This window comes from Arcobacter sp. AHV-9/2010 (assembly GCF_004116575.1).
Taxonomy (GTDB): Bacteria; Campylobacterota; Campylobacteria; order Campylobacterales; family Arcobacteraceae; genus Aliarcobacter; species Aliarcobacter skirrowii.
This window is the reverse complement of sequence record NZ_PDKH01000003.1, coordinates 1-57671: the sequence shown is the minus strand read 5'-3', so window position 1 is coordinate 57671 and position 57671 is coordinate 1. Positions and strand designations below refer to the sequence as shown.

The 57671-nt window shown below is 28.6% G+C and carries 52 protein-coding genes and 8 tRNA genes (1 of these 60 running past the window's edge); 21 read left to right on the top strand and 39 right to left on the bottom strand.

The window, feature by feature from the left end:
* From CRU94_RS05885 to CRU94_RS05790, 21 genes are all read right to left on the bottom strand, one after another.
* Window positions 1-1510: the 5' portion of a putative nucleotidyltransferase substrate binding domain-containing protein gene (locus CRU94_RS05885; RefSeq protein ID WP_258237416.1), read on the bottom strand. 326 nt of this gene lie to the left of the window's left edge; 1510 of the gene's 1836 nt are visible here — the first part of the coding sequence; the start codon lies at window positions 1508-1510; its stop codon lies beyond the left edge, outside the window.
* Window positions 1511-1574: 64 nt separating this feature from the next.
* A complete protein-coding gene (locus tag CRU94_RS05880) occupies window positions 1575-3221 on the bottom strand; it encodes a cation acetate symporter (RefSeq protein WP_129105868.1) in 1647 nt (548 codons plus the stop codon).
* Window positions 3218-3535, bottom strand: coding sequence for a DUF485 domain-containing protein (locus CRU94_RS05875; RefSeq protein WP_129105867.1), 318 nt, complete (start codon window positions 3533-3535; stop codon window positions 3218-3220). The genes CRU94_RS05880 and CRU94_RS05875 overlap by 4 nt, the downstream gene beginning before the upstream one ends.
* Window positions 3536-3760: 225 nt before the next feature.
* Window positions 3761-5398 (bottom strand): cation acetate symporter, encoded by a 1638-nt coding sequence (locus tag CRU94_RS05870; RefSeq protein WP_129105866.1) that lies wholly within the window; start codon window positions 5396-5398, stop codon window positions 3761-3763.
* On the bottom strand, window positions 5398-5715 hold the full coding sequence (locus CRU94_RS05865; RefSeq protein WP_258237415.1) for a DUF485 domain-containing protein: 318 nt from the start codon (window positions 5713-5715) through the stop codon (window positions 5398-5400). The genes CRU94_RS05870 and CRU94_RS05865 overlap by 1 nt, the downstream gene beginning before the upstream one ends.
* 137 nt (window positions 5716-5852) lie before the next feature.
* Complete coding sequence (locus CRU94_RS05860; protein WP_129105864.1) at window positions 5853-6464, bottom strand: 3'-5' exonuclease; 612 nt, start codon at window positions 6462-6464, stop codon at window positions 5853-5855.
* A 1-nt stretch (window position 6465) separates the two neighbouring features.
* Entirely contained in the window at window positions 6466-8076 is a 1611-nt protein-coding gene (locus CRU94_RS05855) for a DUF294 nucleotidyltransferase-like domain-containing protein (protein WP_258237414.1), read from the bottom strand.
* A 47-nt stretch (window positions 8077-8123) separates the two neighbouring features.
* A complete protein-coding gene (locus CRU94_RS09725; RefSeq protein ID WP_258237413.1) occupies window positions 8124-8285 on the bottom strand; it encodes a hypothetical protein in 162 nt (53 codons plus the stop codon).
* The gene (locus CRU94_RS05850) at window positions 8282-9901 is read right to left on the bottom strand and encodes a VC_2705 family sodium/solute symporter (RefSeq protein WP_129105863.1); all 1620 of its coding nucleotides are present in this window, start codon (window positions 9899-9901) and stop codon (window positions 8282-8284) included. Before CRU94_RS05850 ends, CRU94_RS09725 begins: the two co-directional genes overlap by 4 nt.
* Window positions 9902-10009: 108 nt before the next feature.
* The gene (locus CRU94_RS05845) at window positions 10010-10672 is read right to left on the bottom strand and encodes a response regulator transcription factor (protein ID WP_129105862.1); all 663 of its coding nucleotides are present in this window, start codon (window positions 10670-10672) and stop codon (window positions 10010-10012) included.
* A complete protein-coding gene (locus tag CRU94_RS05840; protein WP_129105861.1) occupies window positions 10653-12236 on the bottom strand; it encodes a sensor histidine kinase in 1584 nt (527 codons plus the stop codon). The genes CRU94_RS05845 and CRU94_RS05840 overlap by 20 nt, the downstream gene beginning before the upstream one ends.
* A 64-nt stretch (window positions 12237-12300) precedes the next feature.
* Window positions 12301-12377, bottom strand: a tRNA-Asp gene (locus tag CRU94_RS05835).
* Window positions 12378-12390: 13 nt separating this feature from the next.
* Window positions 12391-12466 (bottom strand) — tRNA-Val (locus CRU94_RS05830).
* 27 nt (window positions 12467-12493) lie between these two features.
* Window positions 12494-12568: transfer RNA gene (locus CRU94_RS05825), tRNA-Glu, on the bottom strand.
* Between the two features lie 19 nt (window positions 12569-12587).
* A tRNA-Lys gene (locus tag CRU94_RS05820) sits at window positions 12588-12663 on the bottom strand.
* A gap of 15 nt (window positions 12664-12678) precedes the next feature.
* Window positions 12679-12755, bottom strand: a tRNA-Asp gene (locus CRU94_RS05815).
* A gap of 13 nt (window positions 12756-12768) precedes the next feature.
* Window positions 12769-12844, bottom strand: a tRNA-Val gene (locus CRU94_RS05810).
* Between the two features lie 17 nt (window positions 12845-12861).
* Window positions 12862-12936: transfer RNA gene (locus tag CRU94_RS05805), tRNA-Glu, on the bottom strand.
* 19 nt (window positions 12937-12955) lie between these two features.
* A tRNA-Lys gene (locus CRU94_RS05800) sits at window positions 12956-13031 on the bottom strand.
* Between the two features lie 59 nt (window positions 13032-13090).
* Entirely contained in the window at window positions 13091-13594 is a 504-nt protein-coding gene (locus CRU94_RS05795) for a CinA family protein (RefSeq protein WP_129105860.1), read from the bottom strand.
* Between the two features lie 44 nt (window positions 13595-13638).
* Window positions 13639-14997 (bottom strand): FAD-dependent oxidoreductase, encoded by a 1359-nt coding sequence (locus tag CRU94_RS05790; protein ID WP_129105859.1) that lies wholly within the window; start codon window positions 14995-14997, stop codon window positions 13639-13641.
* A gap of 187 nt (window positions 14998-15184) precedes the next feature.
* Here CRU94_RS05790 and ileS point away from each other — a divergent pair, with 187 nt between their 5' ends.
* The 9 genes from ileS to gmk all read left to right on the top strand — a co-directional run bounded on the left by ileS (window position 15185) and on the right by gmk (window position 24403).
* Window positions 15185-17914 carry an isoleucine--tRNA ligase gene (ileS, locus tag CRU94_RS05785; protein ID WP_129105858.1) on the top strand — a complete coding sequence of 910 codons (2730 nt, stop codon included), beginning with the start codon at window positions 15185-15187 and terminating at the stop codon, window positions 17912-17914.
* Window positions 17915-18029: 115 nt separating this feature from the next.
* On the top strand, window positions 18030-18305 hold the full coding sequence (locus CRU94_RS05780) for a NifU family protein (RefSeq protein ID WP_129105857.1): 276 nt from the start codon (window positions 18030-18032) through the stop codon (window positions 18303-18305).
* A 7-nt stretch (window positions 18306-18312) separates the two neighbouring features.
* Window positions 18313-18909 carry a hypothetical protein gene (locus CRU94_RS05775; RefSeq protein ID WP_129105856.1) on the top strand — a complete coding sequence of 199 codons (597 nt, stop codon included), beginning with the start codon at window positions 18313-18315 and terminating at the stop codon, window positions 18907-18909.
* Entirely contained in the window at window positions 18887-20173 is a 1287-nt protein-coding gene (locus tag CRU94_RS05770; RefSeq protein WP_129105855.1) for a UDP-N-acetylmuramoyl-L-alanyl-D-glutamate--2,6-diaminopimelate ligase, read from the top strand. The genes CRU94_RS05775 and CRU94_RS05770 overlap by 23 nt, the downstream gene beginning before the upstream one ends.
* Window positions 20174-20395: 222 nt before the next feature.
* On the top strand, window positions 20396-21187 hold the full coding sequence (gene rpsB / locus CRU94_RS05765) for a 30S ribosomal protein S2 (RefSeq protein ID WP_129105854.1): 792 nt from the start codon (window positions 20396-20398) through the stop codon (window positions 21185-21187).
* Complete coding sequence (tsf, locus tag CRU94_RS05760) at window positions 21187-22233, top strand: translation elongation factor Ts (protein ID WP_129105853.1); 1047 nt, start codon at window positions 21187-21189, stop codon at window positions 22231-22233. Before rpsB ends, tsf begins: the two co-directional genes overlap by 1 nt.
* Window positions 22234-22271: 38 nt before the next feature.
* Window positions 22272-22955, top strand: a complete 684-nt coding sequence (locus tag CRU94_RS05755; RefSeq protein ID WP_129105852.1) for an ABC transporter ATP-binding protein — start codon at window positions 22272-22274, stop codon at window positions 22953-22955.
* Window positions 22952-23779 carry a hypothetical protein gene (locus CRU94_RS05750; protein WP_129105851.1) on the top strand — a complete coding sequence of 276 codons (828 nt, stop codon included), beginning with the start codon at window positions 22952-22954 and terminating at the stop codon, window positions 23777-23779. Before CRU94_RS05755 ends, CRU94_RS05750 begins: the two co-directional genes overlap by 4 nt.
* Window positions 23780-23782: 3 nt before the next feature.
* Window positions 23783-24403, top strand: a complete 621-nt coding sequence (gene gmk / locus CRU94_RS05745; RefSeq protein ID WP_129105850.1) for a guanylate kinase — start codon at window positions 23783-23785, stop codon at window positions 24401-24403.
* Here the strand turns inward: gmk and CRU94_RS05740 are convergent.
* A complete protein-coding gene (locus CRU94_RS05740; protein ID WP_129105849.1) occupies window positions 24400-26019 on the bottom strand; it encodes an EAL domain-containing response regulator in 1620 nt (539 codons plus the stop codon). The two genes, gmk and CRU94_RS05740, sit on opposite strands and share 4 nt — an antisense overlap.
* 84 nt (window positions 26020-26103) lie before the next feature.
* Between CRU94_RS05740 and CRU94_RS05735 the strand changes: the two genes are divergently transcribed.
* On the top strand, window positions 26104-28539 hold the full coding sequence (locus tag CRU94_RS05735) for a heavy metal translocating P-type ATPase (protein WP_129105848.1): 2436 nt from the start codon (window positions 26104-26106) through the stop codon (window positions 28537-28539).
* Entirely contained in the window at window positions 28532-28774 is a 243-nt protein-coding gene (gene ccoS / locus CRU94_RS05730; RefSeq protein WP_129105847.1) for a cbb3-type cytochrome oxidase assembly protein CcoS, read from the top strand. Before CRU94_RS05735 ends, ccoS begins: the two co-directional genes overlap by 8 nt.
* 36 nt (window positions 28775-28810) lie before the next feature.
* On the opposite strand, the gene CRU94_RS05725 is transcribed toward ccoS, so the two are convergent.
* Window positions 28811-29101 (bottom strand): c-type cytochrome, encoded by a 291-nt coding sequence (locus CRU94_RS05725; protein ID WP_129105846.1) that lies wholly within the window; start codon window positions 29099-29101, stop codon window positions 28811-28813.
* 161 nt (window positions 29102-29262) lie between these two features.
* Between CRU94_RS05725 and CRU94_RS05720 the strand changes: the two genes are divergently transcribed.
* Both CRU94_RS05720 and hemH read left to right on the top strand, forming a co-directional pair.
* A complete protein-coding gene (locus CRU94_RS05720; RefSeq protein WP_129105845.1) occupies window positions 29263-29856 on the top strand; it encodes an ATP-binding cassette domain-containing protein in 594 nt (197 codons plus the stop codon).
* Window positions 29846-30775, top strand: a complete 930-nt coding sequence (gene hemH / locus CRU94_RS05715; RefSeq protein ID WP_129105844.1) for a ferrochelatase — start codon at window positions 29846-29848, stop codon at window positions 30773-30775. Before CRU94_RS05720 ends, hemH begins: the two co-directional genes overlap by 11 nt.
* Window positions 30776-30791: 16 nt before the next feature.
* Here the strand turns inward: hemH and hisA are convergent, their stop codons facing one another.
* The 5 genes from hisA to CRU94_RS05690 all read right to left on the bottom strand — a co-directional run bounded on the left by hisA (window position 30792) and on the right by CRU94_RS05690 (window position 34737).
* Window positions 30792-31499 carry a 1-(5-phosphoribosyl)-5-[(5-phosphoribosylamino)methylideneamino]imidazole-4-carboxamide isomerase gene (gene hisA, locus CRU94_RS05710; protein WP_129105843.1) on the bottom strand — a complete coding sequence of 236 codons (708 nt, stop codon included), beginning with the start codon at window positions 31497-31499 and terminating at the stop codon, window positions 30792-30794.
* A 129-nt stretch (window positions 31500-31628) separates the two neighbouring features.
* Window positions 31629-32237 (bottom strand): imidazole glycerol phosphate synthase subunit HisH, encoded by a 609-nt coding sequence (hisH, locus tag CRU94_RS05705; protein ID WP_129105842.1) that lies wholly within the window; start codon window positions 32235-32237, stop codon window positions 31629-31631.
* A gap of 34 nt (window positions 32238-32271) precedes the next feature.
* Window positions 32272-32844, bottom strand: coding sequence for a ComF family protein (locus CRU94_RS05700; RefSeq protein WP_129105841.1), 573 nt, complete (start codon window positions 32842-32844; stop codon window positions 32272-32274).
* Between the two features lie 33 nt (window positions 32845-32877).
* Complete coding sequence (locus tag CRU94_RS05695; RefSeq protein WP_129105840.1) at window positions 32878-33831, bottom strand: hypothetical protein; 954 nt, start codon at window positions 33829-33831, stop codon at window positions 32878-32880.
* Between the two features lie 27 nt (window positions 33832-33858).
* Window positions 33859-34737 carry an FISUMP domain-containing protein gene (locus CRU94_RS05690; protein WP_164966575.1) on the bottom strand — a complete coding sequence of 293 codons (879 nt, stop codon included), beginning with the start codon at window positions 34735-34737 and terminating at the stop codon, window positions 33859-33861.
* A 105-nt stretch (window positions 34738-34842) separates the two neighbouring features.
* On the opposite strand from CRU94_RS05690, the gene CRU94_RS05685 reads away from it, so the two are divergent.
* Together CRU94_RS05685 and CRU94_RS05680 are read left to right on the top strand one after the other, a co-directional pair.
* The gene (locus tag CRU94_RS05685; protein WP_129105838.1) at window positions 34843-35646 is read left to right on the top strand and encodes a hypothetical protein; all 804 of its coding nucleotides are present in this window, start codon (window positions 34843-34845) and stop codon (window positions 35644-35646) included.
* Entirely contained in the window at window positions 35639-36226 is a 588-nt protein-coding gene (locus CRU94_RS05680; protein ID WP_129105837.1) for a hypothetical protein, read from the top strand. The genes CRU94_RS05685 and CRU94_RS05680 overlap by 8 nt, the downstream gene beginning before the upstream one ends.
* Window positions 36227-36243: 17 nt before the next feature.
* Here the strand turns inward: CRU94_RS05680 and lepA are convergent, their stop codons facing one another.
* Window positions 36244-38031: a translation elongation factor 4 gene (gene lepA / locus CRU94_RS05675; protein WP_129105836.1), complete on the bottom strand. Its 1788-nt coding sequence runs from the start codon at window positions 38029-38031 to the stop codon at window positions 36244-36246.
* Between the two features lie 146 nt (window positions 38032-38177).
* Here lepA and CRU94_RS05670 point away from each other — a divergent pair, with 146 nt between their 5' ends.
* Complete coding sequence (locus tag CRU94_RS05670; protein WP_129105835.1) at window positions 38178-40682, top strand: heavy metal translocating P-type ATPase; 2505 nt, start codon at window positions 38178-38180, stop codon at window positions 40680-40682.
* 29 nt (window positions 40683-40711) lie between these two features.
* Here CRU94_RS05670 and CRU94_RS05665 read toward each other — a convergent pair whose 3' ends face one another.
* Complete coding sequence (locus CRU94_RS05665; protein WP_066159034.1) at window positions 40712-41644, bottom strand: ribose-phosphate pyrophosphokinase; 933 nt, start codon at window positions 41642-41644, stop codon at window positions 40712-40714.
* 134 nt (window positions 41645-41778) lie between these two features.
* Between CRU94_RS05665 and CRU94_RS05660 the strand changes: the two genes are divergently transcribed.
* Window positions 41779-42933, top strand: a complete 1155-nt coding sequence (locus tag CRU94_RS05660; RefSeq protein ID WP_129105834.1) for an Opr family porin — start codon at window positions 41779-41781, stop codon at window positions 42931-42933.
* A 24-nt stretch (window positions 42934-42957) separates the two neighbouring features.
* Here the strand turns inward: CRU94_RS05660 and CRU94_RS05655 are convergent, their stop codons facing one another.
* From CRU94_RS05655 to CRU94_RS05630, 6 genes are all read right to left on the bottom strand, one after another.
* Window positions 42958-43797, bottom strand: coding sequence for a DUF5718 family protein (locus CRU94_RS05655; RefSeq protein WP_129105833.1), 840 nt, complete (start codon window positions 43795-43797; stop codon window positions 42958-42960).
* Window positions 43798-43952: 155 nt separating this feature from the next.
* On the bottom strand, window positions 43953-45452 hold the full coding sequence (locus tag CRU94_RS05650) for a fumarate hydratase (protein WP_129105832.1): 1500 nt from the start codon (window positions 45450-45452) through the stop codon (window positions 43953-43955).
* A 160-nt stretch (window positions 45453-45612) separates the two neighbouring features.
* The gene (locus CRU94_RS05645) at window positions 45613-46596 is read right to left on the bottom strand and encodes an HpcH/HpaI aldolase/citrate lyase family protein (RefSeq protein ID WP_129105831.1); all 984 of its coding nucleotides are present in this window, start codon (window positions 46594-46596) and stop codon (window positions 45613-45615) included.
* Between the two features lie 29 nt (window positions 46597-46625).
* The gene (locus CRU94_RS05640; RefSeq protein WP_258237412.1) at window positions 46626-47696 is read right to left on the bottom strand and encodes a MaoC family dehydratase; all 1071 of its coding nucleotides are present in this window, start codon (window positions 47694-47696) and stop codon (window positions 46626-46628) included.
* A gap of 10 nt (window positions 47697-47706) precedes the next feature.
* Window positions 47707-50229: an aldolase/citrate lyase family protein gene (locus CRU94_RS05635; protein WP_129105830.1), complete on the bottom strand. Its 2523-nt coding sequence runs from the start codon at window positions 50227-50229 to the stop codon at window positions 47707-47709.
* Between the two features lie 15 nt (window positions 50230-50244).
* On the bottom strand, window positions 50245-51378 hold the full coding sequence (locus CRU94_RS05630; protein ID WP_258237411.1) for an HpcH/HpaI aldolase/citrate lyase family protein: 1134 nt from the start codon (window positions 51376-51378) through the stop codon (window positions 50245-50247).
* Between the two features lie 159 nt (window positions 51379-51537).
* Between CRU94_RS05630 and rhuM the strand changes: the two genes are divergently transcribed.
* A complete protein-coding gene (gene rhuM, locus CRU94_RS05625) occupies window positions 51538-52617 on the top strand; it encodes a virulence protein RhuM/Fic/DOC family protein (protein ID WP_258237410.1) in 1080 nt (359 codons plus the stop codon).
* A 193-nt stretch (window positions 52618-52810) separates the two neighbouring features.
* Here rhuM and CRU94_RS05620 read toward each other — a convergent pair whose 3' ends face one another.
* The 3 genes from CRU94_RS05620 to bioD all read right to left on the bottom strand — a co-directional run bounded on the left by CRU94_RS05620 (window position 52811) and on the right by bioD (window position 54377).
* Window positions 52811-53101, bottom strand: coding sequence for a GDSL-type esterase/lipase family protein (locus tag CRU94_RS05620; protein WP_164966574.1), 291 nt, complete (start codon window positions 53099-53101; stop codon window positions 52811-52813).
* Window positions 53098-53532 (bottom strand): hypothetical protein, encoded by a 435-nt coding sequence (locus CRU94_RS05615; protein WP_129105828.1) that lies wholly within the window; start codon window positions 53530-53532, stop codon window positions 53098-53100. The genes CRU94_RS05620 and CRU94_RS05615 overlap by 4 nt, the downstream gene beginning before the upstream one ends.
* 206 nt (window positions 53533-53738) lie before the next feature.
* Complete coding sequence (gene bioD, locus CRU94_RS05605) at window positions 53739-54377, bottom strand: dethiobiotin synthase (RefSeq protein ID WP_129105827.1); 639 nt, start codon at window positions 54375-54377, stop codon at window positions 53739-53741.
* A gap of 76 nt (window positions 54378-54453) precedes the next feature.
* On the opposite strand from bioD, the gene CRU94_RS05600 reads away from it, so the two are divergent.
* The 3 genes from CRU94_RS05600 to CRU94_RS05590 are packed head-to-tail and all read left to right on the top strand — an operon-like array spanning window position 54454 to window position 57399.
* On the top strand, window positions 54454-54753 hold the full coding sequence (locus CRU94_RS05600; RefSeq protein ID WP_129105826.1) for an ATP-dependent Clp protease adaptor ClpS: 300 nt from the start codon (window positions 54454-54456) through the stop codon (window positions 54751-54753).
* A gap of 1 nt (window position 54754) precedes the next feature.
* Complete coding sequence (gene clpA / locus CRU94_RS05595) at window positions 54755-56962, top strand: ATP-dependent Clp protease ATP-binding subunit ClpA (protein ID WP_129105825.1); 2208 nt, start codon at window positions 54755-54757, stop codon at window positions 56960-56962.
* Between the two features lie 14 nt (window positions 56963-56976).
* On the top strand, window positions 56977-57399 hold the full coding sequence (locus CRU94_RS05590) for a c-type cytochrome (RefSeq protein WP_129105824.1): 423 nt from the start codon (window positions 56977-56979) through the stop codon (window positions 57397-57399).
* Window positions 57400-57671: the final 272 nt, after the last annotated feature.

Genomic DNA, 57671 nt, shown 5'->3' with positions numbered 1-57671 from the left:
TACCACCCCTTTTTATATCAATCTCATCTTTATGTTTTTCATCTTTGCTATTAAATACAAAACCATCAAAAAATCCTAAAGGTACATCAAAACTATTTATAACTCTTGCAAAATTTGTATAAAAGCTTTGAGAGTTTGAAGATATTTTAAATAGATAATTTTTTAACTCTTTAATAATTTCAATATCTCCAGATACACAAAGAGCATCATAAAATATTGCAATATTCATAAAGTTATCACCGCTTGGACTATTTACCCACTCATAAATAAGCTCTTTAAAATCACTCTGCTTTCTGCACCAATATGGATTTGAAACCATTATATTTCCTTCGCATCTAGGAAATCCAAAATCAACTAAAGTCTCTGTAAAAAGATGTGTAAACTCTCTTAGTTTTTCCTCGCTAATAGAGCAATCATCTGAAATAATAAGTGCATTGTCTTGATCGGTTCTAAGTATTTGTTCTGCTCTTCCTTCGCTTCCCATCACAACTAAACAAGATTTTCCAATAAGCTCTTTTGGAGCTAAAAGTTTATATAGTTTATCAAGTAGTTTTTTGTTTAGTTGGTTTATCAACTTAGAGATAAACTCTATTTTTACACCTTTTGCATTTAGTGATTTAATGATTTTTATAAATGATAGTGAAGCCTCTTTTAGCTCATCTAAAGTTTCGGCATTAATAATTTGATTTGAAACAGCAAAAGTATTTGTTGCAAAAAATGATGAAAGAGATATTTGATCAAGTATTCCTACAATCTCATCATGGTCATTTTTTACAACTACTCTTTTTAATCCATGTTTTGCCATTTGAAGTTGAGCATTAAATAAAAAGTCATCTTCATTTATATAAACTAAACCTTTAGAAGCAATTTTTACAACCAAATCATCATAATCCATTCTATTTAAAATAACTTTTTGTCTAAAGTCTGAATCAGTTACAATATACATTTCACCATCTTCATCTTTTAATAATAGTGTTGGGATTTTCTCTTGTTTTATGATTTTTGCTGCTTCATAAATTGTTTTGTTTGTATCAATAATTACAGCTTTATGAACTTTTGCATCTTTTACTTTGGCAATCATTATATTTGCCATATCTTTATTTTTTTCATTTAAGATATTATTGTTTAACTTATCTGAAATGGATTGAAAAAAATAGTTTTCTAGTTGTTGGTTGCAACTTAGAAGTTCCATAAATTTCTCTTTTTTAAGAGCATAACAGATACTCTCTTCAATAGCCACAAAACTATTTTTACTATGATTTTTTATCAAAGATACAGAATCAAATATCTCACCTTTTGAGTATACGCTTAAAACTTCATCATCATTTATCTCTTGAATTAAACCTTTTAAAACAAAATATAAAAACTCTGGATTACTATTTTGTGCTTGAACTGTTGAATTTGCTTTAAAATAGATGATATCTAACTCTTCAACTAGATCATCCAACTCAAATGAGTTTAAATTATTAAATGGGTGAATATTTGAAATAAATTTTTTTTGCTCTTGCATACTCATCTCTCCTATATTTAAAGTAGTGCAAAATCAAAAAGAGAAAATCTCTTTTTGATATATTTTAGTGTGAAACTGCTCCAGATGAACCAATTCCTGTATTTGCTCTAACATTTTGAGCTCTAAACATAGCTCTCTCTGCTGTAGCTCTTTTTGAGTTATCAATTATAGAGAAAAACCAAATTGATATAAATGCAACTGTAACAGAGAATAGTGCAGGGTGCGCATAAGGGAAAATTGCTTTTTCATTTCCTAAAATTTGAACCCAAACATTTGGTCCTAAAATTACTAGAGAAACAGCTGTAATTAATCCCATAAATCCACCAATAAATGCACCTCTTGTTGTTAGTTTTGACCAATAAATTGATAAAAACAGAATTGGGAAGTTAGCACTTGCAGCAATTCCAAACGCAAGTCCAACCATATATGCAATATTTTGAGACTCAAATGCAATTCCAAGTGTAACTCCAACAATACCTACAATTATAACAGTTATTTTAGAAATTTTAACAACTTTCTCATCACTTGCATTTGGATTTATAACATTTGCATAAATATCATGAGAAATTGCACTAGCACCTGCAAGAGTAAGTCCTGAAACAACAGCCAAAATAGTAGCAAATGCAACAGCACTAATAAATCCTAAGAAAGCATTTCCACCAAGCATATGAGATAGGTGAACTGATGCCATATTTGAACCACCAAATAGTTTTCCATCAACAAAATATTGAGCACCTTCAGCACTATTTAAAAACGCAATTGCTCCAAGTCCAACAATAGAGATAATTACCCAAAAATATGCAACAAATCCAGTTGCATAAACAACAGATTTTCTAGCCTCTTTTGCATTTCCAACTGTAAAGAATCTCATTAAAACATGAGGTAAACCAGCAGTTCCTAGCATTAAAGCCATACCTAAAGATATAGCAGATATTGGATCACTTAAAAATCCACCTGGTTTTAAAATCTCTTCACCTTTTGCGTGATTATTTACAGCCGTTTGAGCCAATGACTCAAAGTTGAATCCAAAGTGCCATAAAACCATTATAGCCATAAAAGAAACTCCAGATAGAAGAAGAACAGCTTTTATAATTTGTACCCAAGTAGTTGCAAGCATTCCACCAAATGTTACATAAATAATCATCAACGCTCCAACCATAAACACAGCATACTCATACTCCATACCAAATAGAATTTGAATAAGTTTTCCAGCACCAACCATTTGAGCTATCAAATATAAAACAACAACAGATAAAGAACCAAATGCAGCTAAAGTTCTAATCTCTTTTTGTCCTAATCTATAAGCAGCAATATCAGCAAATGTAAATTTACCTAAGTTTCTTAATTTTTCAGCCATAAAAAACAAAATTACAGGCCAACCAACTAAAAATGAAACAGCATAAATAACTCCATCATAACCATTTAAATAAATAAGACCAGAAACACCTAAAAATGCTGCTGCACTCATATAATCACCTGCAATTGCAAGACCATTTTGAAATCCAGTAATTCCTCCACCTGCAGTGTAAAAATCATTTGCAGATCTTGTTTTTTTAGCTGCCCAATAAGTAATTCCTAATGTTCCAACAATAAAAACTAAAAACATTGCAATTGCTGCAACATTTAAATCTCTTTTACCCTCAAAAGTTGCATCACCTGCAGCAAAAAGAGCAAGTGAAGTTAAAAAAAGTAGAGTTATTATTCTAATCATAAAAACTCCCTTACATCTTTTTTAATTCCATTTGTAAGATCATCAAATTCCCCATTTGCTTTTCTTACATAAATTAGCGTTGTTATAAAGCTAATAACTAAAATAGCTAATGCAATAGGGAATGCAATAGTTGTTATATAACCTTCAGCAACTTTTATTGCAAATATATCCTTATTGAATGCAACTACTACTATATATGAGTAAAACATTACCAAAACAAAAATTCCTAATTTTAAAGCTAATGAGTTTCTTTTAGAAACTAACTCTTTATATTTAGGGTTTGACTCTATGAGATCAACTAATTTCTCATCCATACTATATCTTCTCCCGCGACTTTTTATTTTTGTCTATTGACAAAGTAATATGATTATACAAAGAAAATTTTATTTTTCAATTGTAAAGTAGTTTTATAGAGTATTTAAAATAAAAATAAATGTAGAAAAGTAACAAAAAGTGTATAAATAAATTATTAAAATTAATAGTATAAATTAAGCTATTATTAAGATACTAAAGAGAGGAGTCTCTCTTTAGAAATTTTATTAGTGTGATACAGCTCCATCAGCACCAATACCAGTTTCAGCTCTAATTTTTTGAGCTTCAAATCCAGCTTTATCCTCTTCTGCTCTAGCTGATTTATCAGTTATAGAGAAGAACCAAATTCCAATAAATGCTGCAATAATTGAGAATAGTGCAGGTTGAGTATATGGGAATATAGCTGTTTCAAATCCGAAGATACTTACCCATACAGTTTTACTTAATACAACTAATACAACAGCTGTAATAAGACCAATAAATCCACCAATAAATGCACCTCTAGTTGTTAGTTTTGACCAATAAATTGATAAAAACAGAATAGGGAAGTTAGCAGATGCTGCAATAGCAAATGCAAGACCAACCATGAATGCAATATTTTGATTTTCAAATGCAAATCCTAATAAAATTGCAACTATACCAATAACTAGAACTGTTCTTTTAGAAACTTTCATCTCTTCAGCATCAGTAGCTTGACCTTTTCTAATAACGATTGCATATAAATCATGTGCAATTGAGTTAGAAGCAGCAAGTGTAAGACCAGCAACAACTGCTAGAATTGTAGCAAATGAAACAGCAGCAATAAATCCTAAGAATACTGAACCACCAACAGCTTCAGATAAGTGAACTGCAGCCATATTGTTTCCACCTATTAATTTACCAGCTTCATCAAAGAATACAGCACCTTCAGGAGTATTTAGGAAAACAATCGCACCTAAACCAACAACCCCAATAATTAAGTAGAAGTAACCAATAAATCCAGTTGCATAAACAACAGATTTTCTAGCCTCTTTTGCATTTCCAACTGTAAAGAATCTCATAAGAATATGAGGAAGTCCTGCAGTTCCAAGCATTAAAGCAAGTCCTAAAGATATAGCAGAAACAGGATCAGATACGAATGGACCTGGTCTTAAAATAGCTTCACCTTTAGCATGTAAACTTACAGCTTCAGTTGCTAATGAAACAAATGAGAATCCATATTGGTATAAAACCATAATAGCGATAAATGTTACTCCAGATAGTAGTAATACAGCTTTAATAATTTGTACCCAAGTAGTTGCAAGCATACCACCAAAAGTTACATAAATAATCATTAAAGCTCCAACTAAAATAACAGACCAAGCGTAAGGAATATGGAATAATACTTCGATTAATTTTCCAGCTCCAACCATTTGAGCGATTAAATAGAAAGTTACAACTGATAAAGAACCAAATGCAGCTAAAACTCTTATTTTTTGCTCATCAAGTCTATATGCAGCGATATCTGTAAAGTTGAATTTACCTAAGTTTCTTAATTTCTCAGCCATTAAGAATAGAATAATTGGCCAACCAACTAAGAATCCAATAGCATAAATCATACCATCAAATCCATGTAAAAAAATCATTCCAGAAATACCAAGGAATGAAGCAGCTGACATATAATCTCCAGCAATAGCTAGACCATTTTGAAATCCAGTGATTCCTCCACCTGCTGTATAGAAATCTGAAGCAGATTTTGTTTTACTAGCAGCCCATTTTGTAATACCCATAGTAGCAATGATAAATACAAAAAACATAATAACAGCAGGAATATTTACTGCATTCTCTCCATCACCTGCAAATAGTGCTAATGATGATAACCCTAATAAAGATAATATTTTTAACATTACATAATATCCTTTACATCATTTTTAATTGACATTTCTAAGTCTTCAAACTCACCATTTGCTCTTACAACATAAATAACTGTTGTAATAAATGCAATTATAATAATTGTAACTGCAATAGGCCAAGCTACAGTCATAACACTTTCAGCTGAAAGCTTTGTTGCAAAAAACTCTTTGTTGAATGCTATAGTTAAAACGAAACCGTAATAAACAACTAACATAAAAATAGCTAATTTAATAGCAAAAGAACTTCTTTTTGAAATAAGTTCATGGTATTTAGGATTAGCTTTAATCCTTTCTACTAATTTGTTATCCATTTTTTCTCCTAAAATAAGATTAACTGAAATATTAAAGTATTTTAGTTGCAAAAGCATAGCATTTGAAAAAAGATTTGAAATAAATCATATAGCTTTAGCAAAAGTCTATAAAATAGGCTTTTGCTAATAAAAAGAATTTAGTTTTTTAAGTATTTTTTTAGTTTTAAGAAGATCATAGCAGTCATAATAGCATCATTTAATGCATCATGTTTACCCAAAGTTGGAATATTAAGATTTTTCATAATAGTATCAAATTTCAAATCTATAAAACCGTAGTTATCTTTTGATTTTTTTGTATCATAATAGATTGATGATACCTCTATTTTTTCATTTGGTAGTTTTATTCCAAGTAGATTTTTTGTATATTTTGAGATAATTGTTGCGTCAAAATCTATATAGTAACCAACTATTGGACGAGAACCTATAAATTCAAGTAGTTTATATATAGCCTCATTTGGTTCAATTGCATTTTTTAAATCAATCTCTCTTAGGTGGTGAACTTTAATTGATTCTATATTTATACTTTTTGATGGTTTTAAATATATATTAAATGTATCTCTCATAAGAACTTTATTCTCTTTAATTAAAACAGCACCAATAGATAAAATCTCATCTTTTTTTGGATTTAATCCTGTAGTTTCACAATCTAAACTAACATACTCTTCAAGTGGTGGCTCATCAAATAAAAAATCAAATTTTTTATCTAATAATTTTTTTCTATTCCATGATTTTAAAATTTTTTTAAACATTTTAATATATCTTATCTAGTTTAAATACATAACTTACAAAGCTTTTAAACTCATTTGCAATTTTAAGACTCTCTTTTAGTAAATCTCTCTCTATTTTTCCAATCTCATTTGCATTTATGTTGTTATTTAACTCTTGATTTTGTTGAATAAGCTCTAGTTGATGTCTTAATCTTATTGTATTTGCTATTTCAAGTGCTTCAAGAATCTCTGCACTCATTTTTTTATCCAAAATATTTTTTTGCTCTAAAATTTGAATTCTTTTTACAGTTGTTGTCTCTTTAATCCCCTCTCTTAAAGAGAAACTTCGAATTCCATGAATAATTGGGAATATAACTGCTTTTTTAATATTTATTAAATCATTTTTACCCATAAAATTTGATACAGTTGTTGGAGTATCAAATGCCGTTGTTGATTTTGCAAAATATGCCAAAAATATTGCACTATGTTTTTTTGAATATAGAATATTTTTTAGATCAATTAAAAGATTTTTGTCTCCAGCAACTGCATAAGAGTCTATAAATATTGCTAAATCTAAAAAATCTTTCATATTTGAGCTATTATTTAGCCATCTATTTAAATCACTTTTAAAATCACTATAGTTTTTGCACCATTGTGGATTTGATACCATAATATTTCCTTTGCAAGGTGGATAACCTAAGAAAATAAGTGCATCAGTAATTTTTTGCATATAAGGTCTGTACTGCTCTACATCAATACCATCTTTTACTATTAAAGCATTATCTTGATCATTTTTTATAATCTGTTCATTTCTTCCTTCACTTCCCATTACAAAAATACAAGAGCTATTTTGTAAATGTTCTGGAACTATAAGTGAGTAAACTTTTTGATATAGTTTTGTATTTAATTGACCAATTAAATTGGAGATATGATGTATTTTTACACCTTTTGCTTGTAAAGATGTGATAATATCCATAAAATCTTTTGTTGCTTCTTTTAAGTTTTCAATATTTTTTGCGCTATTGATTTTTGATTCAATTACATAAGTATGATTTGCAAAGTGAGATAATATATCTATTTGCTCTAAAACTCCAACCATGTCTCCACTATCATCAACAACGCCAACTCTTTTTATATTCTTTTTAACTAAAATTGTAAGTGCATCAAACAAATAATCATTTTTATTAATTGTCAAAAGTGGAAAAATAGCGATATCTTTTACAGGTATTGTTAAATCTCTTCCTTGAAGTAAAACCTTTACTTTCAAAAGAGAATCTGTAATTATTCCATACTCTTTATTCTCACCTTCAACTATAATTGTTGAAGTTTTAAACTGCATCGATTTTTCAATTGCATCTATTAGTTTTGTATCTTTTTTTACAATACAAGCTTCATGAATTAAAGTATCTTGAACTTTTGCAATCATAAAAGATGACAACTGAGAGGTATTCTCTTTCTCTTTTAAAGTTCTTAATTTATTTACTAAATCTTTTAAGAAGAAATCTTTAAACTCCTGATTTACATCTATTAAATTTAAAAACATTTTTTTATCTAGTTCATAACAAATTAGCTCCTCATTTACTTTAAATGTATTTGCACATTTATTATAAATAAGTGAGTTTGAATCAAAAGTATCTTCGCTTTGATAATCCATAACTACTACATTATCACTGTTGTATTCAAAAACAGAACCTTTTATAATTAAAAAAAGTGATTAGGAATATTGTTTGGGCTTATTAAAACAGTTCCTTTTGGATAATAAGCTATATCCATATGCTCAAGACATTTTGCCATTTGGCTTGGACTTAAAACTTCAAAAGGGTGGATTTTTGATAAAAAAACCTCTTGATCTTGAATACTCATCTTATCTCCTTGGATTCTTTATTTTTTGAAAATATAAATTTTGATGCAATTATTGCTATAAAAAAGTTTAAAAATGCTCCAACTATTCCAATTGATTCTGGTATTAGATATAAAAAATAGTTACTTTGCTCAACTTTAAAATTATAGATAATTGTGTAAAAAACTACAAATAAAAAAGATATTAAAAGAGCAAAAAATATTGACTTTTTATCTATATTTTTAAAAATAGTTAAAATAATTGTTGGAAACAAAGTGGCTGCACTAATACTAAAAGTCAAAAGAACTATTTGTAAAATAGTGTAACTATTGTTTATTTGAAACAAAGTTGCAACCACAATTAAAATAGCTAAAATAGAGTTTAATTTAAATTTTGATATTTTCTCATTGTTTGGTAAAAATTCATTTACTAAAGTTGCTTTTATTAATAGTAAAAGTCCTGTAATTGTTGATAAAGTTGCAGCAAGTGCACCTGAAATTACTAAAGCAATTACCCAATTTGGCATATTATTAACTTCACTATTTAGTAAAAATACTGTATCTGGGTCTATTTTTAACTCATTTAAAGTTACAAGATTATCACTATTTTCATCACTATATTTTACTAAATTTGTATCCTGCCAAGTTTTAAGCCACTTACCATATATTTGCTCATTTTTATCATTTATAAACTCATCTTTTATAAATGATTTATACTCTACATTTGAGATATTTTTTGAAAAATTCATATATGAAAGTGCTGGTAATGAGATTAAAAAAGAGTATATTAAAGCTATAAAAACAGTTGCCCAAATTGCACTTTTTTTGCTATTTTCAACGCTACTTGTATGAAAAAACTTTGTTAAAATATGTGGTAAAGTAGCAACTCCAAGTGCTAAAGAGATAGTTAAAAAAGTAGTAGTTAAGAAATTACTCTCTATTAAAGATATATTAAAACTATTTTGAATTTCAACTATTAGATTTTCTCTATTTTGTATATCTGAAAAGATTGCAAGTTGAGGTATAAAACTCTCAGTTAAAGAGATAGTTAAAAATATAATTGGAGTTGCAAAAGAGAAAAGGATAATAATATATTGAAGAATATAAGAGTAAGAGAACTCTTTTTTACCAAATATAGTTGCATAAAAAAAAGTTAAAATAGATGCAAAAAGCAAAGCAAATGTAAACTCTATTTGAAAAATTCTTGAAAAGATTATTCCAGTTGCTTTTATTTGAGCGCAAAGATATAAAAAAGAGATAGTTAAAATTATAAAAGCAGATAGTTTTTTAATCTCTAAACTACTATATTTTATATCAAAAAATGATGGAATAGATAGTTCAGCTTTCTCTCTTATTTTTGGAGCAATTAAAAATATAAGTATAAAAAATCCTGAAATAATTCCCAAAATAATGTAGTTTGTAAGTGAATAAGAGTATAAAAAAATACCAGCAAAAGAGATAAATGTAGCTGCACTAATAAAATCAACAGCTATAGAGATACCATTTGAAATAGTTTTATTATTGGCTTTTTTTACAATATAAAAATCTTTTGTAGATGTAGATTTTGTCCACATAGCTATACCAAAATAGATTGTAAATGATATTCCTACAAAAAGATAGATTAAAGATTGAAGTTCCATTAAAAAGAGTTCCTAAAAAATATATAAAATTTAATATTAAATTTCTTAAAAATTAAACTTTATTGTATTTAAAATATATAGCAAAAGCGTAGCAAAATAGGAAACTTATTAAATAGAGTAGTATCTATCTATCTTGTATCCCAAACCTCTTATATTTTTTATAAAATCCTCTTTTAAACTCTTTTTTAATCTTGAAATTTCAGCTCTTATTGTTGGATTATCAATATTTTCACTATCCCAAACATCAATTCTAAAGTGTTCAAAATCTACAATCATATTTATATTTAATGCTAAAATATGGATTATCTCTAACTGTTTTTTTGTAAGATTTTGAGGTTCACCATTAAAATAAAGAGTTTGCTTATCTTTTGAGTAAGAGTAGTTCTCTGAAAATTTGATATGGCTTGTATCTATTTGCTCTTTTTTTAAAATTAGGTTTATCTTAATTCCTAACTCTTCAAGATGAAAAGGTTTTTTAAGATACTCTCTAGCTCCTAAACTATAAGCTTTTGTGATATCTTCTATATCAATTTGAGCTGAAATGAAAATTGTTGGAATATGGATCTTTTTACTATTTAACTCATCTAAAATCATAAATCCATCTTTTGTAGGAACATTTACATCAAGGATTAGTAAATCATACCTATTTTCAATATTATCCAAAACATCTTGTCCATCAAAATAGCTATCAACCATATGACCAATATTTTTTAGATATTCAGTTATTGTGTTGTTTAGCATCAATTCATCTTCAAGTAGTAGTATTTTCATTTAGTTTAAACCTATATATAAATTTTGTATCTTTTGTATCTGATAGAACTTTGATTATAACTAAATTCTTATCACAAATCTCTTTTACTATTTTTAAGCCAAGCCCAAAGCCACCTCTTGCTTGGTTCTCTCTATAAAAGTCTTCAAAAATCCTATCAATATAATCTATTTTTTTAGAAGATGTTGCAATTGAAAATTCAACCTCTTCATCATCTACATAAAATAACTTAATATATATTGGAGATCTTGCAAAAGAGTATTTAACAGCATTTGATAAATTATTATCAATCACTCTTTGAAGCTCAATAGAGTTAAATTTTATGTAAACATCCTCTTCAATGTTTTTTATAAAATATAAGCTATTTGATTTTACAATCTCTTCAAAAAAAGTTAATCTATTCTCTAAAATTTCACTAAAATTAAGGTACTCTTTTTCATAAATAACTCTATCTTTTTTAATTAAATATGATAAATCATCATAAATATATTGAATTATTTTACTTCCAGCTTCAATATTTGTAATATAGCTATTATTTTCAACTTTCATCTTAAGAAGATCTATATTTGTTCTAATAATTGATAAAGGTGTATTTATCTCATGAACAGAGTTTTTTATAAATTTCTTTTGACTCTCAACAAGTTCTGATAGCTCTTTTGTTTTTTCTTCAACTTTTTCTTCTAGGTTTTTATTTAAGCCTTCTAGGATATTTGTTTTTAGTTTTATATTGCTTATTGCATCAAATGCAAAATTAGCAATAACTTTAAACTCCCCAAATATGAATCTACTTTGATTTATAGGTTCATTTTTTTCCTGAGCCTCTTTAAAATATTTTCCTATTTCAGTAACATCTTTTACAATTAAAATAGTTGCATTTTTATATATAAATATTGAGTATAAAATTAATAAAATTGTTAGAGATACAATCTGTAAAGTATAGTTTGAGATTTTTTTGTTGTACTCTTGCTCTTTTTGCTTAATTAGCTTATCAATCTCATCAAGATAGACACCCTTTCCAATACTCCAAGAAAATGGTTCATAAGATATAACATAAGATATTTTATTTCTCTCTTTGGTAATTTCAGGTTTTGTCCAAAAGTAGTTTACAAATCCACCATCTCTATTTTTAGATGTTTCTATTAGATCTTTGACTACCTCTTTTTTATTACTATCTGTAAAATTTAAGAAATTTTTACCAATATTTGATTTATCTGTTGAGTTATCTACTAAAACACCATTAAAATCATAAATAAATATATACTCATTTGGATTTTCATTTAAATTAATTCTATTTAAAATATATATAATCTCTTTTTTAATCTCATCTTTTGATTTTAACTTTTTATTCTCTTCATAGTAAAACTCTATAAATTTTAAACTGTTTTTTATATGACTTTTTAAAATCTCTTTTTGACTATTTGAATAGTCCTCCTTTAGAGTGCTAATTTTTTCTTGAAGTTCATCATGTGCATTATTTATTATAATAAAAGTAAAAAATGCAATAAGTAAAACAATAAAAAAAATACTGTAAACAATTAGATGATAAAGAGATTTTGCTTTTAACATTTGCTACCTTTAAAAATAAGTTGTAATAGTAGCTATATTTTATTGATAAAAAGATAAATTAAAATGGCGCGGCCAACGAGACTCGAACTCGCGACCTCCTGCGTGACAGGCAGGCATTCTAACCAACTAAACTATGGCCGCACCTTTTAAGAAATGGTGGTCGATATAAGACTCGAACTTATGACATCTACCTTGTAAGGGTAGCGCTCTACCAACTGAGCTAATCGACCAAAGAGGGGGATTTGTATATTTGACCTTGGTGACCCCTAGGGGATTCGAACCCCTGTGGCATGGATGAAAACCATGAATCCTAACCGTTAGATGAAGGGGCCAAGATATACAAAATAAAAATGGTGACCTGTGATGGATTCGAACCATCGGCCTCCTCATTAAAAGTGAGATGCTCTACCTGCTGAGCTAACAAGTCATAAAATAAGAAAAATGGCGCGGCCAACGAGACTCGAACTCGCGACCTCCTGCGTGACAGGCAGGCATTCTAACCAACTAAACTATGGCCGCACCTTTTAAGAAATGGTGGTCGATATAAGACTCGAACTTATGACATCTACCTTGTAAGGGTAGCGCTCTACCAACTGAGCTAATCGACCTTTTGTATATTTGACCTTGGTGACCCCTAGGGGATTCGAACCCCTGTGGCATGGATGAAAACCATGAATCCTAACCGTTAGATGAAGGGGCCAAGATATACAAAATAAAAATGGTGACCTGTGATGGATTCGAACCATCGGCCTCCTCATTAAAAGTGAGATGCTCTACCTGCTGAGCTAACAAGTCATTTTTATAATTTTAAGTTCCTAAACTCAAAATGGACTGGAATTATAGTGCAAATTAAATTAATTGTCAAGAGTTTTTTTAATAAATTTTAAAATTTCTTTTAAAGAAGTAATTGCTGCTTTTTTTTGAATCTCTTCTCTATCGCCTTTAAAGTTAAAAATCTTAATTTTTTTAACTCCAAAACTATTTGAAATTCCAACTACTACCATTCCAACAGGTTTGTTTTTTGTTCCACCAGTTGGTCCTGCAACTCCAGATATTGCAATAGCATAAGATGCATCAAATTTTTTTATAACTCCAGTTAGCATTTCAGATACTACCTCTTTGCTAACTGCTCCAAACTCTTCTAGTGTTGAATTTAAAACTCCAAGTTCTTGATTTTTTATCTTATTTGAGTATGTAACAATGCTTCCATTAAAAATATCACTTGATCCAGAAATTTTAGTAATCATACTAGCAACTAATCCACCAGTACAAGACTCTGCAGTTGTAATTGTAAGATGATTTTCTCTTAGTAGATTTTGTAGAGTTATCATATCTTTTTTAGAGAATTTTTTTGACATAAAAATCCTTTATAAAGAAAAAGGCAAAAGCCTTTTTCTAATTATTATTTATCATCTGTAAAATCAGCTAGGAATTTATCTTCGTAGAATGTTTTTCCAAGATGTTTTGTAACAATTTTAATATCTCTTTCTGCATTTCCAAAACAAGAAGTTGCACCTGGAGATGGTGTCATATTAAATATAATTCCTTCTTCTTCAGTAATAGAAGCTTCTCCTAGCATAAGTTTTTTCTCTGTTTTATTTAAAACTTGTGGTCTAACTCCTCCAAAACCTTTTGCATATTCGATATCATCTACACTTAAAGATGGAACAATTTTTTGTGCATCTTTCACGAAAAGTTTTTTATTTATTCCTGGAATTTCAAATAAGAAGTTTTTAAATACATAGTTTCTAATATCTGAATCTTTTAATAGATCCCAGAATATTTTCATAATACTTCCATCAAAGTTTAAAGTTTTTAAACATTGGAAGAATGATTTTCCACCTTTATATCTTTCTAAAACTAAAAGTGCAAGAGCTGTTGGTCCAAATCTTGTTTTACCTTCACATAAAATATCAGGATCTCCATGAAGTGCAGCAAATGGAAGTTTGTCATTTTGTACCATATAAACTTTACCATTTAAATATGTTCCATTTGTAATATAAAATGAACCAGCCATAGATAGTGATCCCATATGTTTCCCATGTCCCATTTTATGAGCTAGATAAAGTGAATGTGCTCCAGCATTTACAACAACGAAATCAGCAGTGTAAACATCACCTTTAGTAGTTGTTACTTTAAACATTTTGTCAATTTTTTCTATCTCATCAACTTCTGAGTTAAAGAATACATCAGTAATTTTTGAACTATCAGCCTCTTTTGCAGCTTTAACTAACTCTTTAGTCATCTCACCATAATCAACAGTTGTGTATTGATCATTTGTACCCATAGCAATAATAGGTTCAGGTCTATCTTTAGTTCTCTCTTTATCCGCATAAACAAGTAATGGCTCTTTTTCTCTTAAAACCTCTTTATCCCATAACTCTAAATAAGGGAAAATCTCTTTAAATTGGTTATATCTATCAGTTATGAATTTAACCTCTTTTTCACCAACTCCTAAAGCCATTTTTTGATGTTTAAACATAATTTTATCTTGTAAATTATATGCCAAACAGAACTTTTCAATCATTTTTGCAGTTCTTTTTGTAATTTTTGCTTTTTCAAATGTATAGTTTGTTTCAATATCACCAACATGTATTGTTTGAGAATTACTTGTACCTTTTGAATTTAAAGTTGCTAAATCTTCATATTTCTCTAAAAGACAGATATTTTTTACATCTGAATATTTAGCAAGTTCAAAGAACATAGCAGCTCCTGAAATTCCACCACCAACAACGATTACTTCATAATGTTTTGCACTCATTTTATATCCTATATTTTTAATGTCAAAATTTGGCAAAGATTTTATCATATAAAGTTTTGATTTTAGATAAATGAAATATTTAAAATTTGAAAATTAACTATTTTGTTAATTAAAGTAAATTAAAACTCTTTTAGATATAATCAGCGATTTAAATAATAAGCTAAACAGATAAATATAAGGTGTTATGATGGATTATAAAGAGAGTTTACTACTACCAAAAACAGATTTTCCAATGAGAGGGAATCTTCCTTTAAATGAACCTATTAAATATAAACAATGGGATGATAAAAAAGTTTATGAAAGAATGAAACAAAATAGAGTGGGGTGTCCATCATTTACACTTCACGATGGACCTCCTTATGCAAACGGAAATATTCATATAGGACATGCCTTAAATAAAATTCTAAAAGATATTATAAATAAGTTTCACTATTTTGATGGAAAATCTATACGATATACTCCAGGTTGGGATTGTCATGGATTGCCGATTGAGCAAAAAGTTGAAGAAAAAATTGGAAGTGAGAAGAAAAAAATACTTCCAAAATCAAAACTAAGACAACTTTGTAGAGATCATGCAACAAAATTTGTTGATATTCAAAAAGATGAGTTTAAAGCTTTGGGAGTTATTGCTGATTGGGAAAATCCATATTTAACAATGGATTTTAAATTTGAAGCAAATATTTATAGAGAGTTATGTGCTATTGCAAAACAAGGATTACTAGTTCAAAGAAGTAAACCTGTCTATTGGTCTTGGGCTGCTCAAACAGCTTTAGCTGAAGCTGAAGTTGAGTATGAAGATAAAACATCTCCTTCAATTTATGTGGCATTTAAACATCAAGATTTAGATGCTAGTATTATTATTTGGACAACAACACCTTGGACACTTCCTGCAAATCAAGCAATTGCTTTAAATAAAGATGAAGAGTATGTGCTTACAAGTGATAAATTTGTAGTGGCAAAAAAACTATATAACTCTTTAATTGAGCAAGAGGTTATAAAAGGAGCTATTGTTGAAACAATAGATGTATTAAAATTAGAGAATACAAAAGCTATAAATCCATTAAATGGTAGAGACTCAAGAATTATTTTTGGAGAGCATGTTGAAATGAGTGCTGGAACTGGAGCTGTTCATACAGCACCAGGACATGGTGAGGATGACTATAAAGTATCACTTAAATACGGTATTGAAGTAATTATGCCAGTTGATGCTTATGGAAAATATGATGAAACAATTGTAAGAGAAAAGCTTTTTAGAAATGCTGAAAAATATTTAGGATTAAATGTATTTAAAGCAAATGATTTAATACTTGAAGAGTTAGGAAGTGCATTACTAAAAAGAGTTGATATAAGACACTCATATCCACACTGTTGGAGAACACATACTCCAATTATTTTTAGAGCTACAAAACAGTGGTTTATCTCTATTGATGATGAATATGGGCAAAAGAATAAAACTCTAAGACAAAATGCTATGGAAGTTGTAGAAAATCTAAAATTCTATCCAGATTGGGGAAGAAATAGATTAAAAGCGATGCTTGATGGAAGACCTGATTGGTGTATTAGTAGACAAAGAGATTGGGGAGTTCCAATAGCATTTTTTAGGAATAAAAAAACTGATGAGATAATCTTTGATGAGAAGGTTTTAAACTTTACAGCTATGATTTTTGAAATACATGGCTGTGATGCTTGGTATGATATGGAGATTTCTCAACTTCTATATCCAGGAAGTGGACTAAATCCCGATGATTTAGAAAAAACTTTAGATATTTTAGATGTTTGGTTTGATAGTGGAAGTACACAAAATGCTGTTTTAAGAAGTGGAAACTACGATGCTGGAACATTCCCAGCTGATATGTATCTTGAAGGAAGCGACCAACACAGAGGTTGGTTCCAATCATCACTTCTTACAACACTTGCAAGTAGTGAAGTTGCACCATATAAATCAATATTAACTCATGGATTTACTGTTGATGAAAAAGGTGAAAAAATGAGTAAATCAAAAGGAAATGTTGTAGCTCCTGATAAAGTTTTAAAAGAGTATGGAAGTGAAATTTTAAGACTTTGGGTTGCTATGAGTGATTATCAAAGTGATTTAAAAATCTCTGATAATATTTTAAAACAAAATGGTGAGCTTTATAGAAAAATTAGAAATACAGCAAGATTTTTACTAGCAAATATAGATGGGCTTGAGAGTTTAGTTGAAGTTGAACAACTAGGAGAGCTTGATAAATGGATTTTGGAAAAAGCAAAAAGAGTTTTTGATGAGATAGAGTCTAGTTTTAAAATCTATGAGTTTTCAAAAGGCTTAAACAAGCTAAATAACTTTTTAGTTGTAGATTTATCAGGAATTTATCTTGATGTTTGTAAAGATAGATTGTATTGTGATGATAAAAATGATATTCATAGAAGTGCATCTCAAACAGCTATGGCTATGATTACTAAAAAATTAATAGGAACTTTGGCTTGTATCTTAACTTATACTATGGATGAGTTACTAGAATTTGCACCAAAAATTATAAAAGGTGATGCAAAAGATATTTTTGATTTTGAAAAATATAATCTTCCAGATGTAAAATCTTCTATAAAAGATGAGTTGTTTGTAGAAGCAAAAGAGAAGTTCTCTGAAATAAAAGATGCTTTAAGTAAAGAGAAAATTATAAAATCTACTTTAGAGTTAGAGATAGTTACAGATAATAAAGAGTTTTTATCTTTAGACAAAGTTGAATCAAGTGATTGGTTTTTGGTAAGTGGCTTATCAAATGAGACTTCAAGCAGTGAGCTATTAGGAAGTTTCAAAGTTGAAGATAGCCAGTTTAAACTATATAAAGCAAGTGGACACAAGTGTCCTAGATGTTGGAAATTTACTTCAACAAAAGAAGATGAGTTATGTTCTAGATGTGAAGAAGTGATTAAATAATGTTTGAAAATGAAGTTACTCTTACATTTATATTTCAAACAATAGCAGTTATATTAGTAGTAACTGCTGTTGGAGTATTTTTTGTAAAAAAATATGAAAAAAAAGGTAAATAAATATGTTTCCATTTAGTGATGAGGATTTACTTGATCCTGTAGAAAATATAATAAGTAAAAAAATATCTCCTATGTTAGCGCGAGATGGTGGTGCAATTGAACTTTTAGCAATAAAAAATGCAAAAGTTTATATTCAGTTGCAAGGTGCTTGTGTTGGATGTAGTGCAAGTGGAAGTACACTAAAATATGTTGTTGAAAAAGAGCTTAAAAGTGCAATACATCCAGATTTAAAAATAATTAATGTTCCAATAGGAAAAACTGACTATTTAGAGGATTAAAAACTACATGATAAACGAAAATAGAGTATTAAATGATGCGCATTCGCTTTTTGCTCAAAGAAGGTTTGAAAAAGCACTTTTTTTGTACTCTTTATTGGTAGATAATTTTCCACAAAAAGATGAATACAAAATATATGCACTTTTTTGTGATATTGCTTTGGAAGACGCTTCAAAAGCAATAGCTTTGTTTGACTATTTTTCAATATTAAAAGATGATGATTTACAAGAAGCAATAGATTATGTAAAAGGCGTTATAAAAGCTTATGATGGAGATGTTGATAAGATGATGATGCTTTTAAAAGAGCTAAATTTGACAACTGTAAATCAGCTTGATGCTATAAATTATAGCGATTTTAAAAAGTTAATTGAACAAAGAGGTTCATTTAAAGTTGCTTTTGAAGATATTATGTTCTCTACAAAAGTAGCAATTGAATCAAAAGATGATTTTTATGATTTTGTTACAAAACTTATAGATAATGGTTTTAGCAATATGGCATATAACTATCTTGAGGGTTTTAATGAATATTTTATTCACGATAAAGAGATAGTAAAACTTTATAAAAGATTGGAAGAGAAGAGTAATGAAGCTAATCATAAACAATAAAATCTTTACGGATAATACAAATGAACTAGAAAAAGATTCAATTTTTGTATTATCAAAAAATAATGAAAAATTTAAAGATATTGCCATAAATGGTGGTTTTGAAATAATAGAGTCAAAAGATTTAAAAAACTATTTAGATATGAGTTCTATTAAAATAGTTGGAATTACTGGGACAAATGGAAAGACAACAACAGCTACTTTAATATATAAAACTCTTTTAAATTTGGGTTATAAAGTGGCTCTTCAAGGAACTAGAGGATTTTTTATAAACGAAAATCAAGTTGAAGATTATTCACTTACAACTCCAGTTCAGCTTGGAAATTTTGTAAATATTCAAAAAGCAATACAATCTTCGTGTCAATTTTTTGTAATGGAAGTAAGCTCTCATGCAATCTCTCAAAATAGAGTCGAAGGTTTAGATTTTGCTTTAAAAATCCATACAAATATAACTAGAGATCATCTTGATTATCACAAAACTATTGAAGAGTATATAGATGTAAAAAACTCTTTTTTAAGTGATGAGAGTCAAAAATTAGTAAATGTAGATGATAAAGTTTTGAAATATAACTCAAAAAATGCTTATACTTACTCTTTAAAAAATAGTTCTAATTTTCAAGTTGTAAATAAAACTATTGAAAATAAAATGAGTGTTGAATTTATAAATGAAGATAAAAAATATAGTTTTAATACAAAAATGATGGGTATTTTTAATATCTATAATCTAATGGCTTCAATAGCTGCTGTTTTTATAACTACAAAAAAGCCTTTAGTTGATATTTGTAAGGCAGTTGAAAATTTCCAAAGTGTTAGTGGAAGAATGGAGATAGTATCTCAAAAACCATTTATAATTGTAGATTTTGCTCACACTCCAGATGGTATGGATGAAGTTTTAAAGAGTTTTCCAAATAAAGAGATAATTTGTCTATTTGGAGCAGGTGGAAATAGAGATGCTTTAAAAAGACCACTTATGGGAGAAGTTGCTTCTAAATACTCTAAATACATTATTGTAACAAGTGATAATCCAAGATTTGAAGATCCTAAAAAAATAGTAGAAGATATTTTAGTTGGAATAGATGATAAATCAAATGTTATTGTAGAAGAGAATAGAAAAGAGGCTTTGAAAAAAGCAATTAAACTTATAAATGAAAATAGCGTTTTATTGGTTCTTGGCAAAGGTGATGAAGCAACACAGATAATAAAAGATGAGAAATCTGTTTTTTCTGATAAAGAAGAGATTTTAAAGATTTTAGAAGCTAGACTCTAATTCCAAATTTATCTCAAACTCTCTCTTTTAAAAATTAAACAAATCTTAATAAACTTTAGGTATAATCGCATTTCTATTTTTTAAATCAAATGATTTGAAAATTAGTACCTCACATGTATCAATCCTTGCTCGGGTTGTGTTGGCTTAAAAACTAGCATTAAGGGATACAGAGGCTAAACCCTAGAAAAAAATAAAAACAGACATAATTCAAGGAGAATTAACATGGTTACAATGAAAGACCTATTAGAGTGTGGTGTACACTTCGGACACCAAACAAGAAGATGGAATCCAAAAATGAAAAAGTTTATTTTTGGTGTTAGAAAAAATATCTATATTATAGATTTACAAAAAACATTAAGATACTTCAGATATACATATAATGTTGTAAGAGATAGAGCTGCTGAAGGTCAAACAATGATCTTTGTTGGTACTAAAAAACAAGCTAGTGAAACTATTAAAAAAGCTGCTGAATCTTGTGGAATGCCATATGTAAACCACAGATGGTTAGGTGGAATGCTTACAAACTTTGGAACAATTAAAAAATCAATTAGAAAATTAGAAATTATTAAAAAAATGAGAGAAGAGGGACAACTTGACCTTTTAACTAAAAAAGAAGCTTTAATGCTTTCAAGAAAAGAGGAGAAATTAGAGCTTTATCTTGGTGGAATTAAAGAGATGCACAAACTTCCAGATATGATGTTTGTTCTTGATGCTGTTAAAGAGAAAATTGCAATTGCTGAAGCTAGAAGATTAGGAATTACTGTTATTGCACCACTTGACACAAACTGTGATCCAGATGTTGTTGATTTACCAATTCCAGGAAATGATGATGCTATTAGATCAATTCATTTATTCTGTAACGAAATGGCAGCAGCTATGAATGAAGGAAAAGCTGTTTTAGCTGAAAATGGTGCAGATGTTATTGAACCAATTTCAAAAGAAGAGCAAGATGAAGTATTAGCTGAAGCAATAGCAGAAGGTGAAAATGAAATTACAGAAGGTGAGGAAGCATAATGGCAGCAGTTACACCACAATTAATTAAAGAGTTAAGAGAGCTAACTGGTGCTGGTATGATGGATTGCAAAAATGCTTTAAATGAGACTGGTGGAGATTTAGATAAAGCTGTTCAAGCTTTAAGAGAAGCTGGTCTTGGAAAAGCTGCTAAAAAAGCTGGAAATGTTGCTGCTGAAGGTTTAGTTGCTATTGAAATTAATAGTGACAATACAAAAGCTGTAATTTTAGAGCTTAATGCACAAACAGACTTCGTTGCAAAAAATGAGAACTTTGTAAATCTTACAAAAGAGATTACATCTCATGCATTAAATAACGGAATTAAAGATGCGCAAACTTTAAATAGCTCAACAATAAATGGACAAGAGTTTTCAACATTTTTAGCTGAAAAAATTGCAACAATTGGTGAAAACTTAGTTGCTAGAAAATTAGAGAGTGTTGAAGGACAAGTTGTAAATGGTTATGTTCATGTAACAGGAAGAACAGGTGTTGTTTTAGCTGCTTCTTGTGATGCTGGTGTTAAAGATAAAGCAACAGCACTATTAAGAAATATTGCAATGCATGCAAGTGCTATGAAACCAACTGTTATTTCATACAAAGATTTAGACAAAGCTTTTGTTGAGTCTGAAAATAGAGCTATTAGAGCTGAGATTGAAGCTGAAAACGAAGAGTTAGTAAGATTAGGAAAACCATTAAAAAATATTCCTGATTTTGTTTCAAGATCTCAATTAACAGATGAAGCAATTGCAAATGCAAAAGCTGCTTTTGAAGCTGAATTAAAAGAACAAGGAAAACCTGAAAAAATTTGGGCAAATATTATCCCTGGAAAAATTGAGAGATATATCACTGATAATACTCAATTAGATGGAAGATTTGCACTTTTATCTCAAGCTTATGTAATGAATGATAAACAAACAGTTGAACAAGCAATTGCAGAAGTTGATCCATCAATTAAAATTACAGCTTATGTAAGATTTGAACTTGGTGAAGGAATCGAGAAAAAAGAAGAAGATTTCGCAGCTGAAGTTGCAAAACAAATGGGAAAATAGTAAGTAGTTTTTAACTATTTAAAATAAAGGAGAGAGTTGTGAGTGAAAAAAAATCTAATAAAACACTCCACTCCTCTTTACTTCTAAAAGCTTCAAATATTGAACACAATTTTGATTACCCACTTTTTAAAAATATTAGTTTAGAGATAAAAGAGAAAGAGTCAATAGCAATTATTGGAAGTAGTGGTAGTGGAAAATCAACTCTTTTAAATATATTATCTTCACTTTTAAAGCCAACATCTGGAACTGTTGTTTTTAAAAATAAAGATATATACTCTTTAAAGCAAGATAAGCTTTTAAAAATAAGAAGAGAGGATTTTGGAATAGTTTTTCAAGCACACTATTTATTTAGAGGCTTTAGTGCAATTGAAAATCTACAAATAGCAACACTATTAAGTAAAGAGAAGATTGATAATAGACTCTTAGAGCAGTTAGAGATAACTCATGTTTTAAACCAAGGCGTTGGAGAGCTGAGTGGTGGACAACAACAAAGATTGTCGATTGCTAGAATTCTAATGAAAAAACCAAAGATTATTTTTGCAGATGAACCAACAGGAAATTTAGATAAAAAAACTGCAAATATAGTTATGAATACACTTTTTGAATATATAAAAAATAATAATGCAGCACTTGTTTTGGTTACTCATGAAGATGATTTAGCTTTCAAGTGTGATAGAGTTTTTAAGTTGGAGGATTTAAGCTTGAAGGAGATTTTAAAATGAAATTGCTTCTAATTTGTAATACAGCAATAATAGAGCATATATTTAACTTAGTTTGTAAAAGATTAGGGATTGATTTAAATATTGAAAAAAACACAAAAGTTCAAGGTAGATTTGACTTTATTGTTGTAGATCAACCCTTTATTGGAAGTGATTTTTTAAAGTTAAAAAAATTTACAAAAAAACTTGCAGCTATTAACTCTGAAGAGCTAAGTTATGATCTTCCAAGCGACTTTGTAGTTCCTAGACCTTTTTTACCAACAAAACTTGAAGCTATATTAAAAGAGCAGATAAAGATTTTAAAAGATGAGATTGAAAATGGTCACAATTTTGATACATTTAAAGATAGTTTAGTTAAAGACAACTATATTGAAGATTCTCAAAGTTTTAATGAGATACAAGAAAAAGAGAGTGATTTAGCTGAAGATTTTTTTGAAACTTTAATAGAAGATGATTTTGATGATGGTTTTTTTAGAAAAAATGATTTAGATGATGAGAGTATTGTATCTTTAAACTCTATTAGACAAGGTGGAGTTTTAGATAAAAATGAGTTAAAAAAGATAAATAGTTTTTTAGATGATAAAAGTGAGAATATACAAACATTAGAAGAGAGAGATTGGAAAGATATCACTGATATTATTGATGATGCACTTGATGAAGTAAAAGATTATGAATTTGATTTAGAAAAAGAGGATTATACTTTAGTTTTAAATAGATTTAAAATGGATGAATTAAAACCACTTTTACTTAAATTAAATCAAAATATAATAGATAGATTAGCTAGAAATGAAGTTATAAATCTTAAAATTTCGCTAAAAGGAGAGTAATTTATGAATGAACTAAGAGGTGCGATATTAATTGTTTCAGGACCTAGTGGTTGTGGAAAATCTACTCTTTTAAAAGAAGTTATAAAAAATATTCCAAATCTATATTTTTCTATCTCTACAACAACAAGAGAGCCAAGAGAAGCAGAAGTGGATGGAATTGATTACTTTTTTGTAAGTAAAGATAAATTTGAAAAAGATATAAAAGATGCAAACTTTTTAGAGTATGCAAAAGTTCATGATAACTATTATGGAACATCACTTAAACCAGTAATTGAAGCCTTAAATGCTGGAAAATTAGTTATATTTGATATTGATGTTCAAGGACACAAAATTATAAGAAAAAAACTTCAAAATCTAATCACTTCTGTATTTATTACAACTCCAACAAAAAAGATATTAGAGCAAAGATTAATCGCAAGAGCAACTGATAGTGAAGATAGTATTAAAAAAAGAGTTGAAAATGCAAGAGTTGAGATGGAGGAGTTTTTAGATTATGATTACTTAATTATAAATGAAAACTTAAATGAGGCAAAAAAACAGATTCTGGCTATTGCAACAGCTGCAAGAGTAAAATCAAAACTATATTCAAAAGATGAGATAGTAAATAGTTGGCTAGAAGCCTAAACTATCTCTTCAAATGTTAAAGGCTTGTCAAAATAGTAACCTTGAGAGTAGTCTATATTTAGAGCTTTAACTTTTTCATAAATATTTTCAGTTGCTACAAACTCAGCAATTGTTTTTATATGGAAATCCTTTGCAATACTTGCAATTGTTCTTACAATTATCTCAAGCTCTTTTGAGTTGTGAATATCTTTTATTAATGAGCCATCAATTTTTACAAAACTAATATCTAATTTTGATAAAATATGAAAGTTTGAGTAACCAGCACCAAAATCATCAATCCCAACTTTACAACTATATTTAGATACATTTGTAATAAAATCTTTTATGATATTAAAATCTATAATCTCTTCACTCTCCAATAGTTCAAACTCAAGATTGTTTACAAACTCTTTGTTTTTTTCTAAAAAGTCATATATATATTTTTTTGTTTTATCATCTATTAAATCTACATAAGAGATATTTATAGATACTTTTTTCTTTTTCTCTTTTATTAGTTTTAAAGAGTCATCTAAAATAACTTTTACAATATTTTGATAAAGTCTAGTTTTCTTTGCAACTTCTAAGAATTCATAAGGACCGTGAACTTTTCCATCAAGACTTATGTATCTAATAAGTGCTTCATATTTTAAAACTTCTTTAGTTTTTGTATCAACAATAGGTTGAAAAAATGCTTTTAATAAGTTCTCTTTAAAACCTTGTTTTAAAAGTTTTATCCACATAATATTTTGTTCAAAAGATTTATGAATATTATATGAATCCTCATAAATCATAATTTTTTGGAATTTTTTTCTAGCATAGTTTATGATTCTTTTTGTATATTTATAAGCTTGTTCTCCATCACCTTTTGCAATACCAATTGTAACATTTACATCAATCTCATTATCATCTATTAAAAAAGCATTACTTTCAATCTTATCTAAAAAATCTCTACAGATTACAAAAAAAGTATCTATATCAATACTATTTTTAGGACTTACTGCAAACTTATCTGACTCTATTCTATAAAGAGAAAAATCTTTTGAATTAAAATAATTTCTCATTTTTGATGCAAATTCAATTAAAATTTTATCTCCAATTTTTTCACCAAATAGATCATTTGTTGCTAAAAACTCATCAATATCTAAAAGGGCTAATAGATCATTATTTGAGTATTTTAAATCTTTTTGAAGTCTATTTTTATTTGCAAGTTTTGTAAGATTATCTGTATATAAATCTTTTAACTCATGATAGTTTAGTGATTGAAGCATTGCTTGAAGAAGTTTTGATATATCAATTGGTTTAAGAACATATTTATCAACACCAATATTTATGGCTTCAAGTAAATACTCTTTGTTTGAAAATGCAGTTGCTATAATAATTGGAATTTTAGGATTTATCTCTTTAATCTTTTTAATCATATCCATACCTGATAAAATAGGCATATTTATATCGGTTATTATTAAATCAATACTATCTTGATGCTCTAAAAATAGATTAAATCCCTCTTCTCCATTTGAAGCAACATATTGTGTTTTTGTAAATGATTTTAAGAATTCAGATGTAATATCTCTTAACTCTTTCTCATCTTCAGCATAAAGTACATTTACATTTTTTAGCCTATCTATCTCTTTGTTCATTAAACCACTCTTTGAAAATAAATAAGATATAATACTTAAATTTTTTTATATATAGTTTAATATTAAGCGGTTAGGAGACTCTTTTTGTCAAAAATAGTATGTAATCATTGTCATTTATCATTTGATAGTAGTGTAATGATAAAAGAGAATGATTTAAATTTCTGTTGCGGTGGTTGCCAAAGTGTTTATCATATTTTAAAAGATGAAAATCTTGACTCTTTTTATGAAAAGCTTGGAAATAAGAGTATAAAAGCTCCTCTTCAAATCTCTAATGATGATTTATCAAAATTTGATTCCCAAAATTTTTTAGATAACTACACATCAAAAACAAAAGATGGTTTTACTCAAATAGATTTAATACTTGAAGGAATTCACTGTGCTGCTTGTATTTGGTTAAATGAGAAGATTTTATATGATACAAAAGGTATTATTGAAGCAAATATCAATTTTACAACAAATAAAGCTAGAGTTGTTTTTAATAGTGATATTTTAAAGTTATCAGATATTATAAAAAAGATTAGAAGTATTGGTTACAATGCTTATGCTTATGATTCAAGTGTGGCTGATGTTCAGGCAAAAAAAGCGAAGCAAGACTATTTTGTAAGAATGATGGTAGCTGTTGTTTGTACAATGAATATAATGATGCTAAGTGTTGCAAAATATACAGGTTTTTTTACAGGAATGAGCAATGAAGTAAAGGATATGATTCATTTTGCTGAGTTTATTCTTACAACTCCAGTTCTGTTTTATAGTGGATTTGTTTTTTATAAAGGTGCTTATTATGGAGTGAAAAACCGTATGGTAAATATGGATTTGCTTGTAAGTACGGGTGCATCTTTAACATACTTTTACTCTTTAAGCGTGATGCTTGGAGCAAAAGGTGAGAGCTATTTTGATTCAGTTGCTATGATTATAACTTTTGTTTTGGTTGGAAAATATCTTGAAGTTATTGGAAAAAAATCAGCGGTTGATACACTTGATAAGATAAAATCAACTCTACCTTTAGAAGCTGTTGTAATAGAGAATGGAAAAAAAGAGATAAGAGCTTTAAACTCTATAAAAGTTGGAGATATTATTGAGCTTAAAATTGGAGAGAAAGTTCCAGTTGATGGGAAAATTGTATTTGGAAACGCATCTTTTGATGAGTCGAGCTTAACAGGAGAATCAACTCCTGTTTATAAAAAACAAGATGATATTATATATAGTGGAACTGCTATTTTGGACTCTTTAATTCATTTTGAGGTTACAAAAGATTTTAAAAACTCTACTTTTTCATCAATTGTAACTTTACTTGAAGATTCACTAAATTCAAAACCAAAAATTCAAACCTTAGCAAATAAGCTATCAAGAGGGTTTAGTTTAACAATTCTAAGTATTGCTTTTGCTACTTTTTTGGTTTGGTACTATTTTGGTCTTGATTTAGGTTTTTACTTTGAAAATACAAATCAGTTTGAAAGATCATTTATAACAGCTGTTTCAGTTGTTGTAATTGCTTGTCCTTGTGCTTTAGCACTTGCAACTCCAATGGCAAGTTTGGTTGGAATTTCACAATTAGCAAAAAAATCTTTGCTTCTAAAAGAGGCTAAATATATTGAGACAATTGCAAATGCGAATATTGTTGTTTTTGATAAAACAGGAACACTTACAAAAGGTGAACTAAAAGTAGAAAATTCACAAATTTTTAGTGAAGATAAAAATATCTTAAATCTTTTATATTCACTTTTAGATAGCTCAAACCATCCAGTAAGCCTTGCTGTTAAAAAATATTTAGAAAAAAATCACTCTTTAGAAAAATTAATTTTGGAAGATGTAAAAAATATTGAAGCAAAAGGTTTAAGTGCAAAATATAAAGATTTATCTCTTTTGGGTGGAAATATAGAGCTTCAAAAAGAGTTTGGAATTGATATTGATTTTACAACTTTTAAAACTATATACTCTTTTTCAGTAGATAAAAAAATAGTTGCTATTTTTGAGTTAAGTGATGAGATAAAAGATGATGCAAAAGAGTTAATAGATTATTTAAAGAGTAAAAATATAAAAAGTGTAATGCTAACTGGAGATAATGGTTTTGTTGCAAAAGAGGTTGCAAATGAGCTTAAAATAGATGAGTTCTATTTTAGTCAAACTCCACAAAGCAAAGCCAATTTTATTAAAAAACTAAAAGAAGATGGAAAAATTGTTGTAATGGTTGGAGATGGAGTTAATGATAGTGTTGCTTTAGCTTCAAGTGATGTTGCAATTGCTATGGGAAATTCAGCTGATGTTTCAATGCTTGTATCTGATGTTGTGATTTTAAATTCAAAATTAAAAGCATTAGAAGATACTTTTAAAATATCAAAAAAGACATATAAACATATTAAACAAAATTTGGCTTTTTCACTTATTTATAACTCCGTAACAATCCCTTTAGCAATGGCTGGATATGTTATTCCTCTTGTAGCAGCTCTTTCAATGAGTTTAAGCTCACTTGTAGTTATTTTTAACTCACTAAGAATTAAATTAAAGGATAAAAATGATTGATGATACACTATTTTTTATGTTAATTGTGGGACTTATAATCTCAGCTGGAATGTTACTTTTGTTTATTTGGGCAGCAAAAGCTGGTCAATTTGATGATGCAAATAAAATTACAAGTGGTTTACTTTTTGATAGTGTTGATGATTTAAATGATGCTATAAAAAAAGAGCAAGCTATTAAAGATGCAAAAAAAGATGCTTTAGAAAAAGAGAATAAGCAAAAAAAAGAGGATAAGTAAAACTTATCCTCTTTGATTTAGCAAAATAATTTAAGATTATTTTCCTATATATTCAGCTAACTCTTTAATATCAGCATCACTTAATCTTGATGCATAACCTTTCATAAGTGCTTTCATAGGACCACCATAAGTTCCATCTTTATAACCATTTAAAGCTTTTACTATATTTTCTTTAGTTTGGTTAGCTGGAACAAATGATTTACTTTGAGTAGTTACATTTATTTCACCTTTAACCCCATGACATGCTTTACATGTAGCATAAGATGCTGGTGCAGCTGCAAAAGCAAATGCTGATAAAGCAACAGTTGTTAGAATGATTTTTTTCATCTTTTCTCCTTTAAAATTTTAAGCTGTATTCTAACTATATTTTCTTTGTAATTCTCTTAATAAAAAAGGTTAATAAATTATTACAATTAAAAATATATTAAATATAAATATATATTAAAGCCTATTTTGAATATATTACAAACTAAAAAAGGAAATAGCTTTTGGATAGTTTTGTGTTAGAGATAAAAAATCTAAAATTTGCTTACAAAAAAGGTAACTATATATTTTCAAACTTTAATTTAAATCTAAAAAAAGGTGAACTTGTAACAATAATTGGAAAGAGTGGTAGTGGAAAATCAACACTTTTTGAGCTGATTTTAGGAAATTTAAAACAGGAGTTTGGAGAGATAAAAAAGAGCAAAACAGCTATAATATTTCAAGATCCTTTTTCATCTTTTCATCCAACATACACAGTTTATGAGCAGATAAAAGATGTTTTAAATAGAGATTTTAAAGATGAACTTGATAAGATTTTGCCAAAATTAAGTTTAGATATTGAGTTTTTATATAAAAAACCGCATGAGTTAAGTGGTGGTCAACTTCAAAGATGCTCTATTTTAAGAGCAATTCTTTTAAAGCCAGAGCTTCTTTTAGTTGATGAGCCAACATCAGCACTTGATAATATAATAGCTTATGAGACAATGAAGTTAATAGTTGAACTTCTTGATTCTTGTGCTGTTTTATTGGTGACTCATGATTTAGATATGGCAAAATGGTGTAGTAATAAAATTATAAGGTTGGAAGATGAAAAATAGTAACAAAGCTTTAGTTTTACTAAATATGGGTGGAGCTAGAAGTAAAGATGAATTAAAAATGTTTTTAACAAATATGTTTAATGATGAGAATATTTTAACAGTTAAAAGTGCACTTCTTAGAAAAATGATAGCTTTTTTTATAGTAACAAAGAGATTAAATAGTGCTTGGAAAAACTATGAAGAGATTGGAAATGCATCTCCTATTAATCCTTTAACAGAAAAGTTAGTAGAAAAGTGCAATGACAAAATAGATGGATATACAACATATCAAGTTATGAGATATACTCCACCTTTTGCAAAAGATGTTGTTGAGAAGTTAAAAGAGGATGGAATAAGTGAAGTTTTTTTACTTCCACTTTATCCGCAATACTCTACAACAACTACAAAATCTTCTATGGAGGATTTTTTAAAATATGCAAAAAATAGTTTTAAAATAAAATCTATAAATGATTTTTATAAAAATGATAAATTTAACAACTGTATTGTAAATGAGGTAGAGAGAAATATGCAAGAGGGTGTTAAATATAATCTTATTTTCTCAGCTCATGGACTTCCACAAAAAATTGTTGACAATGGTGACCCATACCAAAAACAGATGATTGAACATGTTGAGATTTTAAGTAAAAAATTAAAAGAAAAAAATATAGATTTTAAATCTATAAATCTTGCTTATCAATCAAAAGTAGGTCCACTAAAGTGGCTTGAACCTTCACTTGAAGATATGTTAAAAAACTTCGAAAATGATAATGTAATTATCTATCCACTATCATTTATTGTTGATAACTCTGAAACAGATTTTGAACTTGATATTGAATATAGAGAAGTTGCCGATGAGATTGGAGTGCTTGATTATAAAGTTTGTAAGTGTGTAAATGATGGAGATGATTTTATAGAGGCTATAAAAGATATTATAAGCTAGGATTTCCTAGCTTATATTAAAGAGTTTTAAAAGCCTCTTCTAAATCTAAAGTTCCTTCATAAAATGCTTTTCCAACAATTACTCCACCAATATTTCCATTTGCTTTACAGTTTTTAATATCTTCAATATCTTTAACTCCTCCACTTGCAATTGTGTAAACCCTGCTAGCAAGTGCAATATCTTGTGTAAATTCAACATTTACTCCACAAAGCATACCATCTTTGCTTATATCTGTACAAATAATTGCTTCAACTCCTGCGTTTGCAAACTCTTTTGCTAAAGAGGTTGCCTTCATAGTTGAAACTTCTGCCCAACCCTCAACTGCAACCATTCCATTTATTGCATCAATTCCAACAGCTATTGGATATTTTTTTGCCATATCTTTTACAAATTGTGGATCTTTAACTGCAATTGAACCCAAAATTAATCTATCAACTCCAAGTTCTAAATACATCTTAATAGTTTTTTCATCTCTAATACCACCACCAAGCTCAATTTTTAAATTACAGTTTTCTCTAATTTTTTTAATCTGCTCTAAGTTTGCTGGTTTTCCTTCAAATGCTCCATTTAAATCAACAATATGAACCCACTTACTTCCTAACTCTTCAAATCTTTTTGCAACCATCCATGGCTCATCTGAGTAGATTTTTGCACTATCCATAAGCCCTTTGCTAAGTCTTACAGCCTTTCCATCTTTTAAATCAATCGCTGGTAATATATCCATAATTTCTCCTTTTTAAATAGTTCCTATTTAAAAAGGAACCTTTTTCTCAATTACTACTTTTTATAGCGGGGATTGAAAATCCCCTAAAAAGTAGCAAAAACCTAAAGGGCTTTGAGAACAAAGCCTTTTTTATTGTAAATTAATAAAATTTTCTAAAATTTTAAGTCCGTTATTGTGTGATTTCTCAGGATGTGGCTGAAATCCAAAAATATTATCTTTGTTTACAGCACTTACAAAATCATATCCATAGTTTGTTGTTGCTATTGTATATTTATCATCTGTAACGACATGATAAGAGTGTACAAAATATAAATATGGGTTTTGTAGATTTTTAAAAAGTGGATTGTTTTTATTTACTGTTTTATTCCAGCCCATATGTGGAATTTTTAAATCACTACTCATCTTTGATTTATCAAATTTCACAACTTTTCCTTCAATTAATCCTAAACCTTTTGTATATCCAAACTCTTCACTACTTTCAAACAAAAGTTGCATTCCAAGGCAAATTCCAAGAAGTGGTTTTTTACTATTTGCAAAATCCAAAATAGCATCTTTTAAGCCACTTTTTTCTAAATGTTGCATAGCATCTTTATATGCTCCAACTCCTGGTAGTATTATTTTGTCTAAATTTTTTAAATCATCTGCATTTTTTACAATTTTTAAATCTTTTGTAAATTTTGAACAAGCGTTATAAACACTTGCTAGATTTCCCATATTGTAGTCTATTATTCCTAGCATCTAAATCCTTTTAAAGCGTAGATTATATCTTTTATTAATTTAAAAATGAGCATAGAGTAAGAGCAAACAAAACATTTACACCCTCTTTTTTTAAAGCTTTTTTAGCCTCTAAAATAGTTGTTCCAGTTGTAAGTACATCATCAACTAAAATTACATCACAATTTTTTACTCCACTATAGATAAATTTTCTTGGATTTTTTTGTCTAAATTCTAGATTTTTTCCAGCATATTTGACTATATTTTTAGCTTTTAAAGTGTTAAAAACTGGTTTTATAAAAGTACTTTTTAAATGCTTTGCCAAAATAGCAGTTTGAGAGAAATCGTGTCTTGTGTGATCATCTATAGGAAGAGCTAAAATAGGGTGGGTGAACTCAAAATTTAAAGCAAATTTAGCAAAACTAAGTTTTGCTAAAATATTAAAAACTCTATCTCCATAGAAGTGATATTTGCTTTGGATTAAATCTTCTAAATCTTTGTAATCATAAAAAGAGTAGATAAAAAAATCTTTCTCTAGCTCTTTTTTATAAAAGTTTGGAGCTAGAAGTGTGGTTTGACAAGTTTTACAAATAATATAAAAAGATAGTTTATCACAAGAGGTGCATTTCATTTTCTACTCCTTTTGAATAATATGATAAGCTAACTATTTCATATACTGATTTAAAATATTTTTAGTTTCGTTGTACTCTTTTGTATTTTTTTTGAAATTTTCTATCAAAATATCATGAGCATTTTTAAGTTTATCTATACTTTCATTTGAATATTTTATGTAGTTCTCTTCATTGTTTATAAAAGAGTTTACTCTATCTTTAAAAAAACCTATCAAAGTATCAAAAATAAAATTTTGATACTCTAAAGACATTTTGTCATTGATATTTATATCACCTGTAAAAGTAAATTTACTTTGTTCTTCTTCTGGTTGATTTTGTTTTAAATTTTCTAGCTTAACTCCATACTCTTTTAATAATTCTTTAAAAGAAGATGAATTTTCACCGTTTGGAAACATATTAAACACCAAAAGAGATACAGAAACTAAATCTAAACTATCCAAAGTTTCCAAAAAAGCTTTTTTAAGTGGTGGATTATCTATTTGGTGAAAGCCGTGCTGTTTTTTATCATCATAATCCAAATTTGGAATATCAACAATTTTTTGTTTCCCATAATCAAGCAATCCAGCAGCTGCATAAGCTCTAGCTCTGAATATTGCATCATGTTCTGACTCTCCTTTTTCTACCCATTTGGCTACAAAGTCTTCAAAATCTTTTGCATCTTCATATACATTTCCATAAGTTGCATGAGTTTGTTGATAAGTCCACATATATTGCCTTGGGTCAGAAGTATTCCAATACTGTTGATTTCTAAAGTCATAATTAGACATCAAGAAAGTATTTTTATCTATCCCCTTTTTGATGTTTTCATATATAGTTCCTATATATACATATTCTTGCTCTTCTTTTTCATCATTTTGAATAAATTTATTTGGATTTTCTACTATATTATTTTTATCTATTTTAAAAACTTCTATTGGTAAAACACTATCTTCTTTTTTTGTTTTTTGATAGTTTGTATATATGTTTTGGTTATTTGATATTTCCATAGTTTACTCCTTTAAAAGATAATAAAATTATTTTTTGATATATCTAACATTAAATCCAGTTGCTCTATCACTGTATGAGGTACTATCTCCAGTACCTATATAGCTATCAGAAAAATAAAATGCTTTTGCTCCAGCTACTCCATATTGAATATAAGGTGTTACACTCCAAAGTTGTATAAAATTTCCTCTATAAAGAAGATTTCCATAAGAACTTGAACGATAACCACTATAAGGAAGTTTGAAAACATCTGCTAAGGCATTATATAAATTTGGTATTTCAGCTTCCCAATCACTAGCTGTTGGAACTCTAAATCCACTAGGACAAACAGCAGTACCAACTCCATAGGAATTTTTCCAATAATTTTCTCTAATACTACCACTTGTATCATCTTCAACCCAATCTAGCCCATTCATATTTGTTGAAAATTGGCTATTTGTGTTTGTTATACTTGTTTGAAAATTTGTTGTTACAATGCTTGTAGCTAATTGATGTCCATCAGTCTTTCTTCCCCATTGATAATAGTTTCCAAAACAACTCTCTTGAGAATTTATATAGTCTGTGGCATTATTAAATTCACTTCTTTTCTTATCGCATACTTTTGTAGCACCTAAATTTCTATCTAGCCAAATTTTATTTGTAGTAGGAGATTGTATAGTTTTATATGTAAGCCCTTGAAATATTATCTCTTCTTGAGCATTCGTAGTTACACTACAACTTCCACTTGCATTTAAAATAAATCCTTGCCCTTTGTTTAGTTGAGTTAAAAGTGGATAACCTGAAACAACAGCATTTATATTACGAACATAGTATTGTTCGCCATTTACAATATTATATGTAAAGGCATTTAGATTAATTCCTAAAAATAAGAATAAGCCTTGCAATAAAGATAAAAATCTTTTTTTCATTTTGTTTCCTTTGTGTAAAGTTTGCATAAATATTCTATCAAATAAAGATTATTTTTAGATAAATGCACTTATAATCAGAATATATGACAAATTTTAGGGGAAAATATGCAAATACAAAATAACCAAACTACATATTATTGCTATAATCAAAATTCAAATAGTGTAAATAAAAATAGTAGCTCAAACTCTTTTGATATAAATCTTGAAAATGAAGAAAATACAAAAAAACCTACTTCAAAAATGATAGAGTATTTAGAGAGAAAAGGTAAATTTTCATCTTTATCAGAAGAAGATGAAGCACTTTTTAAAAATATTTTAGAAGATGGAGTATTTTCTGCGAATGAGATGAAAAGATTAAGCTATGAGCAAATTCAAGTTTTTTCAGATATGGTAAATTTTGCTAAAAACTACAATGAAGACAATCCAATTTCAAAAGATGATTTCCCACCTTATTTGCTTTCTAGCATTGGTACTTATTTGTCATCTGAAAAAACAAATAATCATAGTTTTAATAAAGCACTATATGAAACAGTTAAAAATATTCAAAATGATAAAGATAGAATGGCATATTTAGATGCAATAAATAGTGCTTTAGGTTTCAATGATAATCAAGGCTATGGACAACTTCCTAAGCATATAATTGACAATATGATAAAAGAGTTAAATAAACTAGAAAAAGAGAAATATAAAGATTTTGAAAATCCAGAAAATCTTATAAAAGATTATAATAATTGGGAGATAAAGGATTATAAAAATTTTATTGATAATTTAAAGAATAGTTATAAAACTGCTTGTGTAAACTCTGCTTTATCTATTGAAACAAGAGCTATGTATCAAATGTTTTATCAAAATACACTTACTTTAGAAGAAAATTACAATCAAATACAAAAGGAGACAAAATATGCTTAATTTATTCAAAGAAAACAGAAGTTCTTTAACTTTTAAAATCGTTATTTTACTAGGTTTAGGGTTTATTTATCCTATATTAGCAAATTCTACAAAAGATAGTTTTGTAGAAGTTTTTTCAAATATATCTGAAAATAGCAACTATTACACAAAAATAGTAAGTAAAAAAGAGATAAAAGATAAAAAATCTACAATAAATTATGTAGTAATAACAGGAGATATATCTTCAAAAAATAATATTTTGGATAGATTTTCTATATCTTTAGATGAAAGATATATTACTAGCTTAAGTGATTTGAGTATAAAAATAGAGAATCTTAAAACAAAAAGAATATACAGTTGTGAAGCAACTTTTTTAGATAAAGTTTCTCCAGCTTACTCTTATCATATTCAAGTTGATATAAGCAATAAATCTGCTAATTGTTACTTGAAATCTAAAAATAAACTAAATAGTTCAACAAAACTTGACAGTAAAGGTTTAAATAAAATAGATGATAAAAGTATTAAGATTAAAGATAAATCACTAATAGATGAAAAAGAGTTAAAAAAATTTAAAAAGATAGAAAATCCAAATAAAGAGTAGTTTTTTAAACTACTCTTTTATATTTTTAAAACAGCCATAAAAGCTTCTTGTGGAACATTTACTTTTCCAATGGCTTTCATTCTTTTTTTACCCTCTTTTTGTTTCTCAAGAAGTTTTCTTTTTCTTGTAATATCCCCACCATAACACTTAGCAGTTACATTTTTCCCCATAGATTTTACAGTCTCTCTTGCAATTATTGTGCTTCCAATACTAGCTTGTACTGCAACTTCAAAAAGTTGTCTAGGGATTAACTCTTTTAGAGCTTTTACAAACTCTCTTCCTCTTGAAACAGCTTTATCTTCAGGAACTATAATAGATAGTGCATCAACTATATCTCCAGCAACTCTAACATCAAGTTTTTTCAAGTTTCCTGGTCTAAATCCAACTGGCTCATAATCAAAAGATGCATAACCTTTTGTTGTAGATTTTAACTTATCATAAAAATCCATTACAATCTCATTCATAGGTAAATCATACTCAAGAAGAACTCTTTTTCCTATGTAATCCATTTTTAATTGAATTCCTCTTTTATCATTTAAAAGTTTTATAACATTTCCCAAAAACTCATCAGGAACTAAAATTGTAGATTTTACATAGGGTTCAAAAATTGTCTCTATATAGTTTGGCTCAGGAAGTTCACTTGGATTTTGAATTATAATTTTTTCTCCATCTTTTTTTAAAACTTCATAAATAACAGTTGGTGCAGTTGCTATTAAATCTAAATCAAACTCTCGCTCTAACCTCTCTTTTATAACTTCCATATGAAGCATTCCTAAAAATCCTGTTCTAAATCCACTTCCAAGTGCCATAGAACTTTCAGGTTCAAAAGAGATTGAAGAGTCATTTAATTTTAGTTTGTTTAAAGCCTCTCTTAAATCCTCAAATTTATCAGTCTCAATTGGATAAAGCCCTGCAAATACAAATGGTTTTGCAGGTTCAAAACCATCAATAGCCTGTGCAGTTGGATTTTTTGCATCAGTCATTGTATCACCAACTGCAATTCCATCCAAAGTTTTAAGACCAAGTACAACAATACCTATTTCACCTGTTTTTATCTCTAAAGTATCTTCTCTTTTTAGTGGATGAGGATACATCAAACTTAAAACTTGGTGTTCAACTTTTGTATTCATCATTCTTAAAGTTTGACCTTTTTTAATACTTCCATCATAAACTCGCACTAGCGCCAAAGCTCCTAAATAGTTATCAAACCAAGAGTCATAGATTAAAGCTTTTGTAGGTGCATTCTCATCGCCATTTGGAGAAGGTACTCTTTTGATAATTGACTCTATTAAATCTTTAACTCCAAGACCTGTTTTTGCAGATATTAGGTTGTGTTCTGTACAATCAAGCCCAATAGCCTCTTCAACTTCAGCTAAAACTCTCATTGGATCAGCGCTTGGTAGATCTATTTTATTAACAACAGGAAGAAGTTCTAAGTCATTATCCATTGCAATATATACATTTGCTATTGTTTGAGCTTCAACACCTTGAGTTGAATCAACAATAAGTAAAGCACCTTCAGATGATGCTAAAGAACGGCTTACTTCATAAGAGAAATCGACATGTCCTGGAGTATCTATAAGATTTAGAATATATTTTTCACCATTTAAAGTGTAGTTTAATCTAACACTTTGAGCCTTTATTGTAATTCCTCTTTCCTTTTCTATATCCATATTGTCCATTACTTGAGAAGTCATCTCTCTGTCACTTATTCCTCCACACTCTTGAATAATTCTATCAGCAAGTGTTGATTTACCGTGGTCAATATGAGCTATGATACTAAAGTTTCTAATATTTTTTTGCAATTTTTTTCCTATAATTTTAAAAGATTATTTTCAAAGTGGCAAGATTATATCTAAAAAGTAGTAAGTTTTTGTTAAAGATAAAACTCTTCATTCGCATTTAAAAGGAACTTGGTTATTATCCAATACAAAATTTATCAAGGATTTTTATGATAACTAGAAAATTTGATATTAAAGGTATGACATGCTCTGCTTGTTCAAATGCAGTTGATAGAAGTGTTAAAAAACTTCAAGGTGTTATTGAGTTAAATGTCAATTTATTAAATAATAGTATGGTTGTAAAATATGAAGAGAGTTTATTGGATGATGAAAAAATTATAAAATCTGTTGAAAATGCTGGATATGAAGCAACTTTAAAAATAGATAATATTAAAAATAAAGAAAAAGATAAAAATATATCTTCAAATGAGATAGTAGAGTTAAAAAATAGATTAATAATCTCTTTAATTTTTGCAGTCCCACTATTTTATATCTCTATGGGACATATGTTAAATTGGTATTTCTTATCATTTTTTCACGGAACACAAAATGCTATAACATTCTCATTTACTCAATTTTTATTATCACTTCCAATAGTTTTAATAAACAAAAAATATTATAAAGTAGGGTTTAAAACACTATTTAAAGGCTCTCCAAATATGGACTCTTTAGTAGCAATTGGAACAGGTGCTGCAATTGTTTATGGAGTTTTCTCTATATATAAAATTGCTTATGCTTTAGGAGTAAATGATTTAGATATTGTAAAAGAGTACTCTATGAATCTTTATTTTGAGAGTGCTGCTGTTGTTTTAACTTTGATTACATTTGGAAAATATCTTGAAGCAAGAGCAAAATCAAATACATCTGAAGCAATTAAAAAATTAATAGATTTAAATGTAAAAAAAGCAACTATTTTAAAGGATGATAAAGAGGTAGAGGTTTTAGTTGAGAATTTAGCTCTTGAAGATATAGTTATTGTAAAACCTGGTCAAATTATCCCTACAGATGGAGTAATTATTTTTGGAAATACATCAGTTGATGAGTCTATGCTAACAGGTGAGAGCAAAGCTATCTCAAAAAAAGTTGGAGATAGTGTATTTGGAGCTAGTATAAACAGATATGGAGTTATAAAATTTAAGGTTACAAAAACAAAAGATGACACTTTTTTATCTCAAATTATAAAACTAGTAGAAGAGGCTAGTTCATCAAAAGCACCTATTTCAAAACTAGCTGATAAGATAAGTGGAGTATTTGTACCAACAGTTATTATAATCTCTATAATAACTTTTATATCATGGTACTCTTTGGGTTACTCATTTGAGTTTTCACTCTCTATTGCAATTTCTGTTTTAATTATCTCTTGTCCTTGTGCGCTAGGACTTGCAACTCCAACTGCAATTATGGTAGCAACTGGAAAAGGTGCTCAAAATGGAATTTTAATAAAAGATGCACAATCACTAGAACTAGCTTCTAAAATAGATACCATAGTTTTAGATAAAACAGGAACAATAACAAAAGCAAAACCAACAGTAACAAATATTTTTACAAATAAAAATATTAACAAAGATGATTTAATTCAAATTGCTTACACTATTGAAAAAAATTCAGAACATCCACTAGCAAAAGCTATTGTAGATTTTGCTAAGAGTAAAAAAATAGACTCTTTAAATTTTGTTGATTTTAAAGCAACAAATGGTTTGGGAGTTGAAGCAAAAATTGATAACAGTTTTTACTATATTGGAAATGAGAAGTTTATTTTAAGCAAAAATATTGAGTCTAAAGAGTTTTTCTCTATTAGTGAAAATTTGTCAAAAGATGGAAAAACTACTATCTTTGTAGCAAATAGTAGTGAAGTTTTAGGACTCATAGAGATTTTTGATGCTATTAAAGATACAAGTAAAGATGCTATAGATGAGTTTAAAAGAATGAATCTTGAAGTTATTATGCTTACAGGAGATAATCAAAAAACAGCCAAAAATGTTGCGAAAACTTTAGGAATTACAAATTTTATAGCTGAGGTTTTACCGCAAGATAAAGATAAAAAGATACAAGAGCTTCAAAGTTTAGGTAAAAAAGTTTTAATGGTAGGAGATGGAATAAATGATGCACCAGCTTTAACTAGAGCCGATGTATCAGTTGCTATTGGTGCTGGAAGTGATATTGCAATTGAATCTGCAAATATTATTTTAGTAAGAAGTGATTTATTAGATGTTGTAAAAGCTATACAGTTAAGTAGTGCAACAATTAAAAATATAAAACAAAATCTTTTTTGGGCATTTTTTTATAATATAATTGGTATTCCTTTAGCTGCAGGAGTTTTTTATACAACTTTAGGGTGGAAATTAACTCCTATGTATGCAGGTGCTGCTATGAGTTTAAGTAGTGTAATGGTAGTATTCAACGCTTTAAGATTAAAACTTTTTAAACCAAAAATATATAGTAATTTAAAATTAGATATAAAGGATGAATTTATGGAAATAGTATTAAAAGTAGATGGAATGACTTGTGGACACTGTAAAGCTAGAGTAGAAAAAGTTCTAAATGCAATTGAAGAGGTTAGTAGTGTTGAGGTTGATTTATCAAGTAAAAATGTAAAAATAACTCTAAGCAAAGATATAGATAGTAAAATTTTAGAAGATGCTATTGTTGATGCTGGATATGAGATTATAAAATAGATATTTTAGAGTCAATTGACTCTAAAATATTAACTATTAAAAATTGAGTTTACAGATTCGTTATTATGTATTCTTCTAATAGCCTCTCCAATAATTGTTGAAGCTGTTAAAACTGTAATTTTTTTAGAGTCTGCTTTTGTTGGAATTGTATCAGATATTACAAGCTCATCTAAAATTCCATTTTCAATATTTTCATAAGCTTTTCCACTTAAAACTCCATGAGTACAACATGCCATTACAGATGTTGCCCCTTTTTGTTTTAAAACTTCAGCAGCTTTTACAAGCGTTCCAGCAGTATCAACCATATCATCTACTAAAATAACATCTTTACCTGTTACATCTCCAATTATATTCATAACTTGAGACTCATTTGCTCTCTCTCTTTTTTTATCAACTATTACTAAATCATATCCTAACTTATCAGCATATTGTCTAGCTCTTGCAACCCCACCTATATCTGGACTTGCAATAATTGGGTTTTTTAAATTTTTACTTTTTATATAGTTTACAAACATAATTGAACCAAAAAGGTTATCAGCAGGAACATTGAAAAAACCTTGGATTTGAGCAGCGTGTAAATCTATTGTTACAACTCTATTAATTCCAGCTTTTTCTAGTAAATCAGCAACTAATTTTGCACTAATTGGAACTCTAGGAGCTGCTTTTCTATCTTGTCTTGCATAACCATAGTATGGTATTACAGCACTAATTGATTTTGCACTTGATCTTTTTAGGGCATCAATCATTATTAAAAGTTCCATTAAATTGTCATTTGCAGGAGAGCATGTTGGTTGAATAATAAAAACATCTTGTCCTCTTACACTTTGAGTAATTTGAACAGATATTTCACCATCACTAAATTTATTTAAAGTAGCATCAGAGACTTTCATTCCTAAATAGTCTGCCACTTTTTTTGCGAAAGCTGGATTTGCACTTCCACTAAAGAGCTTAAAAGTTGACATAAATTTTCCTTAATTCTTTTAAATTTAATCGCAAATCATAACAAAAAAGCGCTTTAATAATAATTGTGTAGTAAGCAATTATTAATAAAAATAATAATAAAGTTAGCACTTAAAAAATCATAAGGAGAAAATTTATGAAAAAAATAGCAATGTCTTTGGGGGTTGCAACACTTCTTACAACAACACTTAGTGCAAATAGTGTTTCAGATGCTATAACAAATGGACTTTTTGAGGGAAGTGCGGCTTTATACGCACAAACTCAACAAAATAAAGGTGCAATAAAAGATAACTCATTTGGAAATGCTCATTTAAAATTAAAATACAACACAGATAATTTTTATAATTTCAGTCTTGGGCTTGAGGGGAAAGGAAATTTAAAAATTGCTGAGAAATATAGCAAAGATTGGGAAAATGGTGCTCAACCAGCTCATGATGGATACAAAAACAATGGCTTATTAACTCAAGCATATTTAAAGTATGAGTTAGAGCAAGGATTTATTTTTAAAGCTGGAAGATATGAGAGTGAATTAGCTTGGCTTACTGATTATCAACAAGGTGCAATAGTAGAGATTGATGCGATACCAGCTGTTTTATTTACATTAGCGTACTCAGAAAAGACTGCAACATCTGATATTGATGAAAGTTCTCATTTTGATAGACCTTTAGAGGATTATACAAAAAAAGGAGTATTTGCAATAGAGATTAAAGATGAGGTTATTGAAGGTTTTGTATTTAATCCATACTTTTATCAAATTCCAGATGCTGTTAAATTTTATGGTTTAAAAGTAGCTTATGAGCATGAATTTGGTGGAGCAAATCTTGAGTATGCAAGAAGTAATCTTACAAGTAAGTATAGAAATTTCTCTGGTGATGATAATGGATATATTGCTCATGCAGAAGTTTTTGGAAAAGCTGATATTTTTAAATTAACTGGTGGAGCTATAGTTACAAGTGATAAAGGTGGAGCTGATATTATGACAACATATGGTGACACTATTTCTCCATTTAAAGATGGAAATCAAAACTACTCAAAAGATGCAAGAACTATTTATGCCTCTATTAATGCAAATATTGAAGAGAGATTTGATTTTACAGCACTATATGGATACACAAGATATGATTCTGAGGTATCTGGAATGGACGAAAGAGAGTTAAATTTAATTTTTGAATATAACTTTAGTGAAGAGTTGGCTTTAGGACTTGCTTATGTAAAAGTAAAAGCAGATTCACAAAATAGCGAATATAATGGTTATGATAAATATTTAGCAAGTATTGAGTATAAATTTTAGATAAAAGTGGTTTAACACTTTTATCTATTTTACTACTTGATGAAGCTTTGAGCACTGTCCAAGGTATGTATCCATTCCACACATATCATTCATAATATCTTGAAAACTGTGTGCGTGTGCGTTATAAACATATACAAATATCTCATCACCTTTTTTCAAAAAGTTCTTTTTACCAAAATCTGTATAAGCTGTAGCACCTGCTGCTATTACAATACCTTTTGCATCTTTTGCAGCAAATTTCATAAACTGTGTAAGCTCTTCAAGTGGTCCACAATCCTCTTGAGTATTTAAAATATCAATCATCCAATTTTTTAATTTCTCAAAAAAGTAACTATATGATTTTACTGAACTAGTTGTTCCATAATCATATACAATTCCATCTCTTTTTATAAAAGAAGAGATGTGATATTTGCTTAAAATTCCTTTTTCTGTGAAGTTATCAATAGGAATTATATCTTGAGATATCCCTTTAGTCTTCTCTCCCCAATTTTTTTTAGTGCTAAGTTTGCTTCCATCTTGAAATCTTAATGAGCAATCATTAAAAGCACTAAAATATTTAGGAACAATATCAACGACCTTTTCATTTTCATATACAAAATCACAAATAAGGGCAACTTCAGCCTCAACTTGCAGTTTATCATCTTCTCTTCCATGAGTTAAGACAACTTCATCGCAAATAGGATAAGTTCCTAAAAAACTATCATGACCTTTTATATAAAAAGGAAACATCCCTTTTGGAGCATCTTTTTCTGTTGTTTTTATAACAGAAAACTCATCAGCTTCTCCAGCTTCACCCAAGTGGTTTGCAAAGTTTCCAGCAACTGCAAAACCTAAGTAATCTTTTAAATCTTCTAATAAATCCATAATTATAAAATCCTAAAATATTTTGAAGTGCAATAGTATCGAAAAAAAGTGTTTTAAAAGTCAAAAACGAAATATAATTTGTTAATTTAAGTAAAATTTAAGATAAAAATTTACAAAGAGCTCTTAGTAATTTAAGGCTCTTTGTATAACAGAAACTATTTATTAATAGTTCTCCATTTAGCAGGTCCTGTTGTATGAATAGAGTTACCTTCTGTATCAACTGCAACAGTTACAGGCATATCTTTTACCTCAAACTCATAAATAGCTTCCATTCCAAGCTCTTCAAATGCTAAAGTTTTTGCACCTTTGATTGATTGAGCAATTAAATAAGCAGCTCCTCCAGTTGCGATTAGATAGATAGATTTGTACTCTTTTATTAAATCGATTGTTGGTTGTTTTCTCTCACCTTTTCCAATCATTCCCATAATTCCAATTTCCATCATATCTTTTGTAAATTTATCCATTCTTGTAGATGTTGTTGGTCCTGCAGGTCCTACAACTTCATCTCTTACTGGATCAACTGGTCCAACATAATAGATGAATCTATTCTTTAAATCAACACCATTTGGAAGAGGAATTCCTGCATTTTTGTACTCAACTATTTTTTTATGAGCAGCATCTCGTGCTGTTAAAATTTTTCCAGATAGTAGTAGAGTATCTCCAGATTTAAATTGAGATAAGTTCTCTTTTGTTAAATCTTCAATATTTACTCTTTTAATAGTATCCATTGGAAGTTTTACATCTGGCCAAAGATCTAAAGAGGGTTTTTCAAATTTAGCAGGACCATTTCCATCTAATTCAAAGTGAATGTGTCTTGTTGCTGCACAGTTAGGAATCATAGCAACAGGTAGTGATGCAGCGTGACATGGATAATCTAAAATTTTAACATCTAAAACAGTTGTTAATCCACCAAGACCTTGAGCTCCAATTCCTAGTTTATTGATATCTTCATAAAGTTTAAGTCTTAACTCTTCAAGTGGAGTTTGAGCTCCTCGCTGCTTTAATTCATGAATATCAACATGACCCATTAAAGACTCTTTTGCTAACAACATTGCTTTTTCAGGATTTCCACCAATTCCAATTCCTAAAATACCAGGAGGACACCATCCAGCTCCCATATCTTTTACATTTGCCATAACCCAATCATAAATACTATCACTTGGATTTAAAACAGCAAATTTAGATTTATTTTCACTTCCTCCACCTTTTGCTGCAACTGTTATATCAAGTTTATCAGAGTTATCAACGCTTACATGAATTACAGCTGGAGTATTGTTTTTTGTATTTGTTCTTTTTCCAGCTGGATCACTTACAACTGAAAATCTTAAAGTATTATCGGGGTCTGTATAACCTTTTGCAACACCTTCATTTAATAAATCTTCTAAATTTTTTGTAATATCTAAATTGGCTTTTAAACCAACTTTCACAAAAATATTAACACTTCCTGTATCTTGACATAGAGGTCTGTGTCCCATCGCACACATTTTTGAGTTGATTAGAATTTGACCAATTGCATTTTTTGCAGAGTCACTTTGCTCTTTTTCATAAGCTTCAACCATACCTTTTACAAAATCTTCTGGATGGTAAAAAGATATAAATTGACATGCCGATGCAACTGAATCTATAATATCTTGTTCTGTTATTTTTTTGCTCATAAATTTTCCTTTTTATTTTAGAAATTTGATAATTATATCAATGCAGTTTATAAACTTCCCTTTTTTAAAAGATTTTTTTTAAAAAAAAGAGAAAAGTGTATAATTTTGGAATTAAAAAAAGCTACCCTTAAAAAAGAGTAGCTTTTTATATCATTTCAAATTAAGCAAAAAATCTTTTTTCTGCTTCTTCCATTAATTTAACACCAGAGAATTTAGCTCTTTGAACTAACTCCCAGAAGTATCTATAAGTTGCTCTATCGTGTAACTCACCATCATATTGAATTGGTCCCCACTCAGCATCTTGAGCTTTAATTAAAATATTTTGTGCAGCTTCAAGCTCTGTAAAATCAGGTTTCATTGCATCAACAATAGCTTGAACTTGTGTTGGGTAAATTGACCACATTCTCATAAATCCAAACTCATTTCTAGCTCTTTCTGCATCTTTGTATGTTTGGTATGGATTTTTTAAATCTAAAGTAACATTATGACAAGGAATTACGCAGTTTTGAATAGCAGCTTGTGCAACTCTTGCTTTTGCAGCTCCAATTAATCTGTGATCAAATTGACCTGGACTTCTCATATTAATTGCTGGAATTGCTCCTTGATATCCACTTACAAAATCCATTAGACCAAAATCTAAAACTTGTAACCATGGTAAAGTTGCAATTTTTTCAACATCTTGTAAAGCTCCATGAGTCTCAATTAGAATATGAATTGGAATCTCTCTTTTAATTCCAGCTTTTTTTGCAACAGCTTGAATATACTCAATTTGAGTCTTTGCATCTTCATAACAAGTTGATTTTGGTAAAGTAATATATGCTAATTTTTCACCAGCACCAGGTACTAAAATATCAACATCTTGTCTCCAATCTGGATGTGAATGGTCATGAATTCTTGTTCCTGCCATACCATAAGGGTTTGCATCAGAGTTTACAACTCTAACAATCATTTGAGCGTGTTCAACTTCTTTTCCAGTCTCTGCACCATCTTCACAATCGCAAGTAATATCAAAAACAGGTCCAAGTTTTTTTTGCATTTCAAAACCTTTTAGGATTAGCTTTTCGCTTCCTGCAAAGTGTTCACAAGTTGGAATAATTGGTAAAGATTTACCAGATTCAAATAAAGCTTCTTTTGGGTGTGTCATATTTTTTCCTTTTTATTAAATTTGATTTTTTATTTTTTTGTTGATTTTTTAGGGATTACAACTGTGTAATCTAAATCTAAAACTACATTTGGAAGATATTTTCCATCTTCACCTTTTGCATTTTCAATCTCTTTTGGATTTTGGTTTTTAAGAGCAATTGTTCTTAATCTTAAAAGTCCAATATCATCTCTTTTATGATCAATTTTTTCCAAAATTTCTGTGTAAGCATAGATTGTATCTGTTGCATATGTTGGATTACAGTGGCTTCCACTATTTATTGCATATACCCATTGGGCATTTTGTAGCCCATTAAATGAGATTGCTCTTGCCATTGAGATAACAATTCCACCATACATAAGTCTTTGACCCATTGGTGTACTTTTCATCATATGGTCGTTGAAATGTACTTTTGCATTGTTTTGATATAACTTTGTTGCAAGAGTATGGTCACTATTATCAATAGTTATTCCTTCAGGATGATTAAGTCTTTCACCAACTTCATAATCTTCAAAGAAATACTCTCCACCAGTTGCGTTGACATCAACACATTTAATTGTTGGAATATTAATAGTCTCTAAAATTGGAGTTGCACTAGCGAAAGTTGGAACTTCATTTATTTCACTTTTTGTATTATGGTCTTTTTTATGAACCATTACCCATCTTTTGAAGTTTAGAACTTCATTTCCATCTTGATTTACTCCAATAGAGTGAACATAAACAACTCCACTTTTTCCATTTGAGTTCTCTTTTAATCCAATTACAGTTGAAGTCATACTAACTGTATCTTTAATGTAAACTGGATTTGGAAAAGATATCTCAGCATAACCTAAATTTGCAATTGCATTTAAAGATATATCTTGAACAGATTTTCCAAATGTCAAATGAAACATTAAAATATCATCGATAGGTCTTTTTGAATAACCCATCTCTTGTGCTACTACATCAGAAGAGTGTAGTGCAAATCTAGAACCTGTAAAAGCGATGTATAAAGATACATCACCTTCACTTATAGTTCTAGGTAGTGGATGAATGATTTTTTGACCAATGCTAAAATCTTCAAAATAGTTACCAAAGTTTATTTTGTTACTAATTTTTGACAAATTTATCTCCTTATTTTCCAAATAGATTTTGACCTAAAGCTTTATAAGTCTCATAAAGTTTAATCATTTTTCTAGCCCAAGTTATTTTTGAAGAGTCAACTAATCTATTGTTATGTAAGATTACCTCTTTACCTTGTTTATTTGCCTCTTCATACTTTTTAATCATCTCTTCATAATCTGCAACTTCACTTTGTTTTGGAGTGAAGATGTCGTTAATATACTCAATTTGAACTGGATGTACAAGTGATTTTCCATCAAATCCAAGATTAAATGCATCTTTTGTTGAATCTTCACAAGCAAACTCATCCATAACATCAAAGTGTGGACCATCTATTACTATTTTTCCATAAGCTTTTGCTGCAAGTGCAATTTGAGCTAAATATGTAACAATAGCTTTTGAACCTCTTTTTATATCTATTTGAAGTCTATTTGCTAGTTTATTTGAACCAACTACAACAACTTCAACTCTAGGACTTGCTGCACAAATTTCATGAATATTTAGCACTGCAAGTGGAGTTTCAATCATAATCATAAGAGTTAAATTTGGATTCACCTCTTCTATTAACTTAACAGCCTCTAAAACATCCTCTTTTGTATCAATTTTTGAAAATAGTATTGCATCAAGTTCAATCTCTTTTGCTAAAGCTAAATCTTTTTTTAAATCTTCACTTCCAAGATTGTTTACTCTAATAACTCTCTCACTATCTCCAAATTTAGGACCTTGTTCTTTATAAACCTCTTTTACAACAGATCTTCCAGTTTCTCTTTGTTCAGATAAAATAGCTTCAAAATCAAAAATAACAGAATCTGCTAAAACAGTTTTTGCTTTTTCAACATTGTGTTTATTGTATGAAGGCACTAGTAGCATAGATCTTCTAGCTTTATACTCAACTATCTCTTCACCTTTTGTTATTGCGAAATATTGTTCGTGTAGATCTTTTACTAATTGTTTTCTTAAAACCTTTCCATTTTTTGTTCTTGGATAATCAGACAATATAAAAATCTCTTTAGGAGCTTTATATTTTGCAAGATTATTTTGAGCAAATTTTAAAATCTCTTTCTCTTTCTCTTTACTTATAGTTGAGTGTCCAACAACAGCAATAGCAACAAGAGTTTTATCTTTTTCAATATCAAGACCAAAAGCAACACAATCAGCAACATCAGCGTGAGTTTTTACAACTCTTTCAATCTCATGTGGACTTACTCTAAATCCAAAAGTGTTTATAATATCATCTTTTCTTCCAATAAACCAGATATATCCATCTTTGTCTTTTCTTGCATAATCTCCTGTAAAGAAGTAACCATCGTGTCTTGATTTTAATGTCTCTTCTTCAAGTTGCCAATACTCTAAAAACAGACCTGGATCATCTTCGCCAATACAAATCATTCCCTCTTCTTCAACTCCAACTTCTTCTAAAGTTTCAGGATTTAGAAGTTTTACAATATGTCCTGGTTGTGGGAATCCTGCACTTCCTGGTCTTATTGGATTATATTTAGAGTGTGAAATATAATATGAACACTCACTCATACCAATTGCTTCATAAATATCTTGTTTAAATCTCTCTCTCCAAAGTCCAAGCATCTCATCACTTAAATGCTCTCCAGCACTCATACAGTATCTTAAGCTTGGACAATCATCAAGTTTAAAATCTGTTTTTTGAATAATTTGTCTATAAATTGTTGGAACACCAATAAAAATTGTACAGTTGTGTTTTTTGATTAGATTAATCCATGTTGATGCATCATTTGCGCCCTCATAAGCAATAACTGTATGACCATTATAAAGTGGATCCATAAGTGCAGAACCTAAAACATATGTCCAGTTGAATTTTCCAGAGTGCATGATTCTATCATTTTCTTTAAAATCAAACCAATAATCAGTTGCTGGTTTTCTTCCAACAAGTGATCTGTGAGAGTGAAGTACCCCTTTTGGATAACCAGTTGTTCCAGATGTATAAACTAAATATGCAGGTTCTCCTGATCTTGAGTTATAGTGATTTGCTGTTTTATCACACTCTTGAAAAATTTTACTTAATGCATAAACATTTATATCTTTTGGTTTTTTGAAATCATCAACACTATCAACTCCAGCAACAACTATTGTTTTTAAGTTGTCAAGATTTTCTAAATAAGGTACTAGATTTTCATACATAGAAGCTGATAAAACTATAGCTTTTGCTTGAGAATCTTCAGCTAAGTATTTAACCTCACTACCACTTAACAAAGTTGAAGTTGGAACTGCAATCATTCCACCTTTCATAACACCAAAGAAAGATATTGGATATGCTAAAGAGTTTTTAAGACAAACTAAAACTCTATCTCTTGGTTTTAATCCAATATTTTGTGTAAAGAAGTTTGCTACTTGATCCGATTTTACACTTAAATCTTTATAAGTAACTTCATCAGTTCCAAGTTTATCATCTTCAATTATCATTGCAACATTATTCTCTTTTGCACTTCCCAACCAAGCTGAAGTACACGCAACACCAATATTTAAAAATTCAGGTATATCTATTTTAACTGTTTGACTCATTTTAATCTCCTTGAATTACAGTTGACCGTATGGCCAGTTTTCTTTAAATGTATTTAAAGGCATTCTATTTAACACAGAAAGTGCAAATAGTTTATCCTCTTTTGAAAGGCTATTTAGTGCATAAGCTCTTAAAATATTTTGTAAAGATTTACCAAACATTGGAGGATCTAGCATCTCACCTTCATATCTAATAGCACCACTTAAAAGTGCATCTGCTTCAATAGCAGCTTTTAAAATAGAGACATCTTTTGCAATCTCATTTGGACTTGGAGTAAATGCAACTTTACATATATTTATATGGTTTGGAGTAATAACTTGTTTACCAGTTAATCCCATAGAGCTCTCTCTTAAAGCATGTGAATAAACATATTTACTAGCTTCATCACCATGTAAATCTAGCCATCTTCTAATATCTTTTTTCTCAACACAGTTGCTTGGTAGTGAGTGAGGAGTTAACAATACTTCAACTCCACCAATTACACCTTTACCTTTTATTCTAGCTTCTAAAGTTAGCATATCAAAATATGTTTCAAGCTCATCAATCCAACCTTTTGGAGTGATTTTATATGCCATAGCTTTTGAAAAATCGTGAATTCCAAATACTATATGTTTTACAGTTGAGTACTCCATTAATCTATCAGCAATTCTTAAAGATTTTGGGTGCTCAACAATTGGTTGAATTGTAAGATTGCTTCCAATAGAGATTAGCCAAGAAGATAAATCTCTAATTTCAGCACTTCCATAAACTTCTCCAGCTTTTGCCAATACAATCACATCAACATATTGATGAATTTGTTTAAGCATTTTTAAATCCTCTTCATACTCTTCAGTTCTAAATGGATTTATTCTAATAGCTATTTGAAATTCTCTTTGTGGAAATTTTGGTAACTCTTGAATTAAAAGCTCTCTACTCATAGCTTTTTGTCTACAACCATCCTCTAAGTCAAATAAAACTGTATGAGCTCTTGTATTGTAAGCGTGTTTTTGAAGTCTAAGCTTAGCTTGTTCCATACTCTCATAAGAACCATCTAGTGGATTATATTTTATTGGTGGATAGTAGATTTGAATCCCTGGCCAATAACCTCCAAGAACTGGAGTCAAATCATCTTTTGCTGTTAATTTAGATAAATCTATTGCAGAAGTCATCATGTGTTCAACCTTTCTTTGAAATTTCTTTTTTATTTTTATGAATGAAATTTTATTATACATAAAAATCAATAGTGAAGTTATACACAATTTAAAATGAAATCAATTTATATCTTTTAAAATACGAAATATTTTTAAGCTTATTATAATAATTGAGGTTTTATGAAAATAATAAACTCTTTGGTAGAATGTTTGGAAATATTAAAATGCACAAGAGAGATTAAAAAAATGTTTTTAAATAAAGATATTGAAATTATGGAAACTAAGATTGTAATTTATGAAGATGCAAATGGTGAGATAAAGCTAGATGTTTCACTTGAAAATGATACCTTGTGGCTTAATCAAAAACAGTTAGAAGTTCTTTTTGATAGGGATAAATCAGTTATTTCAAGACATATAAAAAATATTTTTAAAGAAGAAGAACTTGATAAAAATTTAACTGTTGCAAAAAATGCAACAGTTCAAAAAGAGGGAGGTAGAGAGGTTACAAGAGAGATAGATTATTATAACCTTGATATGATTATCTCTTTGGGTTATCGTGTAAACTCAAAAAGAGCTACAAGTTTTAGAGTTTGGGCAACAAAAATTTTAAAAGATTATATTATAAATGGATATTCTATAAATAATAAAAGATTGCAACAAAAAGGATTAAAAGAGTTAAATGAAACAATATCTTTATTAAAAGATACTATTTCAAATGCACAAATAGAGCTAAATGAGGCAAAAGGTTTACTTGATGTGATACTAAACTACTCAAGAACTTGGACACTTTTACAAGGATATGATGAAGACTCTTTAAAAATAGATTTTATTCCACAAAAAGCAAAGTTTATACTAGATAGCGATGAAGCAAAAAATTATATAGCACAACTAAAAGATGAATTAATCAAAAAAGGTGAAGCAACAGAGCTTTTTGGTAGAGAAAAAGCAGGAGAGTTTGAAGGAATTTTAAGAAATATTTATCAAACTTTTGGTGGGGTTGATTTACTAGAAAGTGTTGAAGAAAAGGCTGCTAATTTGCTTTATTATATTATAAAAGGACACCCTTTTAATGATGGAAATAAAAGAATAGGTGCTTTTATGTTTATTCTCTTTTTGAGTAAAAATAATATGTTATATAAATCAAATGGAGAACTTAAAATAAACGATAATGCCTTGGTTGCATTGTCACTTATGACTGCAAAAAGTGATCCAAAACAAAAAGATACTATTATAAACTTAATAGTGAATATTTTGCAATAAGGACAGAATAGTGGAAGATATAGATTAATGAGGGATATTTAAGATATTTTCGAGCTTTGGAGAAAAACAAAAGAACTATAAAATTATAGTTCTTTTAACACACCTTCAGATTAGATAGTGAACTTAAAATTTTGATAGGATTTCTCCTATCAAAATTATTTTGACACTGAATATTTAACGGTCTCAAAATAACTTAATCTAAGATATATTTTTTAATTTCATTTGCCCATAAAATATGTGCTTTAGGATTTAAATGTATTCCATCATCTGTATATATGATTTCTAAATAGTTGTTAGGAGCCAATACAGAATTTAAATCAATAAAAGTTAATTCCTTATGTTTAGCTAATTTTTTCAGTTTATTATTCAATTTAAATACTTCTTCATTTGCATACTTAGATTTTAAATAGTTTTTTTCTACATATAAAACTGATTGAATATAAACTTTTATACCCTTTTTTTCTAAATTATCTATAATTTTCAAATAATTTTCATAAATTTCATCAGTTGTTTCGTAACTATATATATATCATTTATTCCTATCATAACAAATGCTTTTTTAATAGATTTATTAACAGTGTACAATCTATCTAAAACTCCTTTTGAAATATCTCCACTAATTCCTCGATTTTGTACTTCACAATTTTGTAATAATTCATTCCAATTTGATACACCATCTGTGATTGAATCACCTATCATAACAATAGAAAATTTTTCACTATCTTTTAGCTCATTAAATTGTGAAACTTTACTTAAATAATAAGGGCTATAATTTATAAGATTTGTATTCTCTTTAAAATAATTTCTTATTTTAACTATTTCACTAAATGGAAATAATTTATATTGAACAGTAACTGCTCCAAAAAAATAAAAAACTCCCCCAATAAATATAAGTATAAAAGCTTTTTTTAACATAGATGTTAAAACTTTAAGAAATTGGAGAAAAAATAAACCAAATTTATATAAAATAATTATTCAAGGATTTGCTATTGAAGAAGCAATAAAAAAAGCTGAGGAGAATGCAACTGAGCTTAAAAAGGTATTTGAAGAACTAAATGATAAAAAATAATAGCAAATCTATCTGCAAATAAATTAAGATATAGAGCTTTAAACTCTATATTTTATAAATCTTGCAAAAACTTCAACTCTTTAAAATAGTCTTCTAAAAATGGTTTTGAGACTTTATCAAAACTATCTATATCTAAATACAAATTTATAAAAAAATCAAAATCTATATCTCTATTTTTTAAAGCTTCAATTGAAAGTAGGGTGTCATTTATAGATCCTAATTTTGATGGAGTTATTAAAAAAGCTTTTGTATTAAACTCTTTTATTAAATCAATCATAAAAAAATCTTTTTCTATAGGAACCATCAAACCACCAGCTCCTTCAATTATCAAAACATCACAAAATTTTTGCAAATACTCTTTTGTCTTTTTTAAAAGCTCTATATCTATTTTTGAGTTCTCTTTTGCAACATAAGGTGATGAGGGAAGAGTAAATTGATATGGTACACAATCATTTATAGATATATGTTCAAAATCTTTGTTTAGTTTTTTTGCTAAATTTAACATTTTATTTCCATCAAGTGGAGCACTATTTTGTACACCTGTTTCAATAGGTTTAAAGTAACCAACTCTTAAATTAGCATTTGCAAAAAAGTTTAAAAACTTTTCACACGCATAAGTTTTACCAACATCTGTGTTAGTTGCAGTTATAAAAATAGCTTTGTTTATATAATCTTTTGGATCAATTTTCATAATAATCTCTTTTTTGTTATAATTTGTATCTTTTGAAAAAAAGATTTTAACATAGTAAAAATAATAAGGGTTTAATGTGAGTAATGAGATTGAAATAGAGTTAAATGAAGATTTAGAAGTAGAAGAGCCAAAGAAGTACAATGTTTTTTTATTAAATGATGACTATTCAACAATGGATTTTGTAATTGATGTTTTAGTAAAAGTATTTAGAAAAACAAATAGTGAGGCTGAAACTATAATGTTAAATATTCACAACAATGGGAAAGGACTTTGTGGAGTTTATAGTTTTGAAATAGCTACTACAAAAGTAGCTCAGGTAAAAACTATGGCAAGAGAGAAGGGCTTTCCTCTAAAAGCTATTATGGAAGAAGAGTAAAATGATAAGTAAAGAGTTAAGAGAGATTTTTGCAAAATCTATAAACTATGCAAAAATAAATAGACATGAGTACCTAACTTTAGAGCATATTTTTTTAATGTTAATAAATAGTCAAACAATAAAAGATTTATTTGAAGATTTAAATGTAGATAGTATAAAACTATTTGAAGATTTAAAAAAATTTATAGATGAGACAACACCAAAGTTACCTGAAAATATTATTGATGAACCAATTGAGACTTTGGCTTTGTCTTCAACTATTGAATATATGGTTGCTCATACTCAAAGTAGTGGAAAAGTAAAAGCAAATGTTGAAGATATGTTTGTGGCAATTTTAAAAGATGAAAATGCTTATGCTACATATTTATTAAAAAAACTTGGAATTCAAAGAGTTGATATTCTTGAAGAGATTTCTCATAAAGATGATACAGGTGTTGAAAATAGAGATGAACAAAATGATAAAGTGCTTGATCAAAACTCAAGTGAACTTGTAGCAATTGCTAAAAAAAATCAAATTGATCCAGTAATTGGAAGAGATAAAGAGTTACAAAGAGTAATTGAGATTTTAGGAAGAAGAAAGAAAAACAATCCACTTTTAGTGGGAGAACCAGGAGTTGGAAAAACAGCAATTGCAGAAGGCTTAGCTTTAAAAATTGCTTCAGGTGAAGTTCCACCATTTTTAGAAGATGCAAAAGTTTTTTCACTAGATATGGGTTCAATGTTAGCTGGAACAAAATATAGAGGAGATTTTGAAAAAAAACTAAAATCTCTTCTAAAAGAGATAAGCAAAATACCAAATGCAATTTTATTTATAGATGAGATTCATACAATTGTTGGTGCTGGAAGTGTTGGTGGGAGTGCCATGGATGCTTCAAATATTTTAAAACCACTTTTAGCAAATGGAAAATTAAGATGTATAGGAGCAACTACATTTGCAGAGTATAGAAATGATTTTGCAAAAGATAAGGCTTTGATTAGAAGATTTGCAAAAGTTGATATAAACGAACCTAGTATTGAAGACTCAATTACAATTATAGAAGGTTTGAAATCTAAATATGAAGAGTTTCATAAAGTAAAATATTCAAAAAGTGCAATTATAAGTGCAGTTGAACTTAGTAAAAAATATATTCAAGATAGATTTTTACCAGATTGTGCAATAGATGTAATAGATGAAGTAGGTGCTAGCAAAAAGATTGAACTATCAAAAACATTAAAAACAAAAAGTGATTTAAATATAACAATAACTTCAAAAGATGTTGAAGATGTAGTTTCAAAAATGGCTCATATTCCTTCAAGAAGTGCAACAAAATCAGATTTGACACTATTAAAGAATCTAGAAAAAAATATGCAAAAAAGAGTTTTTGGACAAGATAAAGCAATAGTATCAATAGTTCAAGCAATAAAAAGAAATAAAGCAGGATTAGGAGTTGATAAAAAACCAATTGGAAGTTTTTTATTTACAGGACCAACAGGAGTTGGGAAAACAGAAGTAGCACGCGAATTATCGCTTCAAATGGGAATTCATTTTGAAAGATTTGATATGAGTGAATATATGGAAGCTCATGCCGTATCAAGACTTATTGGAGCTCCTGCTGGATATGTTGGATTTGAACAAGGTGGACTTTTAACTGAAAGCATAAGAAAACATCCGCATACGGTTTTACTACTTGATGAGATAGAAAAAGCTCATCCAGATTTAATGTCAATTTTGCTTCAAGTTATGGATAATGCCGAACTAACAGATAATAGTGGAAATAAAGCTGATTTTCAAAATGTTATATTAATAATGACTTCAAATCTAGGAGTTGCTGAAGCAAATGTTATGGGATTTGCGAAAAATGAAAAACTAAATGAAGGAAAAGCTATAAACAAATTTTTTGCACCAGAGTTTAGAAATAGACTTGATGCAGTTGTAAGTTTTGATAGCCTAAGTTTAGATATTGTCTCAAAAGTTGTTGGTAAGTTTATTGAAGATTTAGAAAAACAGTTAGATAGTAAAAAAATAAAAATAGAGATTAGTAAAAAAGCAAAAGATGAGTTGGCAAATTTGGGTTATGATAAAGCTATGGGTGCAAGACCTCTAAATAGAGTAATATCAGATAAAATAAAAAATCCATTGACAGATGAGATTTTATTTGGGAAGTTAAAAAAAGGTGGAGTTGTAAAGATAGATTATAAAGATGATTTTATTTTTACCTATATAAATTAAAAAAGGAGTTTAGTATGAGACTGTTTATTTTAACTTTTGTGTCAATGTTTTTATTTGTAGCTTGTTCAAGTGAAGATAAAAAAGATGTTAAAGAAGTAGTAGTAAAAGAAGAGGTTGTTGCTCAAGAGGAGTTTGTTGATGAAAATATAGAAGAAACAATATCTGAAGATGTAATTGTAGTAGTAAAAGATGGTAAAACTTTATATAAATCTTGTAGTTCGTGTCATGGTCAAAAAGGTGATGCAAAAGCATTAGGTGTATCTAAACTAATTAATGATTATTCAAAAGAAGAGTTATTAACTATCTTTAAAGGGTATAAAGATGGAACATATGGTGGAGAGTTTAAAACAATAATGAAAGCTCATATAGATGCAAGAAGTGAACAAGAGTTAGAACTTTTAGCTGATTATATATCAACAATAAAAGAAGTTCAATAAAAAAACAAGAAAAAATGTCCTATAAATGGGCATTTTTCAACAAAATAGAAAGAATTTCCAAATTTAAGCAAAATTTAAGCGCAAACCTCTTGACAAAGTAAAATTTTCCTATTATAATTCCCGTCCAATTTGACCAGTACGGTTTAAAATTAAGATCTTTAAAAGTATGATTAGACGGTTTAAGAAGAATGTAATCTTTATAAACTGAATATGAGAAATGTTAAAAAAATATTATGAAGAAACAAGTATAAGTAAAATTATAACTTGTCTAT

Bases quoted from the DNA above. Each gene is read 5' to 3' on its own strand.
- CRU94_RS05880 (WP_129105868.1), bottom strand. From the start codon at position 3,221: ATGATTAGAATAATAACTCTACTTTTTTTAACTTCACTTGCTCTTTTT.
- CRU94_RS05875 (WP_129105867.1), bottom strand. From the start codon at position 3,535: ATGGATGAGAAATTAGTTGATCTCATAGAGTCAAACCCTAAATATAAA.
- CRU94_RS05870 (WP_129105866.1), bottom strand. From the start codon at position 5,398: ATGTTAAAAATATTATCTTTATTAGGGTTATCATCATTAGCACTATTT.
- CRU94_RS05865 (WP_258237415.1), bottom strand. From the start codon at position 5,715: ATGGATAACAAATTAGTAGAAAGGATTAAAGCTAATCCTAAATACCAT.
- CRU94_RS05860 (WP_129105864.1), bottom strand. From the start codon at position 6,464: ATGTTTAAAAAAATTTTAAAATCATGGAATAGAAAAAAATTATTAGAT.
- CRU94_RS05855 (WP_258237414.1), bottom strand. From the start codon at position 8,076: ATGGATTATCAAAGCGAAGATACTTTTGATTCAAACTCACTTATTTAT.
- CRU94_RS09725 (WP_258237413.1), bottom strand. From the start codon at position 8,285: ATGAGTATTCAAGATCAAGAGGTTTTTTTATCAAAAATCCACCCTTTT.
- CRU94_RS05850 (WP_129105863.1), bottom strand. From the start codon at position 9,901: ATGGAACTTCAATCTTTAATCTATCTTTTTGTAGGAATATCATTTACA.
- CRU94_RS05845 (WP_129105862.1), bottom strand. From the start codon at position 10,672: ATGAAAATACTACTACTTGAAGATGAATTGATGCTAAACAACACAATA.
- CRU94_RS05840 (WP_129105861.1), bottom strand. From the start codon at position 12,236: ATGTTAAAAGCAAAATCTCTTTATCATCTAATTGTTTACAGTATTTTT.
- CRU94_RS05795 (WP_129105860.1), bottom strand. From the start codon at position 13,594: ATGTCAAAAAAATTCTCTAAAAAAGATATGATAACTCTACAAAATCTA.
- CRU94_RS05790 (WP_129105859.1), bottom strand. From the start codon at position 14,997: ATGAGTGCAAAACATTATGAAGTAATCGTTGTTGGTGGTGGAATTTCA.
- ileS (WP_129105858.1), top strand. From the start codon at position 15,185: ATGGATTATAAAGAGAGTTTACTACTACCAAAAACAGATTTTCCAATG.
- CRU94_RS05780 (WP_129105857.1), top strand. From the start codon at position 18,030: ATGTTTCCATTTAGTGATGAGGATTTACTTGATCCTGTAGAAAATATA.
- CRU94_RS05775 (WP_129105856.1), top strand. From the start codon at position 18,313: ATGATAAACGAAAATAGAGTATTAAATGATGCGCATTCGCTTTTTGCT.
- CRU94_RS05770 (WP_129105855.1), top strand. From the start codon at position 18,887: ATGAAGCTAATCATAAACAATAAAATCTTTACGGATAATACAAATGAA.
- rpsB (WP_129105854.1), top strand. From the start codon at position 20,396: ATGGTTACAATGAAAGACCTATTAGAGTGTGGTGTACACTTCGGACAC.
- tsf (WP_129105853.1), top strand. From the start codon at position 21,187: ATGGCAGCAGTTACACCACAATTAATTAAAGAGTTAAGAGAGCTAACT.
- CRU94_RS05750 (WP_129105851.1), top strand. From the start codon at position 22,952: ATGAAATTGCTTCTAATTTGTAATACAGCAATAATAGAGCATATATTT.
- gmk (WP_129105850.1), top strand. From the start codon at position 23,783: ATGAATGAACTAAGAGGTGCGATATTAATTGTTTCAGGACCTAGTGGT.
- CRU94_RS05740 (WP_129105849.1), bottom strand. From the start codon at position 26,019: ATGAACAAAGAGATAGATAGGCTAAAAAATGTAAATGTACTTTATGCT.
- ccoS (WP_129105847.1), top strand. From the start codon at position 28,532: ATGATTGATGATACACTATTTTTTATGTTAATTGTGGGACTTATAATC.
- CRU94_RS05725 (WP_129105846.1), bottom strand. From the start codon at position 29,101: ATGAAAAAAATCATTCTAACAACTGTTGCTTTATCAGCATTTGCTTTT.
- hemH (WP_129105844.1), top strand. From the start codon at position 29,846: ATGAAAAATAGTAACAAAGCTTTAGTTTTACTAAATATGGGTGGAGCT.
- hisA (WP_129105843.1), bottom strand. From the start codon at position 31,499: ATGGATATATTACCAGCGATTGATTTAAAAGATGGAAAGGCTGTAAGA.
- hisH (WP_129105842.1), bottom strand. From the start codon at position 32,237: ATGCTAGGAATAATAGACTACAATATGGGAAATCTAGCAAGTGTTTAT.
- CRU94_RS05700 (WP_129105841.1), bottom strand. From the start codon at position 32,844: ATGAAATGCACCTCTTGTGATAAACTATCTTTTTATATTATTTGTAAA.
- CRU94_RS05695 (WP_129105840.1), bottom strand. From the start codon at position 33,831: ATGGAAATATCAAATAACCAAAACATATATACAAACTATCAAAAAACA.
- CRU94_RS05690 (WP_164966575.1), bottom strand. From the start codon at position 34,737: ATGAAAAAAAGATTTTTATCTTTATTGCAAGGCTTATTCTTATTTTTA.
- CRU94_RS05685 (WP_129105838.1), top strand. From the start codon at position 34,843: ATGCAAATACAAAATAACCAAACTACATATTATTGCTATAATCAAAAT.
- CRU94_RS05680 (WP_129105837.1), top strand. From the start codon at position 35,639: ATGCTTAATTTATTCAAAGAAAACAGAAGTTCTTTAACTTTTAAAATC.
- CRU94_RS05670 (WP_129105835.1), top strand. From the start codon at position 38,178: ATGATAACTAGAAAATTTGATATTAAAGGTATGACATGCTCTGCTTGT.
- CRU94_RS05665 (WP_066159034.1), bottom strand. From the start codon at position 41,644: ATGTCAACTTTTAAGCTCTTTAGTGGAAGTGCAAATCCAGCTTTCGCA.
- CRU94_RS05660 (WP_129105834.1), top strand. From the start codon at position 41,779: ATGAAAAAAATAGCAATGTCTTTGGGGGTTGCAACACTTCTTACAACA.
- CRU94_RS05655 (WP_129105833.1), bottom strand. From the start codon at position 43,797: ATGGATTTATTAGAAGATTTAAAAGATTACTTAGGTTTTGCAGTTGCT.
- CRU94_RS05650 (WP_129105832.1), bottom strand. From the start codon at position 45,452: ATGAGCAAAAAAATAACAGAACAAGATATTATAGATTCAGTTGCATCG.
- CRU94_RS05645 (WP_129105831.1), bottom strand. From the start codon at position 46,596: ATGACACACCCAAAAGAAGCTTTATTTGAATCTGGTAAATCTTTACCA.
- CRU94_RS05635 (WP_129105830.1), bottom strand. From the start codon at position 50,229: ATGAGTCAAACAGTTAAAATAGATATACCTGAATTTTTAAATATTGGT.
- CRU94_RS05630 (WP_258237411.1), bottom strand. From the start codon at position 51,378: ATGATGACTTCTGCAATAGATTTATCTAAATTAACAGCAAAAGATGAT.
- rhuM (WP_258237410.1), top strand. From the start codon at position 51,538: ATGAAAATAATAAACTCTTTGGTAGAATGTTTGGAAATATTAAAATGC.
- CRU94_RS05615 (WP_129105828.1), bottom strand. From the start codon at position 53,532: ATGTTAAAAAAAGCTTTTATACTTATATTTATTGGGGGAGTTTTTTAT.
- bioD (WP_129105827.1), bottom strand. From the start codon at position 54,377: ATGAAAATTGATCCAAAAGATTATATAAACAAAGCTATTTTTATAACT.
- clpA (WP_129105825.1), top strand. From the start codon at position 54,755: ATGATAAGTAAAGAGTTAAGAGAGATTTTTGCAAAATCTATAAACTAT.
- CRU94_RS05590 (WP_129105824.1), top strand. From the start codon at position 56,977: ATGAGACTGTTTATTTTAACTTTTGTGTCAATGTTTTTATTTGTAGCT.